The organism is Massilia oculi (assembly GCF_017582745.1).
Lineage (GTDB): Bacteria > Pseudomonadota > Gammaproteobacteria > Burkholderiales > Burkholderiaceae_D > Telluria > Telluria oculi_A.
In genome coordinates this window covers 1-57671 of record NZ_JAFVIM010000024.1, presented here as the reverse complement: position 1 = coordinate 57671, position 57671 = coordinate 1, and the positions used below count along the sequence as shown (strand labels likewise).

Genomic DNA, 57671 nt, shown 5'->3' with positions numbered 1-57671 from the left:
TTGCGCAGGTACAGGAAGCACAGCCCGAAGCCCCAGTTGCGCTGGTTGTTCGTCAGCCGCACCAGCCAGTCGGCGATGACGTTGTTCTCTTCGTCCAGCTTCGCCTTGTAGCGGTAGCAGGTCTGGCTGATGCCAAACGCTCGGCAAGCCAGGTTAATCGTGGCTGACCGCTGTGCCACGGCCCACTGCGCCATCTCTCGCCGCTGAGATGGCGCTACCACTTTTTTGTCAGCGCCTCGGCCACAATCTCGGCCTTCAGACGTTCCTCGGCATACATCTTCTTCAAGCGCCGATTCTCGTCTTCGAGCTCCTTCATGCGTGCCATCAGCGACGCATCCATGCCGCCGTACTTGGCGCGCCATTTGTAGAACGTGGCGTTGCTGATGCCGTGCTCGCGGCACAGTTCCGGGACAGGGCTGCCGGCTTCGGCTTGCTTGAGGATGGCGATGATCTGGCTGTCGGTAAAGCGGGACGTCTTCATGTAGAGCTTTCTGTTAAGTAGAAAATTCTACTTCTAAACACGCTCTTTTTGCGGGGGGATTACCATAGCCGCGAAAGATGCTGGCCGTCTGGTCGTACAGGCTCGCGTTGTGGAACAGCAGGCAGTTGCGGCGCAGGGCCAGATACTTGAGCCAGGGGCCGAGCCGGGCTTCGTAGAAGGCGACGCCGCCATCGGTGCGCAGCAGGCGGAAGCTGAAGACGTAGCCGCTGAAGTAGCGCAGCGTGCCGTCCTGGCGCACCAGTTCCACCGTCAGCAGCTTGCCCTGGAGCGTTTTCAGGTCGAGCGCGGCGTCATCGGAGAGCAGCTCGACGGTATAGGCGAAATCGCGCGACAGCGCTTCGTAGGCGTCCAGCTTGTTGACCAGCAGCGTGGAAGCCGGGCCGTCGTCGTGCGGAAACGCCAGCCGCAGGATGCGGGCGTGCTGGCGGTCGCGCAGCAGTTCTTGCAGATGCAGGAGAAGCGTGCCCATGCGGATTCCTTGTACGCACCATGACATGTTTGCAATGCAATCATGTCATGTGCGCACAAGCCGTTGCTGAGCCAGCCGGGACGGATCCCTCTCCCTTGTGCAGGGTCAATGCTGTGAAGCTTAGCCGGCCTTGAACGGGCCGGCTGGCAGGCGCCCCTTAGAAGCCGTACTGCACGCCGACCGATACGACGTCGGCCTTGGCGCCGTTATCCTTCTGCTTGCCGTAACGCTCGTATTCGCCGACCAGCGACACGTTCTGGGTCAGGGCGTACTGCACGCCGATTGCGCCATACAGGCCAGTGTCGCGTTCGGTCCAGTTGGCGTTCATCAAGCCGCCCTTGCGCTCGTTATACGAGGCGCCCAGCTTGCCGTAGGCCGACAGCGCCCCGTTCACCGGCACGGTGTACTTGGCCGCCAGATAGGTGCTGTTGCTCTTGACGAAAGCTTCGGGAGCGCCCGGCAACGAGGTGACGCGATAGTCTTCGCTGCCGAAGCGGGTATGGCCGGCCTCGACCGCCCAGTTCTGGTCGATGTTATAGCCGCCGAAGATCTTGCCGCCGGCCTTCCAGTCGTCGATCGTCTGGTTCTTGGCGCCGGAGACGCTGGCGCCGACGTAGGCGCGCGACGTCGAACCGTCGACCGAAAGGCTCTGGGCTTGTGCGGAACCGATGGCGACCAGGCTGGCCGCGAGAGTGATGAGCAGTTTGTTCATGATGTCCTCTGTTTTTCGTCTGGTTCGCAATTCCTCATTGAATTGCGTAATGGAAAGGTACACCCATGCGTATTTGTAATGAACAGCCCATGCGTAAGCGGTTGTAACGAAACTCGACACAGCCGGCGGACTAACCGTCGGCTACCGGGACTTGTCAGTACGATGCGCGCCATTCACTGCACGATCCGGGCTGATCGGGCATATGCATTTGGTTACCTCTGGATACAAATGTCTGGTGCAGTGATGGTCAATGCCCCTGCTGGCCACCCGCCACCGCCGGCACGACGAACTCTACCGTCTTGCTCGTGATGACCATATGCGTGGGATCGGCCAGTTCGACCAGCACCTCGTGCGGGCCGGGCGGCAGGCCGACCAGGATGATCGGCTCGTTGCTGGCGTCGGCCCAATGCCATGGCGCGCCGTCCACCGTCACGTGCAGGTGGCCGATGCGCGGCGATACGTCGAGGGCGCCCTTGTTATATACCGGCACGATGCGGATGTTCTCGGTGCGGTAGCCGATGAAGACCTGGCCTTTCGCCAGCGGTCCTGGCAGCGGCTGGTCGACGATCAATTTGGGCGCCGCCTCGTTCTCGATCGCCACCACGGCGATCGGGCGGGCGCCGCCGACATCCTTCTCGGCGAAGACCGGCAGGGACAGGGTGGCCGCGAGGCCGAGGATCAGGGTAGAAAGCAGTCGCATGATGTTCTCTCTCAGGCGAGGTTGATCTGGACGTCGATATTGCCGCGCGTCGCCTTCGAATACGGGCAGGTCTGGTGCGCGCTATCGACCAGCGCGCGCGCCGTGTCCTGGTCCACGCCGGGCAGGTGCACGTTCAGGCGCGCCTGCAGGAAGTAGGCGCCGTCGGCATTGCACAGGTCCACTTCGGCGTCGACCGCCAGCCCGGCCGGCAGCTTCACGTCCCGCTTGCCCGCCGCGAGTTTGATCGCGCCGATGAAGCAGGCCGACCAGCCGGCCGCGAACAGCTGCTCGGGATTGGTGCCCGCACCTGTCGAGCCGGGCGAGGACAGCTGTATGTCCAGGCGGCCATCGGCGCTGCGGGCCGCGCCATCGCGCCCACCCGAGGTGGTGTGGGTCTTGCCGGTGTAAAGCACGTTTGCATTGGTGTTCATGGTCGATCTCCTCAAATCCATTTGGCGACATCGAGGATGGCCTGGGCGAAGTCCCGGGGCGCTTCCTGCGGCAGGTTGTGGCCGACACCCTTGGCGAGGTGGCGGTGTTCGTACTTCTTCAAGAACTTTTTGGCGTAGTTCTTCGGGTCCGGATGCGGCGCCCCGTTGGCCTCGCCCTCCATCGTGATGGTCGGCACGGCGACGTCGGGGAATGCCGCCAGGCGCCGCTCGATGTCTTCGTATTGCGGCTCGCTCGGCGCCAGGCCCAGGCGCCAGCGGTAGTTGCTGATCGAGATGGCGACGTGGTCCGGGTTGTCCAGCGACTTGGCGGAGCGGGCGAAGGTCGCGTCGTCGAACTTCCACTCGGGCGACGCCAGCTCCCAGATCAGGCGCGCGAAGGCGTGCGTGTTTTCGCGATAACCGCGTTCGCCGCGCGCCGTAGCGAAGTAATACTGGTACCACCATTGCAGCTCGGCCTTTGGCGCCAGCGGCTGGATATTGCCTTCCTGGCTGCCGATCAGGTAACCGCTGACCGAGACCAGCGCGTTGAAACGCTGCGGCCACAGTGCGGCCAGGGTAGTCGCGATGCGGGCGCCCCAGTCGAAACCGGCGACGATGGCCTGCTCGATCTTCAGTGCGTCGAGGAAGGCCACGGCGTCGGCCGTGAAACTGGCCTGCTGGCCGTTACGCAGCAGGTCGGGCGACAGGAAGCGCGTGCTGCCGTAGCCGCGCAGGTGCGGCACGATCACGCGGTAGCCGGCCGCGACCAGGATCGGCACCACGTCGATGAAGGCGTGGATGTCGTAGGGCCAGCCGTGGAACAGCACGATCGGCTTGCCGGTGCGCGGCCCGACATCGACATACCCGACGTCGAGCACGCCGGCGCGGATCTGACGGATGTCGGTGAAGGTGTTGCTGGCGGGGGAAATCCCGCTGCCGGCGCCTGGACTGGCGCCGGCAGGCGCCGCCTGCGCGGCGCCCATCAGGCTGGCTTGAAAGGCGGCGATGCCCAGCGCCGCCGTGCCCAGGAAACCCCTGCGTTTCAGGTTGGTGGTGTCGTTCATGGCGTTCTCCCCGGATTACAGCGACATGCCGCCGTCGATGGTCAGGCTGGCGCCCGTCATATAGCCCGAGTCCGGGCCGGTCAGGTAGGCCACCAGTCCGCCGATCTCGACCGGCTGGCCGACGCGCTTCACCGGGATCAGGGGCGTGATCATCTCGAGCATGTCGGCCGTCATGTCGGTCGCGATCGGGCCGGGCTGGATGTTGTTGATGGTGATGCCGCGCGGCGCCAGGTCGACCGCCAGGCCCTTGACCATCACCGCCACCGCGCCCTTGGTCATCGAGTACACGCTGGAACCCGGGTGGCTGGTGCGCTCGGCGGCGTTGCTGCCGATGGTGACGATGCGGCCGCCCTCTCCCATATGCGGCAGCGCCGACTTGATCGCCAGGTAGACGCCGCGCACGTTCACGTCGAGCATGCGGTCGAGGTTGTCGATGCTGAATTCGGCCACGTCGGCGATGTGCAGGATGCCGGCGGCGACGACGACGATGTCGATGCGGCCGAAGCGCGCCACGGCCTGGCGCACGGCCGACTGCAGGTCGGCGGCATTGCCGCTGTCGGCCTGGATCGCCAGGGCTGCGCGGCCCTTCTGTTCAATGGCGGCGACCACCTCGTTGGCCTTGGCCGCGGCCGCGGCATAGGTCAGGGCGACGTCGGCGCCCTCTTGCGCCAGGCGCAGGGCGATGCCTGCGCCGATGCCGCGCGAGCCGCCGAAGACGAGTGCGATTTTTGGTTGTGCGGTGATGCTGTTCATGGTGGTTCTCCTTCGTGGGTTGAAAAATGATGGCTTACGCCGCTTCGGCCAGCAGGGCCTGGATCCTGGCTTCGGTCTCCTGGTAGGCGCCTTCGCCGAAGTGCGTGTAGGCGATGCGTCCACGCTTGTCGATCAGGTAGACGGCCGGCCAATACCGGTTCGAATACGCTTCCCAGGTGGCGTAGCGGTTGTCCTGGGCCACCGCATACGGGATGCCGAAGCGCTTGATCGCGGACTGCACGTTCGAGGTCGAGCGTTCGAACGGGTACTCGGGGGTATGCACGCCGACCACGACCAGGCCCTGGTCCTTGTACTTCTCGTGCCAGCGCTTCACATGCGGCAGCGTGCGGATGCAGTTGATGCAGGTGTAGGTCCAGAAGTCGACCAGCACGACCTTGCCGCGCAGGCCCTGCATGGTGAGGGGCTGCGAACCCAGCCACTTGTCGATGCCCGTGAATTCGGGGGCGGTCTGGACCTTGGCGATCGGCGCGCCGTGGGACGAGGCGGCATTGAAGAAAGTGGCGCCGGCCAGCAGCAGGGTGAACAGGCGTTTCATGATGGTTCCTTTCAAAACGAGATGAAGTTGGCGAGGTGGGCGTACAGCAGGACGTCGTACTGGAAATGGATGGCGGCGGCGGTGGCCAGGATCAGCGCGCCGAACAGTTGCTGCAGGCGGTCGGCGTGGCGCGCCACGGCGCGGATCCGGGTGCGGACGAACTGGCCGCCATAGGCGATGACGAGCATCGGGATGCCGGCGCCGATGGCGTACAGCAGCAGCAGACCGACCGAGCGGCCGAGATCCTGGGCCTGGGCCACCAGCACCAGGATCGAGGCCAGCACCGGGCCGGCGCAGGGCGTCCAGACGGCGCCCAGCGACATCCCCAGCAGCAGTCCTCCGAGGTTGCCGGCGCGCTCGGCGCCGCCGGCGGGCATGGCGCGGCTCACCAGGGCGCTCAGGTGGTTCATCAACCACGCATACGGCGCCTTCCACAGCATCGCCACGCCCAGCACGGCCAGGATGGCCAGGCCCGCGTAGCGCAGCGTTTCATGGGCCAGCACGACGTGCTGCGAGGCGCTGGCCAGCAGCATGCCGAGCGCGGCGAAGGAGATGACGAAGCCGGCCACGATGAACAGCGGGCGCGTGTTGCGCTGTCCCTCGGTCCGGTCTTGCAGGGTGCCGCCCAGGACGATGGGCAGGATGGGGAGCACGCAGGGCGAGGCGATGGTCAGCACGCCGCCGAGCAGGGCAAGTGGTGCGTCGATGAGAGTTGGCATGGTACGGTCCTCCTGTTGGGATGACCGTATTGGACCGCCGTGGCGTATCCCGGATGTGTCGGGAATGGGCGTTCTTGCAATGTACTGTACCCGACCCGGGCCCAGATACATTGGCATACAAAAGCAGGCGGCAGTTGAGATATAAAGACGGCACTGCTACTCTTGAACCGACTCCCTGCCAGGTGCCGACCATGGAACATACCGACCATATACTGATCGTCGACGACGACCTCGAGATCCGCGAACTGCTCGCCAGCTACCTGGAAAAACAGGGCATGCGCGCTTCCACCGCCGCCAATGGCCGCCAGATGCGCGCGCTGATGGAACAGCACCAGTTCGACCTGGTGATCCTCGACCTGATGCTGCCGGGCGAGGACGGCCTGACGCTATGCCGCGACCTGCGCGCCGGCAAATGGCGCGCCTTGCCGATCCTGATGCTGACTGCGCGCGACGAAGAGACCGACCGCGTGGTGGGCCTCGAGATGGGCGCCGACGACTACCTGACCAAGCCGTTCGCCGTGCGCGAGCTGTTCGCCCGCATCCGCTCGGTCCTGCGCCGCGCGCGCATGCTGCCGCCGAACTTCGAGGTCAAGGAACCGGGCCGGTTCCTGCTGTTCGGCGACTGGCGGCTTGATACCGTCGGCCGCCACCTGCTCGATTCCGAAGGCACGATGGTGGCCCTGAGCGGCGCCGAATACCGCCTGCTGCGGGTGTTCCTCGAGCACCCGCAGCGTGTGCTGTCGCGCGACCAGTTGCTGAACCTGACCCAGGGCCGCGACGCCGACCTGTTCGACCGCTCGATCGACCTGCTGGTGAGCCGCCTGCGCCAGCGCCTGCAGGACGATGCGCGCGAGCCGCGCTACCTCAAGACCTTGCGCAGCGAAGGCTATGTGTTCTCGTGCGCGGTCGAGGTGGCGGACGGTCAGCCATGAGCTCCCGTTTCCTGCGCTGGCCGCGCACCCTGTTCGTGCGCCTGGTGCTGATCCTGTCGCTCGGCCTGGCGCTGGCGCATGCGCTGTCCTATGTGCTGATCATGAGCGAGCGGCGCGAAGCCACGGTGGGGCTGATGCTCGGCTACCTGGAGCAGGACGTCGCCAGCTCGGTGGCCCTGCTCGACCGCCTGCCAAGCGCCGAGCGCGCCGCCTGGCTGCCGCGCCTGGAGCGCCGCACCTACAGCTTCTCGCTTGGCCCCGGCGACCTGGGCCATCTGCCCGACACCGCGCATGCGCGCCGCATCGCCGCGGCCTTCATGGATGCCATCGGCAAGCAGTACCGGGTCACCGCGCGGGCCGTGCCGGGCCATCCTGACCGGGTGCAGGCGACCGTCATCCTGGGCGACGGCACGCCGCTGACGATCGACATGCGGCCCGCCGGCTTGCCGGTGTCGAACTGGCTGCCCGCCGTGCTGCTCGGCCAGCTGGCCCTGCTGGCGGCCTTCACCTGGGCCGGCGTGCGGCTGGCGACCCGTCCCCTGGCCCGGCTGGCCGACGCCGCCGACAGTCTCGGGCCCGATCTGAAGTCCGAGCCGTTGCCCGAGTCCGGTCCCCAGGAGGTCACGCGCGCGGCGCGCGCCTTCAATGCGATGCAGGCGCGCATCGCCGGCTACATGAGCGAGCGCACCCAGATCCTGGCCGCGATCTCGCACGACTTGCAGACGCCGATCACCCGCATGCGCATGCGCGCCGACATGCTGGACGACGCGGTCCAGCGCGACAAGATGAACCGCGACCTTCATGAAATGGAAGCGCTGGTCAGGGATGGCGTGGCCTATGCGCGCACCCTGCACGGCACCCTGGAAGCGCCGTGCCGCATCGATGCCGACGCCATGCTGTGCAGCCTGGTCGGCGACTACCAGGACGCGGGGCGCGCCGTGAACCTGCGCGGCAAGGCCGGCACTTCCATGGCGACCCGTCCCCACGCGCTCAAGCGCATCCTCGGCAACCTGGTCGACAATGGCCTCAAGTATGCGGGCGCGGTCGAAGTCAGTGTCGGGCAGGCCGAGGCCGGCGAGCTCGCGATCCTGGTGCGCGATTTCGGTCCCGGCATTCCCGAGGAAGAGCTGGAGAAGGTGTTCGAACCGTTCTATCGCCTGGAAGCCTCGCGCAATCGCGATACCGGCGGCACCGGGCTGGGCCTGGCGATCGCGCGCCAACTGGCGGCCACGCTGGACGGCACGCTGGCACTGGCGAATCACCCCGACGGCGGGCTGGAAGCCAGGCTGGTGATCCGCGACCTGGCCTAGGCCTGACCGGCGGCGAGCGGCACGGTCAGGCGCACCGTCGTGCCGCGTCCGGCTCTGCTATCCACGGTGAGCTGCCCGCCGATCTGGGCCGCCCGCTCGCGCATCCCGACCAGGCCCCAGTGCCCGTCGCGCCTGCCGGCCTGCAGCACCGCCTCCGCAATGCCGCCGCCGTCGTCGGCCACCTCCAGCGCCAGCCGGCGCCGGCCATACGTCAAGCGCACGTCGATGCGCGCGGCGCCTGCGTGGCGGAAGGCATTGCGCATCGCCTCGCGCGCGATCTCGGCGACTTCCTCGGCCAGCGCCGGCGCCAGCCGCACGGCGCTGCCGTCGACCTCGAAGCCGGCCGCCACCCCGGGATGGTCGTCCTGCAGCCTGCGCAGCGCATCGTCGATCACGCAGTCCAGAGTGACGTTGTCGCTCATGCGCAGTTCCTGCAAGCGGTCGCGACCCTCGGCGATGGCCTGGTCGGCTTCGTCCAGCACCTGTTCCAGGCGAGTGCGCGCCCGGTCTCCATTCGGCATGGCGCGCACCACGGTATCCAGGCGCAGGGCCAGCGCCTCGACCGTCTGCAGGAAGGAATCGTGCAGGGTACGCGCGATGCGTTCGCGCTCGGCGGTGCGCATCCGCAGGCGCTCGGCCACGCGCCGCGTCAGGTGGCGCACCCGATAGCGGTACAGAGAATAGCCCAGCGCCAGCGCCGCCAGCGCGCACGCGAGCTGGAATGGACGGCTTTCGAACAGGGTCGGCGCGATCTCCAGGTCGAGGGACGCGGTATTGGCGCTGGCCACGCCGTCCTCGTTGCGCGCCCGTACCTGGAAGCGGTAGGCGCCCGGCGCCACGTTCGTGTACCAGGCGGCGCGCCGGTTGCCGGCGTCCTGCCAGTCGCGGTCGACGCCATCCAGGCGGTACTCGAAGCGCAGGCCGTGTGGACGGCGCAGGCCGAGGGCGGTGAACGCGATGCCGAAGTCGTTCGATCCCGCCGGCAAGGACAGCGCTCCGGCAGCGGCAACGGCCACGCCGCCGGCCTCGGCGCCGAGGATCGCAACCTGCGGCGCGTGTCCGTTGCGCGACGAAGGCGTGTTGTCGATACTGACCACGCCGCCCGATGTCACGAGCCAGATCCGCCCTCCACCATCGGACATCGCGGTGGGCATGCGGATCTCGGTCATCGCCTTGCCGGTGTAGCCGTCCTGCACGCCGTACTGCCGGTAGCGCAGCGGCAGGCCGGGGTCGACCATGCTGCGCCGCCAATCCTGGGCGCGCACGTGCACCGCGCCACCCGCGCCATTGAGCCAGCGGTCGCCCTCGGGCGTGACGTGCATGCCGGTGACGTTGCGCAGCACGTCCGGATCCTGGGCGCGCAAGAGCTGCACCCGGCCGTCCTTGAGCACGCCCATGCCGCGCGCGCCGCTGATCGTGACGTCGCCTTCGGCGAAGATGCGCGATGCCATGCCCACCGCGGACGCATCGTAGGCCTGCCTGACGCCATTGTCGTAGAAGACCAGTTGACCGTCGGTCAGGCCCAGCCACTGCTGGCCCGGCCTGGCGCCGGCCGACGACACGTTGATATTAGGCGGCAGCGGAAAGGCGCTGCGCGGCAGCCACTTGCCATCGACCAGACCCATCAGGCCGGTTGGAGAGGAATACATCCATAACACCTTGCCGTCGTGCCCCATGCCGCCAAGACGCAAGGCGGCCGGCTTGCCATCCGGTCCCTGCGGGAACGGTATCCGTTCGACCGTGCCGCGATAGCGCACCTCGATGCCATGCGTACCGGCCAGCATCAGCGCGCCCCGGTGGTCGTTGGCGACCATCGTCGCATGCTGTCCGCGCTCGACCTGCGGCGCGCGGCCGGGCGCGATGCGCCACAAGGCGCCATTGGTGCGGTCGGCGGCCCAGACCACGCCATCGGTATCGCGCGCCAGGGTGAAGTAGTAGCCAGCCCCCGACAGGGGCGAGCGATGTACCCGCTGCTCGCGGAAGCGGTCCAGGCCATGCTGGGTCGCGACCCAGACATTGCCTTCAACGTCTTCGAGGATGTGCCCAGGATCGTCGCCCGACAAAGGCGGAGAAGCGACGACTTCGGCCTCGCCCCGTGCGGCGTCGAAGGCGGTATCCGGCAACGTGCCGGCGCCATAGCGCAGGCGCAGTCCACGGTCGGCGCCGAGCGACCACAGCGTGCCGTCCCGGTCGAACAGTCCCCCGGGGCGTGTTTCGGTGCGATTGAACCCTTCCGGTGGCGGCAACACGCGGCCATCCGGTGCTCCTGGCAGCAGCGCCATCCTGCCCCCGTCCGCCAGCCACAGGCGGCCATCGGGCGACATCGCGAAGAACCCGCCATGCTTGGCGACGCGCACGAAGCGGCCACGCTGGCGGTCCAGGCGCCAGGCGCCCTAACGATCCGACGCCCACATCTGCCCATACTGGTCGACCAGCATATTGTGCATTCCCCCCGCCTCCGGCACGCCGTCGAACGGAACCGGCACCCAGCGCTTGCCGTCGAAGCGGTGCACGCCGCTGTACGCGCCGATCCAGATGCTGCCATCGACGTCGATGGCCGTGGACAGGATCGGGCCGAGCGACGGCCCGGTGTCGGGCAGCTCTTCCAGGCGGCCGTCCGGATGCAGCATCGACATGCCGAAGCCGGCATAGGTGATCGTCAACCTGCCGTCGCGCTCCGCGCCCAGCGCGGCGATGCGGTCGTGGGCCAGCATGCCGCGCCGCGGAAGCTCCACGCGCGTAAAACGCAAGCCGTCGAAGCGGTACAAGCCATCGTAGGCGCCGAGCCATAACCAGCCGTCGGGCGTCTGCGCCATCGCCGTGATCCGTGACGGCGCGCCATCCAGCACGGTCCAGCTGGTGTGATGGGTATTGGCCAGGCCGACCTCACGGTCCAGCGCCCATGCCGGCAGGCCGGATGACAACAGGCACAGGGTCCAGAAGCTGTTCAACAGGAGTGACGGCAGGGATAGGCGGGGCATGGCTTTCAGGTAATTCCTACTTGTGGTAGCAGAATTTAATACCGGAAATATACCTCATGCGTGGATATGCATGGCAAGTAATGCACGACAACCTGGCGACATCGCCTCGCTACGATGCCGGCTCGTTCACCATCTGGAGTCCACCATGTTCCGCCTTCGTACCCTTCTTTCCTGCGTCAGCCTGGCCCTCACCGCGGCCAGCGCCTCGGCAGCGCCGCCAGCCGACGCCGGCCCTGCACTGGCGCCCCTCGCGCAGGCCCATACCTTCGCCCAGGTGCGCCAGGGGGAGCGGGTCCACACCCTGCTGGCATTGACGCTGGGCGCCGGCAAGCTCACGGCGATCGACCTGAGCGCGGCCAGCGGCCTGTATAGCCCGGATGCCTTCGACGTCATCAAACGATTCGATGCCGCCGCCCTCGATGGCCTGGCGCAGCAGGCGCAAGGAACCGTCAGCCATCCGCTCGAGCGCCTGCTCGGCGTGGGGCCGCGCGGCCTGGCCCACATCGCCGCCGGCACCAACTACCCGGCGCACGGCGAAGAGGTCGGCATGCACGAGGCCTTCCTGTTCCCCAAGCTGTCCTCGGCCGGCGGTCCCCGCTCCACGGTCGCCGCCGCCCCCGGCGCCCTGCTGGACTACGAGGTGGAAGTCTGTGCGCGCTTCGACCGCGAACTGCGCTCGGGCGCCGATTTCGACGCCGCCCGCAAGGGTTTCTTCCTGTGCGGGGATTTCTCGGACCGCGCCACGCTGGTGCGCAATATCGATCTGCGCAATCCAGCCTCCGGCGACGGCTTCGCCGACGCCAAGAGCGGGCCGGACCGCTTCCCCGCCGGCGCCCTGCTGGTGGTGCCGCGCGACTGGAAGGCCTTCCTGCAGGGCGTCACCATCGCGACCCACGTCGACGGCCGGCAGCGCCAGCAAGCGAATGCCGGCGACATGATCAAGGACCTGCGCGCGATCGTGACCGAGACGCTGGACGAGGCGTCAAGCCGCACCTGGTCGTATGCGGGCGGCCGCATCCCGATGGTCGCACGAAAGGCGATCGGCACCGAGAGCGCGGTGCTGACCGGCACCGGCGACGGCGTGGTGTTCCAGGAGCCCGAGCCGGACGTGATCAAGGCGGTGATGGGCGCAAAGGACCGCGCCGCGCAACTGGCGCAGATCGAGCGCTACCTGGCCGGCGAGGCTGCCAAACGCATCTATCTGCAGCCCGGCAACCGGGTGCGCCATTCGAGCAACTACCTCGGCTGGATCGACGCCACCGTCATCGCGGCCGGCGCGCCTTCAAAGTAAGCCACCGCGCCAACGACATTTCATCGACACGCCTGCCGCATAGTGCAGGCATGCATTCACGACCATCGACAGGACCATTCATGAAGCCTCTCTTCCTCTTCGCTACCCTTCTTGCCGCCTCCAGCCTCGCCAGCGCCCAGCAACCGTCCCGCTGGGGCCTGGGCGTCGGCGCCGCCGTCTCGGACTCGGTGTACGCCGGCGAAGGCACGCGCATCACGCCCTTCCCGCTCGTGACCTACCAAGGCGAGCACTTTTACTGGCGCGGCATCGGTGGCGGCGCCCATCTCGTCAAGCGCGGCGGCTTCGCGCTCGACGCCACCTTGTCGGCCCGCTTCGACGGCATCGACCGGGACGATTTCGGCGTGACTGAATTGGCCGAGCGCGGCATCGACCGCAATCTGCTGGAAGACCGCGACGATGCCTTCGACCTGGGCCTCGCCGCCAGCTGGCGCGGCGCCATGGGCCAGCTCGACCTGGGCGTCAAGGGCGATGTCACCAGCACCAGCAAGGGTTACGAAGCCAGCCTGACCTATGGCTATCCGGTCCAGTGGGGCGCCACGCGGATCACGCCGAACGTCGGCGTCTCGCACCTGTCGAAAAAGCTGGCCAATTATTACTACGGCACGCTGCCCGAGGAAGTCGCGCGCGGCGTGGCGGATTACCGGCCTGGCAGCGCGGCGGTGGCCCGTATCGGCGTCGACGTGGTGCGCCCGTTCGCCGGCAACTGGGTCTTCATCGGCAACGTCGGCTACCGCAAGCTGCCGACGAAGCTGTCGGACAGTCCGCTGGTGGAGAAGGACAAGGACGGCTCGGTGTCGGCCTTCATCGGCTTCAGCCGCGGCTTCTAGGGTTTTGGTGCGATACTGCTCCGGCCCTTTCAACCGACCTCGTTGCGCCCCATGATCAAGCAGCCCCTGAGCATACTCATCATCGAAGACAACGCCGGCCTGGCGGCGAACATCTACGACTACCTGGAAGCCTGCGGGCACCATCCCGACGCGGCGCCGGATGGCGAATCCGGCCTGGGGCTCTTGGGCATCAACCGCTACGACGCCATCGTCCTCGACTGGATGATGCCGCGCATGGACGGCATGACCATGCTGGGGCGGCTGCGCCAGGAGATGAAGTCGCGGATACCGGTGATCGTTCTCACCGCGAAGGACCAGCTCGAACACAAGCTGCACGGCTTCCTGACCGGGGCCGACGACTACGTGGTCAAGCCGGTGGCGCTGGCGGAGCTGGAAATCCGCCTGCGCGTGCTGGTGCAGCGCACTCGCGGCGCCGTGGACGAATCGCAGGTGCTGGAGGTGGCCGACCTGCGCTTCGACCTCGGCACGCTCGAAGTGAGCCGCGCCGGCAAGGTGCTGGCGATGACGCCGGTGCGGCGCCAGCTGCTCGAACTGCTGATGCGCCGCTCGCCCGCGCTGGTGCGGCGCGAAGAGCTCGAAACCCTGATCTGGAAGGACGACGTGCCCGACAACGATGTCCTGCGCTCGCACATGCACATGCTGCGCAAGGCGGTCGACGGCGAGTCGCCGCGCAAGCTGCTCAAGACGATCGCGGGCAGCGGCTATCGGCTGGGGCTGTCGGATGAATAAGCGCAACCGCGGCATGTCCAGCCTGCAGCGCAAGATCAGCGCGGTGTTCGTCCTGTTCTTCCTGGTGATGGCGCTGGGCCTGACCGTCCAGGGCAACCTGAGCCAGCACCTGATCGTGCATCCCCTGTGGGAGGAACTGCTGGAATCGAGCACCGCCCAGATGCTCGCGGACGGCAGGCCGGCGCCCGCCGGAAAGCCGCCGCCGACGGGCCTGATCCGCGGCTGGCGCCTGGGCGCGGGGCCGATTCCGGCCGACATGCCGCCCTATTTCGCCAAGCTGCAGCCCGGCTACTACGACGAGGAGCGGATGGACAGCTACGAGTCGGATCTCAGCCATGCGGTGCTGGTGACGCCGGTGGGCGACGGTGAACGCATCGTGATGGCGGTCGACATCACCGACCTGGAAAACTACCAGAACAATATGGCCCTGGTCAGCGTGCTGATCGCGGTGCTGAGCGGCGCGATGATCGCCGGTTCGATCGCCTGGGTCTATCGCAGCCTGCGGCGGCCGATGGGCGTGCTGGCAGAGCGGATGGAGGAACTCGATCCCGAGCAGCCATCGCAGCGCCTGGCGACCGACTTCGCCCTGAGCGAACTGCACGACATCGCCGTCATCGTGAACGGCCACCTGGAACGGGTCGAGCGCTTCATCGAGCGCGAACGCAGCCTGCTCGACCAGGCCAGCCATGAATTCCGCACGCCGATCGCCGTCATCGCCGGCGCCGTCGACGTGCTCAAGCTGCACGACCTGCCGCCGGCCGCCGAGGCCCCGCTGGCGCGCATCGAATCGACCGCCGAGAACCTCACCGAGATCATGGCGGCGCTGCTGTTCCTGTCGCGCGAGGACGGCAAGGCGCCGCTGGAGACCACGCGGCTCGATGCGCTGGTGCTGACGCTGATCGACGACCACCGGCATCTACTCGATGGCAAGGACGCGCACTTCGTCGTCGAAGCTTTGGCCCCCCTGACGGTGAACAGCCCGGAAGCGATCGTGCGCATCGTGGTGGGCAATCTGCTGCGTAACGCGGCAGAGAACAGCTACCAGGGCGCCATCCGCGTCAAGCTGAGCGGGGGGCGCCTGAGCATCCAGGACAGTGGCGCAGGCTTCGACACGGTGGCCGCGGCGCGGCACTATACGCAGGCGCTGCGCAAGTCGGCCAAGCAGGGAGGCGGCCAGGGTCTGCGATTGTTCCTGACGCGCCGGGTGTGCGAGCGCTTCGGCTGGACGTTGACGATCTCGTCCAACCCCGCGCACGGCACGCTCGCGGAAATGAAGTTTATTTAGTCGTCTTCCTTCATCTCGTCCGCTTTCTCCTGGATCTTCTCGCCGGCGCGTTCCACCGACTTGCCGACTTCCTCGGTCGCGCGATCCAGGCCGCGGCTGGCTTCCTCGGTCGCGTCCCTGACCTTGTCGCGCGCCTCGTCGACCGCGTCATCGACCCTGGCCAGTTCATCCTTCACCGAATCGGTCACCTTGGCGCTGGCCTCGTCCATCGCCTTGCCGATGCGTTCCGCCGGGCCGGCGCCGTCCTCGTCGCGGCTGCAGCCGGCCAGCGCCATGAGCATCACCGGCACCAGCAGCGCCCCGGTCATGGTTGCCTTCATTCCCTACTCCTTGCGGTTTTCTCAACGCTTTGCATGATACACGGCGTCACCGGGCGTGGATGTCCTTACAGGATTCAGCCGCCGCGCTTCGGATCGGCCAGCGGATGGCTGCGCCGGCGCCGTTCCTCGCGAGTGCAGGCTGCGGCTGCGGCATTGAGCGCATCCTGCACCTTGCGCAGCTGCTCTTCGCTGGCGCGCGTCTTGCGCAGCGCGGTCAACTCGTCCTGCGCCTGTTTCGGCTTGCATTCCTTCGCCAGGGCGATCGCCGCGCTCATACGCCGTTCGATGCGCGCCTGGGTCGGCTTGGTCAGCATCCAGGCCAGCCACAGGATACCGAGCGCGATCAGCCACCAGCGCAGGCGGATCGGCTTGCGCGCCGGCGCGGCCGGCCGGGGCGCAGCGTTGGGGCGAATCGGTGGCGGCACTGGCGGCACCGACGGCCTGGGCGGTGGTGGCGGTGGCGGAATTGGCGCCGCAGGCGCCGGAACAGGCGCCGGCGGCGGGACGAAGACCGGCTCCGGCCGTTTCGCCAACTCTGGCGCGGGGGGTGCGATCGGCGCGGCGACGGGCCGCTGCGCCGTGCCGCACCACGGACAGAAATCGACCCGGCGCGGAAAGGCGCGTCCGCAGCCGACGTTCACGCAGCGGTGCAGGGACTGTGCTTGCTCCATGCCTGTTCCTAATCCGGATCCGGCACGCCGTCGTCGGGATCGGGTATCCCATCATCCCGTGTCCGGCCAAGCGCAGCCGCTAGTTCCGGCAGCTCGCCCACCGTGCTCCACTTGCCGATCTTCGGATGCCAGCGCATGTCCCAGGCGCGGGTGGCGTGATCGATCTCGCCGCGCGCGGCCTGCTCCGCGATCTCGTCGACCGTGAACGGCCCGCGCTGGGCGCCGCCGACGAACAGCTTGAAGCGTGGCGTGGTGGTCGGCAGCGGCGTCGGCGCGACGGGACGCTGTGCCAGCGCCTGCGCCGCCGCTTCCTCGTCCGCCAGCAGCGCCGGCAGGATCACGCGCTTGTCGAGTGTGCGCTCGACTTCCCAGCTATAGGCATCCTGGCTCGATCCGGGAACGACCTCGGTCCAGCGCTCGACATGGCCCAGCAGGGCGTCGATGCGCGCCGGCCCCAGGGCCGGGTCCAGCGCCTGCGCGCGCCGGAACCAGCTGTCGTACAGTCGGCGCGCGGTGATATTCGGCAGCGAAGGCGATGGCAACTGGGCGCCCGTCTCGTCGACTTCCAGGCGCGGTTCGTACACGCGCAGCTGGTAGTAACGCATCAGGGCCGCCAGCAGCATCAGCCGCTGCGGGCCGAGATGCGCCAGGCGCGCCTGGACGGCCGCGACGATCCCCTCGCGATAATAGGGCGGCAGGCCGTTGGAGCGGATCGCGAACTCGTTGCCGACCTGGAGCCATTCGCCGGAACCGGCTTCGACCTCGAACAGGTACTGGCCGCGCGGCTGGAAAGCCGCCTCGCGGTCGCCCAGCTCTGGTTTACGCCGGATGACGCCCAGCGCGATCGCCTGCAAATACCACTCGTAATCGTCGGCCAGACGTCCCAGCTCGTCCATCGACGGCGAGATCGGATGGCGAAAACGCGTGGCGTCGAAGTGCAGGTGGGTCGGGATCTTCGGGTTCTCGATCTGGTACGAGGCGCGCCAGGTCGGCAGGCCGCGCAGCACCGTCATCGGATAGCCGGACAGCTCGATATAGCACACCGCCCTGCCGCTCACTCCGGTGTTGACGATCGAGACCAGCTCGCCATGGAAGTAACCGGTCGGCACCGCGGCGCGGATCTCGGCCTCCATGCGCCGCCACGCGATCGGGTCACCCACGCCGATGAAGCACTTGAACTGGTCGGCGTTCGGCGTAAACTCGGCCGAAAAGCGCGCATTCACCCACGGCATCGCGCTGCGGATCCACTCGGCGAAAATGCGCTGGCGCGCCTGCGGCGACAGGCTGGATAAACGTTCGAGCAGCGGATCGGCGCTCTCCTGCTGCTCCAGATCCTGGCTGGACAGCTGCAACTGCGCGCGGCGGAACAGCTTGAGCAGCAGCTCGGCGCGCAGGCGTTCGTCGCCCAGCTGCGGAAACAGGCGCGCCGAACCGCCGAATTCGAGCAGCACTTCCTCGCTCCAGATGCTGGTGTCGCCAGTGAGCGCTACCTTCGCCGGCGTCGTATCAACGCCGAGCTTGATCGTGGTCGCATGCTCCTGCCGCGCGTCGGCGCGCAGCTGCATGATGCGCTGGTCGACTGCCCCGAGCATCGCCTGCACGGCGCGCCGGCCCTCCTGGAACTCGCCGGCGATGCCGCTCCACTGCGCGTGGCCCTGTTCGTCGGTCGATTGCGGATCGCCCAGCCAGCCGGATAGGGAACGCATCACCTCGATCGACTGGCCGGCCGCCACCGCGAGCAGGTGGAAGCGCAGGTAGTCGGCCAGGTCGCGCTTGAGGTGGCCCATCACTTCGCGCGCCTGCGGTTCCTTGCCGAACAGGCGGCCGGCGGCCTGGCCCAGGTTGTTCAGCGATTCCTCGACCTGGCGCGTGCGCAGCGCGTCGCGGATGTCGCGGTAGCGACGTCCATTGCGTTCGGCATGGGCCAGGTCGCGCTGCGCCAGGCGCGCCTTGACCTGCTCCAGCAGCGACAGCACGAATTCCAGTCCGCCCTGGCGGCGGTCGTCGAGCAGGGCGTACAGGCGCTCGCGCACCCTTCCCTTCAGGCGGCTGGTCAGTTCGCCGGTATGGCGCTTGATGCGGTCCTCGCTGGTCTCGGCGGTGGCGCCGGCCTCCCGGATCGCGTCGCGCTCGAGCTGCGGCAGCAGTTCGGACACTTTTTCGCGCCACAGCTTGATGTCGTAGGACGCCATGATGCGGTCCATCTCGAGCTGGACACGGCTTTCCACGCGCTCGAGCAGCGAGCGGCCGTCGCGGTCCTGCAGCAGCGCGGTCGTCAACGCATACTCGGTGAATGGCGTGACGTCCACCGACCCCTTGCGCAGGTCGGGGAACTCGTCGAATGGCCGCTCGGCCATCTCCATCTGCTCGCGCATGAAGGCGTCGCGTTCGGCGTCGCCGGCGCGCCGCGCCGCATTGTTCCCACTTACGCCATCGGTGCCGGCCAGGCCGAAGAACGCCTTCACCATCAGCGCCGCCAGCTCATAGGCGCGGATGTCCTCATGCAGGCTTTGCTGGGTGTCGAGCACCGACTGGCCGAAGCTCGAATACACCTTCGAGTACGACAGCCGCATGTCGCCGAAGCGCGCCTCGGGCACGCGCGGGTTGTACGGTCCCAGCTTGTGCTGCTGCTGGTTGACCGCCACCGAGCGCTTGCGGTTGGCGAAGTCGGCCGAGGCGAAGTCTTCGAACAGCGTGTCGGCCACCATCTGGTAGACGTCCTTGACGTCGAGCGTGGCCTTGTTGGCCAGGTTGGCGGTGTCGACGAAATACACGTCGTCGTAGGGAGCACCGCGGCCCGCGATGCTGTCCGGGTCGAGCCACGTGATATTGGCGTTCATGTCGCGCATCGCCGTCTCGAGTTCCATCAGCGTGGCGTAGGCATTGGCCTCGGTGCGCTCCTTGTTGGCCTTGGCGAAACCGGAAGGCATCAACAGCACCAGGTCGACCTGGCTGTCGGACACTTCCTGGCGCGCGATCGCCTTCGACAGCCAGCCCAGGTCGAGCACGCTGCCGGCGCCGGTGCCGCCGGCGGCGGAGGCGATGACCACGATGCGGAACTTCGAGGTATCGACCTGCAGCCCGAGACGCTGGTAGTTTTCCTTGCGCTCGATGCCGGCATTGCTGCTCAGGTAATTCAGCGCGCCCTTGATGCGGCCGCGCAGCTTCGGGTATTTGTCGAACAGGTAGAGCCGCGCCAGCGCGCGGATCTGACCCGCGCCTTTCGACGGATCGATGCCGAGCGAGCGCAGCTTCTTGGGCCGCAGCGGCATCCAGCTCTCGATCAGCGGAAAGCGCGCCAGGCTGTCATCGGACTCGTGGTATTGCGGCAGGTCGAGCGCTTCGACCAGGCGTTCCTCGTCGCTCAGGCGCACCAGCTCGTACCAGGGATCGGTGCGCTGCGATTTTCCTTCGTCGATGACGGCATTGTTATCGAGGTCGAAGTGCAGGAAGCGCGCCACCGGGAAGTCGGCGATCGATTCGACCCGGGTCGGATGGCGCCGGTTCCAGACCGCCGACAGGATGCGGCGTCGGATGCGCATCATGACTTCCATGCCGGTGCCGCCAGCGCCGATGAACAGGGTCGGCCGCAGGTCGACCTTCAGTTCGGCCGGGCGGGCGTTGACGCTCGATGGGTTCGGGAATTCTGCCATGGTGTAAGAACTCCCCTTATTAACGACGACCGATGAACAGCGAGGCGACCAGCGCCACCAGGCCCACCGCCACCAGCGGGCCGGTGACGGCGAAGGTCAGGAAACGGCTGGCATTGATGATGGCCAGCACCGCCGCCGCCGACAGGAAGCCGAGGCCGACGAACAGCAACCAGCCCGCATTGCCGGCCGAGGAAGGCGCCACGCGCTTCTTCACCAGGTGGTGCACATAGGCGCCGCGCACGAAGAAGTAGACGCTGATCAGGATCAGGAACACGATGCCGCCGATCGCCAGGTCGCGGTCCGAGGTGTCGGCGACCGGCAAGGTGTGAGGATCGACCGGCATCACCTCGACCGGGCGGCTGGCGGTATCGGGTAAAGTCTGCGGCAACGAGTCCTGCGGCGAGGCCGCTTCTTCCGGCAGCTTGAAGCCGGGATCGGCGGGCGATGGAGCATCTGTCGGTGGCTGGGTTGCCTGCATGGCGATTTCCTTTCTTGTATTCAGCGGCCGAGCCGCACCTGCGCGCCTTCGCGCACATCGAGCAGCCGATGGCCGAACAGCGTTGTCTTCAGTTGCGCGACCTGCTCGCCATGGCGGTCATGGATCGCCTGGGTGGTGCCGGCGCGGCCGCGCATCGTGCGTATCTCCTCGTCCACCGTCACTTGCACCTTGCGCGGCCGCGCCCAGGCCCAGGCGGCAGCCGCGAGCAGCGCCAGGAGCGCGAGCAAGGCGCCGACCAGCGCCAGCAGCGGCCCCATGCCGTAATGGACGCGCACCTCCAGCGGCAGCACCGCCGTCGACGCCTGCACCCGCGCCGGCGGAATGAAGATGTCCGGCAGCGGATCGCCCGGGAACAGCGCCGCCATGCGCTGGCGGAAGGCCTGCGACAGCGCCAGCTGCTGGTCGGCCAGGTGCAGCTCGATCCTGCCCGGCAGCACGTAGGCGGAGCCGGCGGACTTGAGCGCGGCCAGCGACCATTTATCCGGAATCTGCGCCACCGGCAGCGCCATGCTGGAACCCAGCGGCGCCGGCTGACCGGGCGCCAGCGCGCGCACGCGCCGGGTATCGAGCGCGATCGGATGGCTCTCGCCGGCAAGCAGCGAGCGCGCGCTCAGGGTGGCGGAGCCGATCGTGTACGGATACATCGTGTTTTCCAGGTTCCATTCGATGCGCGCCTGCGGCGTGCGCGCATCGGGCGCGACGTCTGCGCGCAGCACGCCGCGCGCGTCCGAGGCGAACGACACGCCGGGCGCATTGACGACGCGGCGCGGCGCCAGCCGCACCGTGTCGCGGTCGAGCGGCTTGAGGCGCGCCGGCGGCTCGGTGATCACTTGCGCGATGCGTCCGGAGGCCAGCAACGCATCGAGCGCCGCCGCGCCTTGCGGTCCGACGGCGAAGGCATACACCATCAGGCCGTTCGCGCTGTAATGCTTGCCCGCTACCTGCATGCGCAGCGGGAAAGCCAGCGCCTTCGTGATCGCGTCGCCGCCGTGGATCAGCGCATAGAATTCGCGGTTGCGGGTGGCCGTGGCCTGGTCGTTGTCGGGGCTGTTGCGGTTGTTCGTCACCAGCCAGACGATGCCTGGCTGACCCTTGAGCACCTGCCCCGTGGCGGCGCGCACCGCTTCGCCCAGGTCGGTGTCGGCCAGCGCGGCGCCTCCCGGCTTGCGCGCCGTGTCCAGGCTGGCGATGGCCTGCGCCACGCGCGCGCGGACCGGTTCCTCGCCCGCCTTGAACGACAGCAGCGCGCGCGGCGACGGCGCGCCCTCCCGGGCCTGATTGAAGCTCGCCAGCACCAGCGCGTCTCCCGGCTGGACCACGCTGCCCGCCAGCGCCGCCACCAGCGGCTTGAAGGGCGACTTGGGATCGCTGTAGAACGGCTCCATCCAGCCCGAGTTCTGCACCAGGAAGACGTGCGGGATGGGCTGTGAAGCGGCCTGCGCGCACAGAGACACGCCGGCCAGCAGGGCCGCCGCCAGTGGACGTGCGATCGTCTTCATCATCGTCGTGATCACAACGGCTCGTCCAGGCGCCAGCCGCGCATCTGGTTCCAGTCCGGATGGTGCAGCCACAGGCAGCCGCCCGCCACCACCGGCACGCATTCGAGCGGACGGGAAAGGCGCGCGATCTCGTCCAGGATCACGTTGCGGCGCCCGATCCATTCGACGGTGGTGCGCGGAATGACGCGCGCATCCTCTCCGATCCCCAGGGCTTCTTCGGCGCGGAAGTTCGCCTTGTGGAAGCGCAGCACCAGGCCGCTCGGCTGGCTGCGGTTATTGTTAAAGCTGCGCAGCAGCGGCAGCACCAGCGTGTCGTCGTGGTGCGGGTCTTCGACGTGTTCGTTCGACCACGGCTCGTCCAGCACCGGATGCCCGCGCCGGAACAGGAAGTTGGCGAAGCCCAGGCGCGCGCCGTCGATCGCCATGCGCGCCGGCAGGCGGTCAGTGCCGGCGCCGAGTTCGAGGTAGGAATAACCCTGGCCATCGTGCCCGATCTGCCACAGGCGGCCGTCGCGGCTCTGGGTCGGCCCGCCGAAGTCCAGGCGTGGTTGCCAGTGCAGCGGCCATGGCGAAAATTGCGGCGCCTCGCCCGGGCGCCAGGTGAGCTGGCCCTGGGCGTGCAGCCAGAACAGGCGGCCGTCGTAGCCGAGCGGACGGCTCCAGCCGGCGGCCGGCGCATCGGGGCAGGCATATTCCTGCACTTCATCGAGGTCGAGGCGCATGCTCCACAAGCGCACGGCATCGACGCCGCCCGCGAGGCAGGCCAGGTGGCGCCGCATGAGGCCGGGCGCCGCCACGATGGGCGCGACCAGCACGCTCTCGGTGCGGTAGGTTTCGCTGACCGGATCGATCCAGAGGCGCTGCAGGCCGTCCAGGCCGGGGACCACGCCGGCCTCGCCGCGGCGCGCATCCAGCGCCGGGATCCAGGCATGGCTGGATGAGGTAAACACCAGGCTGGCGGCGCCCGCTTCGGGCGTGAGCACATGCCAGCTGCCGCCCAGCGGATCCCAATACTGCAGCACGCCGCGGGTGTGGGCCAGCGCCAGCAGGCGTTCGCCGGGAAAGCCGAAGCCGGCGGCGGCGAACACCGAACAGGCATTCGGCGGCGCCGGCATGGTCAGGTCGCAGCGGCCCGGTGTCGGTGCGGCCGGGCGTTCTTCGAGGCTGTCGCCGAGCGGCGTCGAGGTGACCGGCAAGCCGTGGGGCACGTGGCGCGGAAGCAGGTCGTCGCCGCCCGGCCCCCACCATCCGCGCGCTCGCGCCGGCGCGCCGCCGAGGCGCAACAGCGGGCGCCCGCAGCGCGGGCAATAGGCGAATCCTTCCGGATAAATTGGCGAACAGCGGCAATCGAGGGGCAGCGAGGCGCCGAGCACGTGGGCGACATCGGGCAGGCGCTGGCGCGCACGGCCCTGCCAGTCGACCGGCCCCAGGCCCTCGCTGGCGAGCAGGGCGAATTCGCCGCTTGCCTCGTCTTCCTGCCAGATGCTGGCAGGCGTTTCCCATCTGTACGCCATTGCTGCCTTTCGCTCTGCCAAATAATTTGTCGAAACACGACCCGCGGGCCGCGTCATTGCTATTGCTCAAATGATAGCTCCGTGAACTGCCGCGCGGCGCGCCGTTCACGAGGTAGCGTCGCGCGATCCCGGACGCATCAATAATCGAACTCATCGCCTGCCCTGGCGGGAACTTTCGGCCGACATACGTATAATGACCGCCTGCCTTTCCACCCTCTATTGCGCTTTCCGATTCCGCCATGACCGCTGCCGATCCCCACGCCGACCTCCCTTCGCACGCCGTCGATGCCGCCGCAAGGCATCTAGCCGACGTGCTGACGATCGCGCTCGAACACGGTCCGGGGGAGCGCGCGCTGGTGGTGTACGACACCCGCACCGGACTTTCCCGCGCGCTGCTCGAGGGCTACCGGCGCAACCTGCCGGATGCGACTTTCATCGACTTCGACGCCGTGACGCCGGAAGCGGTGCTGGCGGCCTTCGGCACGATGACGGCGGGCGACCTTGTCGTGCTGCTGCAATCGTCGAACTTCCGCCTCGACGGCTTTCGCATGCGGGTCGAGCTGTTCAAGCTCGACCTGAAAGTGATCGAGCACGTGCACCTGTCGCGCATGCCGGGCATCCAGGGCGAGCACTACATCGACGCCCTGGCCTACGACCCCGCCTATTTCCGCGGCACCGGCCGCGCGCTCAAGGAACGCATCGACCGCGCGCCGCACGGCCGCGTGGTCGGCGGCGGCGAGACGCTCACCTTCGCCTCGCCGTTCGAGCCGGCCAAACTGAACATCGGCGACTACAGCGACATGAAGAACGTCGGCGGCCAGTTCCCGATCGGCGAAGTGTTCACCGAAGCGCTCCACCTCGAAGCCGTGCACGGCCGGGTGCAGATCCACGTGTTCGGCGACACCAGCTACCGCTCGAACCGCCCGGACGTGCCGGTGACCCTGGTGATCGAGGCCGGCCGCGTGGTCGCCACCGAGAACGCGACGCCGGCCTTCCAGCAGGTGCTGGACAATATCCGCGCCGACGAGGGTGAAGTCTGGGTGCGCGAGCTGGGCTTCGGCCTGAACCGCGCCTTCACGCGCGAGCTGCGGGTGGACGACATCGGCACCTACGAGCGCATGTGCGGCATCCACCTGTCGCTCGGGGCCAAGCATGGCGTGTACCCGAAACCCGGCTTCAAGCGCAAGGATGCGCGCTACCACATCGACGTGTTCGCGGTGACCGACGCGGTCTGGCTGGGCGATGAAAGGGTGTACCAGGACGGGCGCTGGCTGGCCTGATACGCGCACCTGTCAATACGGTGTTGCAAAAGCCGGCCTTCGGCGCGGCTGTCACACCGAATATTTCAGGATTTTTACAAATCCCCTGAGCAGTTGATTAATATCAGGATTAGAATTCTTTTCTTATATCAACTACAAATCCAGGGGAATCATGTTCCGTTTGCCTATCGGCGTGGCAGTGCTATGCCTTGCCACGTCAGCGTTCGCGGCCGCGCCCTTCGACGACAAGTTCCGCCAGCTCGACGAGCTGCTGCCTACGCCGGGCGCGATCCGTACCGCGTCCGGCGCGCCGGGCCACGCCTACTGGCAGCAGCGCGCCGACTACACGATCCGCGCCACGCTCGACGAGAACAAGCGCGCGCTCTCCGGCGCCGGCACGGTAACCTACCATAACAATTCCCCGGATACCCTGAAGTACCTGTGGCTGCAGCTGGACCAGAATATCTACAAGCCGGGTTCGGACGCGCGCCAGAGCGCCACCCTCCCCTCGCGCAATGCCTGGACCGGCGCCACGCCGCAGACCGGCCTGAAGTTCGACGGCCTGCGCTCGCTGCTCGAGCAGCGCACTTTCCCCGGCGGCTTCGACATCCTGGCGGTGAAGGACGCGAACGGCCGCGCGCTGCCGCACACCATCAACAAGACCATGATGCGGATCGACCTGCCGCAGCCGCTCAAGCCGGGCGCGCGCGTGACGTTCAGCATCGACTGGCGCTACAACATCAACGAGCAGAAGGTGCTGGGCGGCCGCGCCGGCTACGAGAAGTTCGACGACAATAACGACCTGTTCGAGATCGCCCAGTGGTTCCCGCGCATGGCCGCCTATTACGACGTCTATGGCTGGCAGCACAAGCAGTTCCTGGGTTCGGGCGAGTTCACGCTCGAATTCGGCGACTACGACGTGCGCATTACCGTGCCGGCGGACCACGTGGTCGCGTCGACCGGCGAACTGCAGAACCCGGGCGACGTGCTCACCGCCGCCCAGCGCGAGCGCCTCAAGCAGGCGCGCACGGCGAAGAAGCCGGTGATCATCGTGACCCAGGCGGAAGCCGAGGCGGCCGAGAAGGCGCGCAGCACGGCAACCAAGACCTGGCATTTCAAGGCCAAGAACGTGCGCGATTTCGCCTTCGCATCGAGCCGCAAGTTCATCTGGGACGCCCAGGGCGTCAAGAGCGGCGACGTCGACGTGCTGGCGATGTCCTACTACCCGAAAGAGGGTAATCCGCTGTGGGAGAAATACTCGACCCAGGCGATCATCCACACCATCGAGCAGTACAACAAGTACTCCTTCGACTACCCGTACCCGACCGCGATCTCGGTCAACGGCCCGGTGGGTGGCATGGAGTACCCGATGATCTCGTTCAACGGCCCGCGTCCAAGCAAGGACAAGAAGACCGGCGAGATCACCTATTCGCAGCGCACCAAGTATGGCCTGATCGGCGTGATCATCCACGAGGTGGGCCACAACTACTTCCCGATGATCGTCAACTCTGACGAACGCCAGTGGACCTGGATGGACGAAGGCCTGAACACCTTCGTGCAATACCTGGCGCAGCAGGCCTGGGAAGAGAACTGGCCGGACAGCCGCGGCGAGCCGCGCCGCATCACCGACTACATGAAGAGCCGCAACCAGGTGTCGATCATGACCAACTCGGAATCGCTGCTGCAGTTCGGGAACAACGCCTACGCCAAGCCGGCCGCCGCGCTGAACGTGCTGCGCGAGACGGTGCTGGGCCGCGAACTGTTCGACTTCGCCTTCAAGGAATACGCCCAGCGCTGGAAATTCAAGCGCCCCACCCCCGCCGACTTCTTCCGCACCATGGAAGACGCGTCCGGCACGGACCTCGACTGGTTCTGGCGCGGCTGGTTCTACACCACCGATGCGGTCGACGTGAGCGTGGACGGCATCACCGAATACACGGTCTCGAGCCAGGATCCGGAAGTCGAGAAGGCATTGCTGCGCGCGCGCCGCGCGGAGGAACCGGTGTCGGTCACCAGGCAGCGCAACGAGGGGATGGCGCGCCGAGTCGATGCGCATCCCGAGCTGAAGGACTTCTACAACGAGAACGACGACTTCACCGTCACCAACAAGGACCGCAACCGCTACCAGGAAAAGATGGCCGGCCTGGAGGACTGGGAAAAGGCGCTGCTCAAGGAGGGCAAGCACCTGTACCTGGTGGACTTCACGAACGTGGGCGGGCTGGTGACGCCGCTGGTGGTCGAGATCGAACTCAAGAGCGGCAAGAAATATATCGAGCGGATTCCGGCCGAGGTGTGGCGTTACTCGCCGGCGAAGATCACCAAGCTGTTCGTCACCGACGAGCCGATGGTGGGGCTGACCCAGGACCCGTACTGGGAGACGGCCGACGTCGACGTCAGCAACAACAGCTGGCCGAGGAAGGCGACGCCGTCGCGGCTGGAGTTGTTCAAGACCGAGCGCGATCCGAACAATCTGATGCGCGACTTTAATACCAAGCTGAAGGCCGGCGAGAGCAGCAGCACGCCTCCGGCTGAATGATCGGCTGCCTGTCTTTTCGTTGAACGCGTAGAGTAATTCGGTCCAGTGGACCGAATTACGAGCCGTCCACCCTACCGCTGTTACCCACATGAATCTCAAGCACCTGCAGGCGACCATCGCCGCCCTCGTTCTTTCCGCCTCCGCCAGCGCCGCCGGCCCCGTCTTCGACGACAAGTTCCGCCAGCTGGAGGAACTGCTGCCGACGCCGGGCGAGACCCGCAACGCGGCCGGCGCGCCCGGCCACAAGTACTGGCAGCAGCGCGCCGACTACCGGCTGCGCGTGACGCTCGACGAGAACAAGCGCTCGCTGTCGGGCTCCGGCACCGTGACTTACCATAACAATTCGCCGGATACCCTGTCCTACCTGTGGGTGCAGCTGGACCAGAACATGTTCCGCAACGATTCGGACAACCGCAATATTTCCACCCTGCCGTCGCGCGACGCCTGGCAGCCGCGCGGGAACGATGGCGTCAAGTTCGACACGCTGCGCTTCACGCTCGAGGCGCGCAAGTTCGACGGCGGCATCCACATCGCCAGCGTCACCGGCAGCGACGGCAAGCCCCTGCGCCACACGATCAACAAGACGATGATGCGGATCGACCTGCCGCAGCCGCTCAAGCCGGGTGCGCGCACCTCGTTCAACGTGGCCTGGAGCTTCAACATCCCCGAGATGAACGTGCTGGGCCGCCGCATGGGCTTCGAGCGCTTCGACGACGGCAACGACATCTTTGAAATCGCCCAGTGGTTCCCGCGCATGGCGGCCTACTACGACGCGGCCGGCTGGCAGAACGCGCAATACCTGGGCGACGGCGAATTCACCCTCGAATTCGGCGACTACGACGTCCAGATCACGGCTCCCGCCGACCACGTGGTGGCCTCCACCGGCGAACTGCAGAATCCGGGCGACGTGCTCACCGCGGTCCAGCGCGAGCGCCTGAAGCAGGCGCGCACGGCGAACAAGCCGGTCATGATCATCACCCAGCTTGAAGCCCAGGCGAATGAAAAAGGCCGCGCCACCGGCACCAGGACCTGGCGCTTCAAGGCGCAGAACGTGCGCGACTTCGCCTTCGCCACCAGCCGCAAATTCATCTGGGATGCACAGGGCATCAAGAGCGGCAAGCAGGACGTGATGGCGATGTCCTACTACCCGGCCGAGGCCAATCCGCTGTGGGAAAAGTACTCGACCCCGGCCGTGATCCATACCATCGAGCAGTACAACAAGTATTCGTTCGACTACCCGTATCCGGTCGCGATCTCGGTCAACGGCCCGGTGGGCGGCATGGAATACCCGATGCTGTCGTTTAACGGGCGCCGTCCGGTGAAGGATGCGAAGACCGGCGAGATGACGTATTCGAAGGCCGCCAAGTATGGCCTGATCAGCGTGATCATCCACGAGGTGGGCCACAATTACTTCCCGATGATCGTCAATTCGGACGAGCGCCAGTGGACCTGGATGGACGAGGGCATGAACAGCTTCCTGCAGTTCCTGGCCGAGCAGGCCTGGGAAGAAAACTACCCATCGCGCCGCGGCGAGGCGCGCGACATCGTCTCCTACATGCGCAGCACCAACCAGGCGCCGATCATGACGAATGCCGAATCGACGCTCCAGCGCGGCAACAACGCCTATGCCAAGCCGGCCACCGCCTTCAACATCCTGCGCGAGACCATCCTCGGCCGCGAGCTGTTCGACTTCGCCTTCAAGGAATACGCCGAACGCTGGAAGTTCAAGCGCCCCACCCCGGCCGACTTCTTCCGCACCATGGAAGACGCGTCCGGCACGGACCTCGACTGGTTCTGGCGCGGCTGGTTCTACACGACCGACGCGGTCGACATCAGCGTCGAGGGCATCACCGAGTACACCGTCAGCAGCCAGGACCCGGAGGTCGAGAAGGCGCTTCGCCGCGAACGCGCCAACGGCGAACCGGTGTCGGTCATGGACCAGCGCAACAAGGGGATGGCGCGCCGCATCGACGCCCATCCCGAGCTGAAGGACTTCTACAACGAACACGACGAGTTCACGGTCACCAACAAGGACCGCAACAAGTACCAGGAAACCATGGCCGGCCTGGAGGATTGGGAAAAGGCCCTGCTCAAGGAAGGCAAGCACCTGTATCTGGTCGACTTCGCCAACAAGGGCGGGCTGGTGATGCCGCTGATCGTCGAGATCGAACTCAAGAGCGGCAAGAAGATCGTCGAGCGCATTCCGGCCGAGGTGTGGCGCTATTCGCCGACTAGAATCACCAAGCTGTTCGTCACCGACGAACCCATCGTGGGCCTGACCCAGGATCCGTTCTGGGAAACCGCCGACATCGACACCAGCAACAACAGCTGGCCGCGCAAGACCGCGCCGTCGCGCCTGGAGCTGTTCAAGACCGAGCGTGACCCGAACAACCTCATGCGCGACATGCAGACGCCGCTGAAGGGCGCCGCGGCGCCAAAGGCCGCGCAATGACACTGCGCGGTTTCAAGACGCTGTGCATCGCCCTGCTGCTGTGCGTGAGCACAGCAGCGAGCGCGCACCGCTTCCACTTCGGCATGACCGACATCTCGTACAACGAGCGCACCAAGAGCACCGAGATCGTCCACACCTACACGGCGCACGACATCGACGCCCTGCTGCTGAACCTCTACCAGCGCCAGTTCGACCTCTCCGACCCGGAAGACCAGGACGTGCTGCGCCAGTACGTCGAGCGCCAGTTCTGGCTCTCCGGCCCGGACGGCAAGCGCCTGCCGTCCAGATGGATCGGCATGACGGTCGACGCCAACAGCGTCGTCGTCTACCAGGAAATCGAGAACACGCCGCTCACCCGCGCGGCCACGATCCGCCAGGGCGTGCTGATCGACTTCCTGCCCGAGCAGGTCAACACCGTCAACCTGGGCGCGGGCGGCGAAGTACGTTCCCTCACCTTCACCCGCCAGGCGCTCGAGCAGCCGGCGCAGTAACACATACCTTTTCCAAGAGTTCCATGCTTCTCCGTCCTATCGCCTGCGCGCTGGCCGCGCTGGCCGCGCTGTCCGCCACGTCCGCCGTCCACGCCGACGACTTCCAGCTCCAGCGCGTGCTGGTCGAAGGCGCCCGCGCCTCCCAGCTCGGCATCGCCGATTCGGCCGGCGCCGGCAGCGCGGGCGCGAAAGACCTGGCGGGCCGCATCGCCTACCGCCCGGGCGAACTGCTCGAAGTCACGCCCGGCCTGATCGCCAGCCAGCACAGCGGCGAAGGCAAGGCCAACCAGTTCTACCTGCGCGGCTTCAATCTCGACCACGGCACCGATCTCGCCACCTGGGTCGACGGCATGCCGGTCAACCAGCGCAGCCATGCCCACGGCCAGGGCTGGACCGACCTGAACTTCCTGATCCCGGAGCTGGTCGGCCGCCTCGACTACCGCAAGGGGCCGTATTCGGCGCGCGAAGGCGACTTCTCGTCGGCCGGCGTGGCCTCGCTCACCTATGCCAACCGGCTGGTGAAAGACCTCGCCTCGGCCACCGTCGGCCAGGACGGCTACCGGCGCGCCATGATCGCCGGCTCGCCCGAGGTGGCGGGCGGCAGCCTGCTGTACGCGCTGGAGGCGATGCACAACGATGGTCCGTGGGCACGGCCGGACGACTACCGCAAGCTCAATGCCGTGCTGCGGTTCAGCCAGGGCTACGCCAACAACGGCTGGAGCGTCACCGCCATGGGCTATCGCGGCGACTGGGATTCCACCGACCAGATCCCGCTGCGCGCGGTGCGGGATGGCCGCATCGGGCGCTACGACCTGGTCGACGACAGCGATGGCGGCGAGGCGCGGCGCTTCAGCCTGTCGGGCATCTGGCGCCGGACCGATGCCGACTCGGCCAGCAAGGTGAGCGCCTACGTGATCCGCAACCAGCTCGCGCTGTTCTCGAACTTCACCTATTTTCTGAACGATCCGGTGAATGGCGACCAGTTCGCCCAGCCCGACCGCCGCGTCACCACCGGCGTCGATGCCACCCACACCTGGCATATGCACCGCACCGAGGAGTTGTCGTCCGACCTGACGGTGGGCGCCCAACTCCAGAACGACAATATCTTCAACCGCCTGTACGACACGCGCCGGCGCCAGCGCATCGCAACCACGCGCGAAGACCATATCGTCGAGACCCACGGCGCCGTCTTCATCGAAAGCGCGACCCGCTGGAGCGATGCGCTGCGCACGGTAGCGGGTGTCCGGGCCAGCAACTACCGCTTCCGCGTGGACGGCGACCGGCCGGAGAATGCCGGCAAGGCGCACGACACGTTGGTCACGCCGACGCTGAACATCGTCTATGGCCCGTGGGCGGAGACCGAGCTGTATGTCAACTACGGCCACGGCTTCCACAGCAACGACGCGCGCGGCACGGTGGCGACCGTCGATCCGAAGACCCTCGAAGCGGTCGATCCGACGCCCGGCCTGGTGCGTTCGCGCGGTGTCGAATTCGGCGTGCGCACCGAGGCGATTCCGAAGATGCAGACGTCGCTGGCCGTGTACCGCCTCGACTTCGATTCCGAACTGACCTATATCGGCGACGCCGGCAATACCGAGGCGGGCGACCCGAGCCGCCGTTATGGCGTCGAGTTCTCGAACTACTACCGCCCGCTCAAGTGGCTCTCGATCGACCTCGACGCGGCCTGGGCGCGCGCCCGCTCGCGTGGCGGCAATCCGGACGGCGACCGGGACTCCGGCCGCCGGATACCCGGCGCCATCGAAGGCGTCGCCCAGCTGGGCGTGACCGTCGACCCGAGCGGCCCGTGGTCGGGTTCCCTGCGCCTGCGCTGGTTCGGCCCGCGTCCGCTGATCGAGGACGACAGCGTGCGCTCGAGTTCGAGCCTGACGCTCAATGGCCGCATCGGCTACCGGCTGGCGAGCGACCTGCGCGTGGAGCTGGAAGGCTTCAATCTTACCAACCGGCGCGCCTCGGCCATCGACTACTTCTACGAGTCGCAGTTGCAAGGCGAAGCCGCGCCGGTGGCCGACGTGCACTTCCATCCGATCGAGCCACGCTCGCTGCGCCTGACCCTGGTCAAACAGTGGTGACGACGGCTGCCGGCTGCCTGATCCAGCGTATCGATCGTTCGGCGGGGGCGGTCACCCGTAAAGACGAAAAGTGCTACGCTAGCGGGATGACTACATTGCAAACGCAACTCCCCTATCTCGCGCCGTCACAGCTGACGGAAGCCCTGCGCAGCACCGGCTATGCCGTCCTGCGTCCCCAGGATGTCGCCCAACTGGCCGGCTGCGGCATCGACGAGCTGGACTCGCTCGTGCCGAGCTGGGACCGGCTCGAGCTGGACGAATACCTGAAGGACGGCGGCCGCTACCGCCGCCGCCGCCATTCCTGCTTCATCGACGACGCCGGCCAGCTCGAGCAGACGCCGCACCGCGCGCACTGGCAGCCGGTCGAGTACAACGCGCTGCACGGCGGCATGCACCGACTGTTCGCGCCGATGGAAGCGGCCACCGTCGCCAATCCGGCCTGGGACCGGCTGCTGCGCGCGCTGGGCGGGGTCTGTTCAAAGGTCGCGGGCCAGCAGCGCTGGTTCGTCGAAGCGCACCAGTTCCGCATCGACACCGCCGACGGCATCGGCCGCCCGACGCCCGAAGGCGCGCACCGCGACGGCGTCAACTTCGTGGCCGTGATCCTGATCAATCGCAAGGACATCAAGGGCGGCGAGACGCGCGTGTTCGACGCCGACGGCCCGGCCGGCCAGCGCTTCACGATGCTCGAGCCATGGACCCTGCTGCTGCTGGACGATGCCGCCGTGATCCACGAATCGACGCCGATCCAGCCGCTGGGCGAACACGGCTACCGCGACACGCTGGTGCTGACCTGGCGCGCCAATGCCTTCCAGGGCGAAGACGCCTGAATTTCTTTTACAAGCAAAAAAAACGCCCGCGAACCTGATGGTTGGCGGGCGGGAATCCAATTTTCGGAGAAAACTGGAGGAGACGGTTCCAATATAGTCTTTTTTATTGTGCAGTGCAATACGGTAGAAGTACTGTAGTTGTTTCAATAGAGGAAGCCCTCTAAATCAGGCTGCCGGCCTGGGCGTTTGCGGCAGTGCGCCAAATCTGTTTCTCCCATATTCCCTCTGTTTCGGCCATCTTTTAGGCCGATAAACCGCTCTATTTAGCCGGCCATGCCGGACTGCGTGCGGCGCGTGCGCACCTGTCTGCCGTATCGCTTTTGCTACACTTCTTTGCTATAGCCAAAAGACATAGAGACCATGATAAACATTCGCGCTCCGCGCACGCTCGTCATTGCCCTGGGCGCCGCCGCCCTGTGCGCCACCGTCGCACTGGCCACCGCCAACCGCGCCACCGCGAAGGATGAAAAAGCGCCGCCGCGTCCCGCCCTGAGCGTCACCACCGCCCGCCCTGCCACCACCAGCCTGCCGATCAACCTCACCGCCAACGGCAGCATCGCCGCCTGGCAGGAAGCGGTGATCGGCAGCGAATCGAACGGCCTGCGGCTGGCCGAGGTGCGGGTGAATGTCGGCGACGTGGTCAAGAAGGGGCAGGTGCTGGCGGTCTTCGCCGACGAGACGGTGCGCGCCGAGATCGAAGGCGCGCGCGCCGCGCTGCTCGAAGCCCAGGCCAACCAGCAGGAAGCGAAGTCCAACGCCGACCGCGCCCGCGCGCTGGAAAGCTCGGGCGCGCTGAGCGCACAGCAGGTCACCCAGTACGTCACCGGCGAAATGACCGCCGCGGCGCGCGTGAAATCGGCCCAGGCCACCCTCACCCAGCAGCAGCTGCGCCTGAAGTACACGCAGGTGGTCGCGCCCGACAGCGGCGTGATCTCGGCGCGCAGCGCCACCGTCGGCGCCGTGGTCGGCGTCGGCACCGAACTGTTCCGCATGATCCGCCAGGGCCGCCTCGAATGGCGCGCCGAAGTCGTGGCGCAAGACCTGGGCCGCATCAAGCCCGGCGCCAGGGCGGTCGTGCGCGCCGCCAGCGGTGCGGAGATCGCCGGCAAGGTGCGCACCGTGGCGCCGTCGGTCGATCCGCAGACCCGTATCGCCCTGGTCTACGTCGACCTGCCGCCGTCCCTGTCCAGCGACATGCCGCTCAAGGCCGGCATGTTCGCCAGCGGCCGCTTCGAGCTGGGCGCGTCGAACGCGCTGACCGTGCCGCAGCAGGCGGTCGCCGTACGCGACGGCTTCAGCTATGTGTTCCGATTGAATGCCGACAGCCGCGTGAGCCAGGTGAAGGTCAACCTCGGACGCCGCCTGGGCGAACGGGTGGAGGTGGTGAGCGGCCTGAATGCCGACATGGCGATCGTGGTCCAGGGCGCCGGCTTCCTCAATGACGGCGACCTGGTGCGCAATATTGCCGCTACGCCGGCGCCGGCCGCCGCACGCACGAGCGCGGCGCGCTGAGGAAGGCAACATGAATTTCTCCGCCCTCTCGATCCGCAACCCGATCCCGGCGATCATGCTGTTCGCCCTGCTCACCGTGGCGGGGCTGCTGGCCTTCAACGCCAGCAAGGTGCAGGACTTCCCGGACATCGAGCTGCCGATCGTGACCGTCACCGCGACCCTCGACGGCGCCGCCCCGGCCCAGCTCGAGACCGAGGTCGCGCGCAAGATGGAAGACTCGATCGCCACCCTGCAAGGCATCAAGAACATCTATACCCGCGTGCTGGACGGCGTGGCCACCATCACGGTCGAGTTCATCCTCGAGCGCGATCCGGCCGATGCCGTCAACGACGTGCGCGACGCGGTCTCGCGCGTGCGCGCCGACATGCCGGCCGAGATGCGCGACCCGACGGTGACCAAGACCGCCACCGCCGGCCGTGTGGTCTCGACCTTCACCGTGGAGGCGGCAAAGGGCTCGGGCCTGGACGACCAGGACCTGAGCTGGTTCGTCGACAACGACGTCTCCAAGCGCCTGCTGAGCGTGCCCGGCCTGGGCGCGGTCAAGCGCGTGGGCGGCGTCACGCGCGAAGTGCGGGTCGAGCTGGACGACCAGCGCATGGCCGCGCTGCGCGTCTCGGCGCTGGACGTCTCGCGCCAGCTGCGCAATGTGCAGCGCGAAGCGCCGGGCGGACGCGGCGACGTGGCCGGCGTCGAGCAATCGGTGCGCACCCTGGCCACCGTGCAGACCGCGCAGCAGCTGGCGGCGATGGACATCCCGCTGCCGGACGGCCGCCACGTGCGCCTCGACCAGGTGGCCAACGTGATCGACACGGTCGAGGAGCAGCGTGCGCTGGCCGAACAGGATGGCCGCAAGGTGGTCGCCTTCGAGGTGTTCCGCACCCGCGGCGCCGGCGAGATCGACGTCGCCACCGGGGCGCGCGCAGCAATGGAACAGCTGGGCAAGGAAAATCCCAGGCTCGTGATCAGGGAAGTGATCGACAACTCCTACTCGGTCGAAGAGAACTTCGACGCCTCGATGCACATGCTGTACGAAGGCGCGCTGCTGGCGGTGCTGGTGGTGTGGTGGTTCCTGCGCGACTGGCGCGCGACCCTGATCGCCGCTGCCGCCCTGCCGCTGTCGGTGATCCCGGCCTTCCTGGGCCAATACCTGTTCGGCTACACGCTGAACATGGTCACCTTGCTGTCGCTGGCCCTGGTGGTTGGCGTGCTGGTCGACGATGCGATCGTCGAGATCGAGAACATCTCGCGCCACCTCCACATGGGCAAGACGCCGATGCAGGCCGCGCTGGAAGCGGCCGACGAGATCGGGATGGCGGTGATCGCCACCACCTTCGCCCTGGTCGCCGTGTTCCTGCCGACCGCCTTCATGGGCGGCATCCCCGGCAAATTCTTCAAGCAGTTCGGCTGGACCGCGGTGCTGGCCATCCTGGCCTCGCTGCTGGTGGCGCGGCTGCTCACGCCGATGATGTGCGCCTACCTGATGAAGGCGCCGAAGAATGCCGGCAAAGAAGGGCATGCGCCGCAGGACGGCCCGCTGATGCGCCGCTATCTGGCCGTCATGCAGTGGTGCCTGCGCCGGCGCGGCCTGACCATGCTCGGCGCGGCCCTGTTCTTCGTCGGTTCGCTGGCCCTGGTGCCGCTGCTGCCGACCGGCTTCATGCCGCCGGCCGACCGCTCGCAGAGCCAGGTCAACGTCGAGCTGCCGCCGGGCGCCACCCTGGCCCAGACCCATGCGGTGGCCGAGCAGGTGCGCCAGAAGGTGATGGGGGTGGCCGGCGTGAAGAGCGTGTTCAGCTCGATCGGCGGCGGCTCCAGCGGCGACGCCTTCTCGCCTGGCGCGGCGGCCGAGGCGCGCCGCGCTGTCCTGACCATCACCACCGTCCACCGCAGCGATCGCGACGTGAAGCTCGGCGTGATCGAGAACCACATCCGGCAGGCGCTGGTGGACATCCCCGGCGCCCGCTTCACGGTCGGCATACCGGACGCCGGCACCAAGATGCAGTTGGTGCTGCGCAGCGACGACGCGCAAGCCCTCACCGCCGCCGCACGCCAGGCCGAGCGCGAGCTGCGCACCTTGCGCGGCATCGGCAACGTCAGTTCCAGCGCCTCGCTGGTACGTCCCGAGATCATCGTGCGGCCCGACTTCGCGCGCGCGGCCGACCTGGGCGTGACGGCGGCCTCGATCGGCGAGACGGTACGCGTGGCCACCGCCGGCGACTACGAGCAATCGCTGGCCAAGATGAACCTGGACGAGCGCCAGGTGCCGATCCGGGTCAAGCTGCCGGATGCGGTGCGCGCCGACCTGGACGCCATCGGGCGCCTGACGGTGCCGGGCGCGAACGGCCCGGTGCTGCTGTCCACCGTCGCCGACATCACGATGGAAAGCGGTCCGGCCCAGATCGACCGCCTGAACCGCAGCCGCAACGTGACGCTCGACGTCGAGCTGTCCGGCCGCGCGCTGGGCGAGGTCAATGCCGAGGCGCGCGCGCTGCCGGTATTCCAGTCGCTGCCGTCGTCGGTGACGATCGCCGAACTGGGCGACGCGCAAGAGATGCAGGCGCTGTTCAACAGCTTCGGCGTCGCGATGCTGATCGGCGTGCTGTGCATCTATGGCGTGCTGGTGCTGCTGTTCTCGGACTTCATGCAGCCGGTGACGATCCTGGCGGCGCTGCCGCTGTCGATCGGCGGCGCGTTCGTCGCCCTTCTGATCACCAGCAATGCGCTGTCGATGCCGACCATGATCGGCCTGATCATGCTGATGGGGATCGTGACCAAGAACTCGATCCTGCTGGTCGACTACGCGATCCTGGCGCGCGAAGCCGGCATGGAGCGCTTCGACGCCCTGGTCGACGCCTGCCACAAGCGCAGCCGCCCGATCGTGATGACCACCATCGCCATGGGCGCCGGCATGCTGCCCCTGGCCCTGGGCTTCTCGGGCGACCCGAGCTTCCGCTCGCCGATGGCGGTGGCGGTGATCGGCGGCCTGATCACCTCGACCTTATTGAGCCTGCTGGTGGTGCCGGCCGTCTACACCTATATCGACGACCTGGAGCACTGGTTCAAGCGCCACGCGCGCAGGCTGCGGCGCCAGCCGGCGCCGGCGCCGACGAAGGCCGAGGAGCACAGTCCGGCTAAGTAAACAACAGGGGCAGGACGAGCACACCCCAGGTCAGGGCAGCGAGCATGACGGCCAGCGCGACGGCCGCGCTGCCCAGGTCCTTGGCGCTCTTGGACAAGGGGTGGCGCTCGAGCGAGATGCGGTCGACCACCGCTTCGATGGCGGAATTGAGCAGCTCGACGACCAGCACCGCCACCAGCACCGCGACCAGGGCCAGCCGCTCGAGGGCCGGCAGCGGCAGCAGCGCCGCCGCCAGCATGGCCGGCACGGCCACCAGCAGCTCCTGGCGGAAGGCGTGTTCCGATTGCCAGGCGAACTTCAGGCCTTCGGCCGAATAGCGGGATGCGGACAGGATCCGTCCCAGGCCTTGCTTGCTCTTGAATTCACTGATCTGTGGTTGCGACATGGATGGGTTCCGATAAGGGGTTGGAGGGCGCCTTGCGGCGGGATGGCCGCGCCCGCAGGACGGCGGCCAGGAACAGGACGATGGCGCAGGCGATCCAGATCGACCACAGGGTGTGGGTCATGAAATGGGCGCCGCGCAGCTGCTGCAGGTAGCCGACCGCCGCACCGAACGCGAGCGCGAGGGCGGCCACCGCGCCCGCCGTCCGTGGCCGCGCCGGCAGCCAGTACACCGCCAGCGACAGCAGCCACAAGGCGCTCGACGCATGCCCGGCCGGCAGGCACTGTCCGGCGACGGCGCCGGCCGGCAAGGCCTCGAACAGGCGCACATAGGGTTGATCTCCGCCATAGCGCAGCAAGTCCCACGGACAATGCGAGGTGCTGAAGTGCTTGAGCACGCTGACCGCCAGCGGCACCAGCACTGCCGACAGCGCGACGATGCGCAGCCGCAGGCGCGCGTGACCGCCCATGCGGGCGCGCGGCCAGGCCAGGTCGGCCAGGGCGCGGCCGATGAAGCCCAGCGCGAGCAGCATCAGCAGCCATTTGAGGATCATATGGCTGAAGGTCTCGGCCAGCCAGGCATGGCGCCAGGGGAAGACGCCGCTGGCGGCATCGAACACCGCATCGGCCAGCGCCAGGTCGACGTCGGTGCCGCGGCCGATCCAGAAGATCACCAGCGCCGCGGCGGCCAGCGCCGCAGCCATGCGCCGGACCACCCGCGCCGGCAGCAGCGCAGTGGAAGTGGCGGCGCCCATCTCACGCGCCCCGCACGCAGGCATGGAAGATGTCGAGTCGCGGATTGAGCACCGCCGTGTTCACGTCGAGCATGCCGAGCACCGAGTGGAACATGTTGTCGTGCGACAGCGGCTCGTTGCGGCGCTGGCCCAGGCAGCGGCGGTCGATGCGGAAGCGCTCGCTGAAGCCGTCCGACATCCACAGCATCATCGGCACCTCGGTCTGCTCGCGCGGCGCGAACATATAGGGCGTGCCGTGCAGGTAGACGTTGTTCTCGCCCAGCGATTCGCCGTGATCCGAGAAGTACAGCATCGCGGTATCGACGTCCTCGCCCTGGGCCAGCGCGCGCAGGCGGTCGATGGTCGCGCTCAGGAAGTAGTCGGTGTATAGGATGGTGTTGTCGTAGGCGGCGCGGATCGACTCGCGGGAGCAGGTCTCGAACTGGTTGCTGGTGCATACCGGGCCGAAGCGGCCGAAGGCGCGCGGATAGCGGCTGGCATAGGCGGGACCATGACTGCCCTTCTGGTGCAGCACCACCACCATGTCCTTGCCGCCGCGGCGCAGCAGTTCCGGCAGGCCGTCGAGCAGGACTTCGTCGTAGCATTCGTCACCCTCACAAGGACGGCCCGGCTTCGTCCGCGACAGGTCCTCGTAGTGCACGCGGTCGCACACGCCCTTGCAGCCCGAATTATTGTCGCGCCAGACGACGTCGAAGCCGGCATGCGCGAGCACGTCGAGCAAGCCTTCCTGGCGCTCGGCCTTCGACTGGCTGTAGTCCTCGCGGCCGAAGGCCGAGAACACGCAGGGCACCGACACCGCGGTCGCGGTGCCGCAGGAACGCACGCGCGAAAAGTTGATCAAGCCGCGTTGCCGCGCCAGCAGCGGATTGGTGTCGCGGGGGTAACCGTTGAGCGAGAAATTCGCCGCGCGCGCCGTTTCGCCGACCACGATCACGGTCAGCGTGCGGCGCTGCGCACCCTTCCACGCGGCGCCCTTGACGGCGTCGCGTCCGAGCGGCGCGACCACGATGGGCGCGGCCCAGCGCGCGCGCAGGTAGCCGTGCGTCGCCTGGATGAAGTTGGTCGGCGTGAGCAGGAAGCGCAGCTCGCGATGCTCGTGCAGCGCCGGCGCCAGGCTCTTGTACAGCAATACCAGCAGCAGGAGCGCCAGCAGCAGCGAGCCGCCAGCGATGCCCGCGCGTTCGAGCAGCCCGCGCGCGCCGCGCGGGAAGGCGATCCGGGCGCGCCAGATCGCCCACGAAGGCAGCACGCCCAAGAGGCCGATCCTGGCCGCCATCTGCCAGCTGATCAGCTCCGTGGCTTCGCGCGTGTCGGTCTCGAACACGTTCTGGATCATGGCCTTGTCGATGACGATGCCATAGGTCGCGATGAAATAGCCGGCGGCCGACGCGGCCAGCACCAGCGCGATCAGCACCGGCTTGGCGACCAGCCGAAAGCTGGCCAGCGTCAGGCAGGCGTTGAAGAACAAGACCACGATCAGGAACGAGCCCGCCAGCAGCGGCAGGCTGGCCAGCGAGACGCCGCCCGCGGCGCTGCTCAGGACCGACCAGAACTTGATGTTACCCACGCTGGCCAGCAACAATGCCACGACCAGCACCAGCACCGGCGCCTGGATGCGCCTGACGAACAATCTCTCCACGCTCTTCCCTCAAGCAGCGCGGTCCGACACGGACCGCAGTACTTGAAGAGTAAGGAGGGGCGCTTCAGGCCGGCGTCAAGCCGGCGTCAGGATTGCGTGAACTCGCCCGGAAACACGATCGTGAAGCGGCTGCCGCCGCCCGCGCGCTGTTCGTAGACCAGCCTGGCGCCCAGGTATTCGCAGATGCGCTTCACCAGCGACAGGCCCAGGCCGGTCCCGGCCGAGCCGCTCGATGGAATCGCGGCCGCGTCCCGGCCCAGCGTCTGGCGCACCGCGTCCGGCAAGCCCGGGCCGGTGTCTTCCACGCTGACGCGGCCGGGTTCGAGCACCACCGTCACCTGCCCCTGCTCGGTGTACTGACAGGCGTTGCGAATCAGGTTGGCGACCGCCGACACGCACAGCTCGGCCGGCGCGCGCACGTTGATCACAGCCGAGCCGGTGCAGCGCAGGACCACCGGCTTGTCGGCCACCATGTGCTGGTAGCGCTCGGTCTCGACGCGCGCGATGTCGCCCACCGAGACCGGCGGGAACAGGCCGAGTTCGGGCGTGCGCGCCAGCAGCAGCAACACAGTGACGCACTCGGTCGCTTCCTGCGCGGCGCGGTAGATGCGCCGCGCAGGCGCGCTCACCGCGGGGTTGTCCGTGTTCTCGACCAGGATCTCGGCCGCGCCCATGATGACCGTCAGCGGCGTGCGCAGTTCGTGGCTGACGTCGCCCGTGAAGAAGCGTTCGCGGTCGAGGAAGGCGCGCAGCTCGCTGGTATGCGCGTCCAGGGCGCGCGCCAGGATGCCCAGCTCGTCCTCGCGCGCCGTGTGCGGCAAGGCCACCTCGCCCTGGCCGACCGCGTCCGCCAGTTCGCGGATCGGCGTGACGATCCGCATGCCGACGAAGCGGCCCAGGAACAGCGCCAGGATGACGAAGCCGGCGAAGAAGGCGGCGAACATCGAATACACCAGCAGCTCGATCTGCTCGTAGTCGCTTTCGTGGTCGACCACGACGTAGGGGCCCGCCTCGTCGCTGCCCGCCAGCACGTGCAGGCCGATGCCGTCGATCTCGGCCTCGGACACGCCGGCCGGCAAACCGCGCAGCGACAGTGGAATGTCCTCGCCGCGGTGGAAGCGCAGGCCGGCCGGCAGGTCGGCGGGCAGCCCGGCGGCGGCGCGCGGGCGCGCCCACTTCTCGACTTCGGCCAGGCGTTCGTCGACCAGGTGCACCTCGATGCCCTCGACCACCAGCGCCGCCAGCACCGCGAAGAACAGCGACAGCACGACGCCGAACAGGATGAAGGCCCTGGTGATCGGCCGGCTCAGCGAACTAGCCGCGCGCATCTGGCAAGGCGAGCTTGTAACCGACGCCGGCGATGGTGTGGACCAGGGGGAAGGCGAACGGCTTGTCGATCGCCTGGCGCAGCGCATGGATATGCGTGCGCAAGGCATCGCTTTCGGGACGGTCGTCGCCCCACACGGCCTGCTCGAGCGCTTCGCGCGGTACGATGCGCGGGGCCGCCGCCATCAGGCAGCGCAACAGCACGTAGCCGGTCTTGGTCAGGGCGACCTTGACGCCGTCGCGCGCGGCCTCCTGCTGGTCGGGATCGAACACCAGCGGGCCGAAGCGCAGTTCGCGGCTGATCGCGTGCTGGCCGCCGGCGCGGCGCGCCAGGGCCTTCAGGCGCACGTCGAGTTCGACCAGCGAGAACGGCTTGACCAGGTAGTCGTCGGCGCCGCTGTCGAAGCCGGCCACCTTGTCGTGCAGGGCGTCGCGCGCGGTCAGCATCAGCACCGGCGTGGTGGACAGCAGCTCGGAACGCAGCTTCTGGCACAGCTCCAGGCCGTTCAGGCCGGGCAGCATGACGTCGAGGATGATGACGTCATAGGTGTTCTCGGAGGCCAGCGCCAGGCCCCCATAGCCGTTGCGGGCCGAGTCGAGCGTGTAGCCCTTCGGTTCCAGGAAGCCGTAGAGGTTGGCGAGGATGTCGGGATTGTCTTCGACGATGAGGATGCGCATGCGCGTATTGTAAGACGGCGTCAGCGCGGCCGGTAGCGTTGTTCGCGATACAGCAGCGACGGCAGGATCGCGTGCGCCATCGCCTGGTCCGCCCTGGCCCGGGTCGGCGCGCCCTCCCCCGGATCGAATTGTCCGCTGGCCGCGTCATAGCGCGCCGCCAGCGGCGCCTGGCCGGGACGCAGCACGGTCGCGTCGGCGCCTTCCAGGTAGGCGAAATAATCGTTGAACTGGATCAGGGCGCGGCCGGGCGTCGTGGCGTCCCTGGCGAAGTCGCGCCCGATCATCGGGTGGTTGCTGGACACGCCCAGCAGCGACAGCAAGGTCGGAGCCAGGTCGACCTGGCTGGCGATCGTGGCGATGCGTTTCGGTTCGACGTCGGCGCCCAGGATCAGGCCGGGAATATGGAATTTCTTGATCGGCACCAGTGCATCGCCGTAGACGCGGTTGTCATGGTCGGCCACGATCAGGAACACGGTGTCCTTCCAGTAGGCTTGCCGCTTCGCCTCGCGGATGAATTTTCCAAGGGCGTAGTCGGCGTACTTGACCGCGTTGTTCACGGTCTGCTTGTCCGGGTCGTGCAGGTCGATCTTCCCATCCGGGAATTCGAACGGCTCGTGGTTCGACGAGGTGAAGATCAGGCTGAAGAAGGGTTTATCGCCCTCGTGCAATTTTTTCAGGCGTTCGAGCGACTTGTCGAACAGGTCTTCGTCCGAAGCGCCCCAGCTGCCGACGAATTGCGGCTTCATGTCGCCGATGTCGACGATATTCTGGAAGCCATTGCCGGTAAAGAAACTGCGCATATTGTCGAAGTGGGCCTCGCCGCCATACACGAACTCGGTGTGATAGCCCTGGCGCCCCAGCCCGTCGGCCAGCGTGTAGAAATTATTCTGCGACAGAGACAGTTTCACCGTGCTGCGCGCCGGCGTCGGCGCATAACCGGCCACCACCGCCTCGATGCCGCGCACCGAGCGGGTGCCGGTGGCGTACAGCTGCTCGAACCACCAGCCCTCGTCCTTGAGCTTTTCCAGCTCCGGCGTCACCGGCAGGCCGCCCAGCGACTTGACGAAGGTGGCGCCCAGGCTCTCCTGCAGCACGATCACGAGATTGAGCGGTTTGCTGCGCGCGATCGCCGCCTGCTGGTAGTGCATGGTCGGTAGTTCCGGGTTCGGGAAGCGGTAGTCGCGCAGCCACGGCGCCGCCTTCACCTCGGCGAGCACCTGCTCGCGCGGCATGTCGCCATAGATCTCGGACGACTTCGCCTCGTTGCCCATCGAGCGCACCGCATCCAGCACCGACCAGGCCGAATTGATGACGAGGGAATTGACCATTGCATCGCCGCTCAGGGCGAACATGGCCGGATTGGCCGGGCGATGGCCCGTGGTCGAACGGATCTGCATGAACACCAGCAGGCACAGGACCGGCCAGACGAGCAGCAGCTTGCGGCTCGGCCACATCGTCATGCCGGCCGCGGTAGACCTCAGCAGGCGCACCAGCGCCAGCCCCAGGATGAAGGTCAATGCGCAGCCCAGCAGCAATGCGGTGCGAAAACCATGCCACAGGGTCGCGAACACTTCTTGCGGATAGTTCAGGTATTCGATGAACAGGCGATTCGGCCGCACATCGTATTGCATGATGAATTGCGGCGAGGCTACTTCCATGAAGAGGATGAAGACCAGCGCCGCGGCCGTCCAGCCCACGCTGGCGATGCGCCACAGGCGCGCGCTGCGGGCATGCGCCAGCAGCGGCGCCAGCAACAAGGGAACGGCGATGAAGTAGCCCAGCAGGATCAGGTCGGCGCGCACACCCTGGAGCAGGATCTCGGGCACGATGCCGCTCGCGGCCACGCGCGGCCATTGCCAGGCAATCAGGGCGATCCGGAACGTGGACAGGAGCAGTAGTCCGATGCACAGCATCTGAACCAGCGGCGCGAAGGGACCGGCCCACCCCGTGATGCGCGCCAGTCCGGCTGCGGGAGACTGGGTGGATGCCTCTGGATTGCTTGCCTGGGGGAGATGAAGTTTCTCGATGTTCATGATCAGCATGCTGAGCTGCATGCTGTCATCGAGACGTTAATGAAGCGTTAAGGAAGCGTTAAATTTGCCGGAACGAAAAAAATCCCGGCCGGCGGATGCCGGGCCGGGACCTCGTGGAGCGCGCCTTACGGCGCGCTGCCATCAATCGCGGTAGTTGCGATATTCGTGACGGTCGCTCGAACCACCCAGCAGCTTGGCCAGGATGAAGCCCACGCCCACCGCGGCCAGCAGTGCGCTGCCCGGGTTGTTCTTGACGTATTCCTTGCCCTGGGCCGACAGGTCCGAGCACTTTTCGCTCAGCTGGGCCGAACCGCCACCCAGTTTTTCTTGAGCCGAGCTCAGCAGACCGGAGACCTTGTCGACGCCGGCGTGGGCGCGCGAAGCCAGGTTGTCGACGACAGGCTGGGCGGCTTGCGCTGCCTTGTCGATGCCTGCGTGCACTTTCTCTGGCGAGATCGACGAGATTGCTGCCTTGATGCCGCCGACCGTCGATTGATCGCCGTTGGACGAGTCCGACGACGAAGCCGACGATGGGGTCGACGATGCCGACTGGCTCGACGACGAGGCGCCCAGGCCGTTGTTGCCCAGCGAGCCGCTGCTGCCTGCGGCCGAGCTCAGGTTCGACGACGAGGACGACTGCGAACCGATCGACGAGCCCGACGACGAGCCAGTGCTGCCCATATTGCCGCTCGACGAAGCGCTTTGCAGGCTCGACGACGATGGCGACGAGCTGGTGCTGCTCAGGTTCGACGACGCGCTTTGCTGGCTGCCCGACGAAGCGTTGGTGCCCTTGTTCAGGCTGGAATCCTGGCTTTTGCCAATGCTCGAACCGGCCTTGTTGGCGTCGATGCCTTTACCCTCGGTAGACTTTTGATTATCCATGATGTATCCCTCATAAAATGTGTGACCAACGCGGAGTAGACCGATATTCGACTATCACCACATTCTTCCTTGAATCAGTCCGATACAAAACGCGGGAACGAAAGCTGCCTGCGGTACATCAATGGCAGCTTTGGCTCATGCACGAGATCAGTTTCTTGTCTCACTGACCTCGAACCAGCACAAAGGTTCCATCGATCTCCCAGGCTGCTCGTCCCTATCTCGGGCCGACGCCCTTCCAGGGCTTCGTCACGAGCGCAGTATCGAACCAACTGCGTCGCGATACCAAAAATACAATGGACCGGCATTAAGAGACCGTGCGCTGACTAACAGAGCCGTTCCATCCGCGGTAAACCCTGCTTTTTATCAATTGGCGGCGGGATGAAAGGCGTGTTGCGAGTACCATACGTGGTTTCGTCCGACTTGGGCGTCCAGTACGACATCAGATGGCAGTAGAAAAAGTTACAGGCAAGCGCCTGCCGCCGCGCCAGGCCTTGCCGGCGGCGAACGAGGCAGCGGCAAAAAAACAGGCCGACGCCGACAAGGCAGCGCAGATACGCGGCGTGGCCTCGATCGCCGCCATGCGCGACGCCATCCGCCAGGCCGCGCGCCAGCTTCCCCCGTTCACCGCCGTGCCGCGCCTGGCCCGGCTGGGTGCGGCAGGCTTTCGTGCGCGGGCGGCGGCCGGCATGCCCTTCCTGGTCAGCGGGGTCGTCAAGCGCTGGCCGCTGGCCAGCCTCACTCCTCAGGACTTGCGCGCGCAATTCGGCCATCTGCCGGTGCGCGCGCGCATCGGCGACTACGTCAATACGGCCTTCGCACCGGATCGCGCGATGCAGGACATGCTGCTGCGCGACTACCTCGACCTGACGCCTCCCGACGCCGCATCCGATCTGCCGCCCTATGTGGGCAACCTGTCGCTGCGCGAACTGAACCGGCTATGCCACTGGCCGACCTGGTTCGAGAAAATGGGCCCGCCCCGCTTCTGGATCGGCCCGGCGCGCACGGTGACTCCGCTGCACTGCGACTACGACGACAATATCTTCGCCCAGCTGTGGGGGACCAAACGGATATTCCTGGCGCCGCCGCACCATGACGCCTTCCTGTATACGCGCGAGGCCAATCCGCTGCTGTTCGGCTCCCCGTTCGACCCGGAAGCGCCCGACTTCGAGGCCTTCCCGCTGGCGCGCCAGGCGGCGCTGGTCGAGATCGTCGTGGAGCCCGGCGACATGCTGTACGTGCCGGCCGGCTGGTATCACCAGGTGCGGGCCCTGAGCTTTTCGCTGTCGTCGAACCGCTGGGCGCGCGGCCAGCCGCTGGCACTCTTGAAGGACTAAGCGGCGCGGCCTACGCGGCCCGATGCGATTCCTCGGCCGCCGGCGTGGCTGCTTCGGCGTCGTCCGGCACCAGGAACTCGGTCGACGGCCGGCCATCGGCGTTGTGCTGCACGATGCGGATCGGGCGGCCGTGGGCGTCGAGCCATACCTGGCCGATGCCGGCGCCGTTCCACAGGCGCTCGCCGCTCGTGCGCTGGTCGGGCAGGCGCGGGCTGAGGGCCAGGTCGCGCCGCTTGGTGAACCAGTTCAGCGGCGAGCGCGGCGAATACAGCCAGCGGTTCAGGCGGTCGAGCCAGTCGAGCAGCCGGCGCGGGAATTCGTTCTTGATGCCGCTGCTGGTGATCTGCCACACATGCTGCGGGCGATCCGATTCGCGCACCTCGACGTCGTAGACGAAGGAATAGTGAACATCGCCCGACAGGATCACGTAATTGCCCGGGGTGCGCGAATGGCGGAAGATATTCAGCATGCTGCTGGCCGCGCCGCGGTGCGCCATCCAGTTCTCGGCGTCGACCGTGAGGGCCAGACCGGCGAAGGTGGCGACCCGCTGCACCACCTCGATCAGCTTGACGCCGAACATCGGGGCCGCCGAAACGATCACGGCCGCCGTCTCGTCGAGCAGTTCGTGCTGCAGCTCGGTCAGCGATTCCCAGTCCATCAGGCCCGAGGGATGGCCAGGCGTGCGCCGGTTGCGCCAGCGGCGCGTGCGCGTATCGAGGACGATGATGGCGGGCTGGGTGTGCAGCATATAGTCCCACTGGCGAAACGCCAGCAGCCGCTGGATCAGCGCGTCCTGCGCGCCTGGCTCCAGCCGTCCTATGGCATCCGGCGTGGCGCTCAAGTCCACCATCGCGTCGAGCGCCTCCGTGAACACGTCGGGCCGGTTGCCCCAGCCCTGACACAGCATATAGGCCACCAGCGCATTGCCGATGATGCGGCGCGAGAACGGGTGCTCGTAGGCGGTGGTCTCCCACTTCGCCGAGAGGTTCCAGTCGTCGGTGATGTCGTGGTCGTCGAAGATCATCAGGGTCTGCACGTGCGCCAGCAGGCGCGCGGCTTGCGGCAGGTCGGCGCAGAACCCCTGCAGCGCCGCGCCTTCGCGCCGCCAGCGTTCGACATGCTTGGGCGTCAAGGGCGGCATCGCAGGTATGCCCACGATACGCCACGGCGCCGGCGAACACACCAATAAATACATCGCCATCACCTCGGCCAGCGTCACCAGATGGTTGTGGGCGTTGGCGGTGGTGAAGATCGGCTTTTCCGAGCCGCCGAAGAAGCGGTCGCGCAAGTCATCGTTCGACTTGAACGCGGGCAGCAGGTCTTCGCGCCGGTAATAGCCGGCCGGGTGGGCATACAGCGCCTCGCTGTCTTCCACCACGGCGCCTTCCAGGCATTCGCCGTACAGGCCCAGGCGCTCGATGAGCGCGTGAATGGCCGCCAGCATCGGGCCAGCCACGTCGTCGGCATATACCTGGTCGCCGCACAGCATGAGCATGGCGGGCCGCGCGCCGGCCTCCTCGATGCGATCGGCCAACAGCGCGTCGGCGCGGGCCAGGCCGTCGCGCGAGCGATGGTGCGGCTTGCGGCAGGATCCGTAGAGGATGTCGTCCATACGGCTGCGCAGCACGAAGCTGGGCCGGCTCGCGCCTGCGTGCAGCAGGTGCGGCGCCCAGTGCGCGATGCCTTCGCCGCCGTCCAGCAGCAGGTCGTACTCGACCAGCACGTCCTGCGCCAGCGGCTCATCCAGCACGACGTCGATCAGGTGCACGTATGCATGGCGGCCGACGCGGATGGCGCGGCAGGCCGCGCCGTCGAGCCGCAGGCGGCGTGCCGGGCCGCCCTGCGGCGCCAGCTCCAGCGTCAGGTCGAGCGCGTCGCTGCCGACGAGCCACAGCAGCAGTCGGCCCGGTTCGATGCGGCGCAGGATGGGGCCGGCCAGCACGGGCGGGAGGTCGGCGGAAGGAACGGTCTGGATCAACGCGGCGCGGTCTTCAAGGGAAACGATCGGCCGAGTGTAGCAGAAGGCCTCCGCTCATCCGCGCGCGATCACGAGCAGGCCGACGACGATCAGCCCGCAGCCGGCCAGCTTGGCCGGGGTGAGCGCCTCTTGCAGGAACAGCCAGCCCAGCAGCACCGCGATCACCACGCTGCCCTTGTCGATCAGGGCGACGGTGGACACGTGCCCTTCCTTGATGGCCTTGTAATAGAAGATCCACGACAGCGCGGTGGCCACCGCCGATCCGGCCAGCCAGGCGATATTGGCCGGGGTGAGCGCCTGCAGCTCGCGCGCCGGCACCACGGCCGCCGCGAACAGCAGCACCAATACGAACACGAAGCAGGTGCGCACCGCCATTCCGAGGTCGCCCGAGATGCCGGTGAGGCCCGGCTTGGCGATGACGGCCGTCACGCCGGCGAACAGCATCGACAGGAATGCGTAGACGACCCAGCGTTCCACTGCCGCTCCTCAGTAATAAACGCAGATGCGTTGGCCATCGACCTCGTGCACCCGGATGTCGAGCTGGTACAGGTCGCGCAGCACCTCGGGCTGGATCAGCTCGAGCGGCGTGCCGTGGTAGGCCACCTTCCCGCCGCGCATGGCGACGATGCGGTCGGCGTAGCAAGAGGCAAAATTGATGTCGTGCAGGACCAGGATCACGGTCTTGCCCAGTTCGCGCGAGGTGCGGCGCAGCAGTCCCATCATGTCGACCGCGTGGCGCATGTCGAGGTTGTTGAGCGGCTCGTCGAGCAGTACGTAGTCGGTGTCCTGGCACAGCACCATGGCCACGAAGGCGCGCTGGCGCTGGCCGCCCGAGAGCTGGTCGAGATAGCGGCCGGCCAGGGCCGAGAGGCCCAGATAGCCGAGCGCGCGTTCGACGTGGGCGGCATCGTCGATCGTCGGCCGGCCCTGCGTGTGCGGATAACGGCCGAAGGCGACCAGGTCGCGCACCGTCAGGCGCATCGGCAGGTGGTTGTCCTGGCGCAGGATGGCCAGGCGCCTGGCCAGTTCCTTGCTGTCGCCGTTGACGACGTCGATGCCGTCCACCAGCACCCGCCCTTCGCTCATCGGCAGCAGGCGGCTGATCATCGACAGCACGGTCGACTTGCCGGCACCGTTGGGGCCGATGATGGCGGTGACGCCGCCGGCCGGCAGGGTGAGCGTCACGTCATCGACGACCACGGTGTCGGCATAACGCTTGCTGATATGGGAAATCTCGATCATCTAGGACTTTCTACGGGTGATCAGGAACAGGAACAGCAGGCCACCGACGAACTCGATGACGACGCTGACGGTGGCGTTCAGTTCGAGCACGCGCTCGAGCAGCACCTGGCCGCCGACCAGGAACACCACGCCCCACAGCACGGCCATCGGCAGCAGGTAACGGTGCTTGCCGGAGCCGGCCGTCACATAGGCCAGGTTGCTCACCAACAGGCCGAAGAAGGTGACCGGGCCGACCAGGGCGGTCGACACCGACACCATCACTGCGATCAGGGCCAGGGTGAACATCACCGTGCGCCGGTAATCGATGCCAAGGTTGACCGCAATCTCGCGGCCCAGCGTCAAGACGTCATACCGGTGGCGCAGGCGCCAGGCCGCCAGCGAGGCCAGGCCGATGGCCAGCGCCGCCACCCACAGCAAGCCGGTCTGGATCGCATTGAAGGATGCGAACATGCGGTCTTGCAGCACCATGAACTCGTTGGGATCGATCAGACGCATCACGAAGCTCGACAGACTGCGGAACAGGAGTCCGAACACGATGCCGGCCAGCAGCATCAGGTGCAGGCTGTGCGCCGCGCCGTTGAACAGCGCCCGGAACAGCAGGCAGGCGAAGCCCGTCATCAAGACCACCTCGACCGCGAAGCGCAGGTTCGGATTGCCCGTCTCGGTAAGCGGATCGATGCCGAGGCTGAACACGATCACGGCCTGGATCAGCAAATACAGGGCGTCGAAGCCCATGATCGACGGCGTCAGGATGCGGTTGTGGGTAATCGTCTGGAACAGCACGGACGATACCGCGATCGCATACGCCACCAGCAGCATCGCCGCCAGCTTGGCGCCGCGGAACGGCAGCACGAAGTCCCAGTTGCCGTTCGCGCCGATCAGCATGAAGGCGGCGACGACGGACAGGGCCAGCGTTGCGAGCAGGGCCAGGCGCGCTTTGGGGGATATCTCAAGCGTCACGTGAACGACCTCGCAGCAACAGGTACAGGAACAGCGCGCCGCCGATTGAACCGACCACGGTGCCGATCGGGATCTCGTAGGGATACACGACCAGGCGGCCGATGATGTCGCAGGCCAGCACGAACAGGCCGCCGAGCAGCGCGACCCAGGGCACCGAGCGGCGCATATTGTCGCCGAACAGGATGCTGACCACGTTCGGCACGATCAGGCCCAGGAACGGAATGCTGCCGGCCGTGACCACCACCACCGCCGAAATCGCCGACACGATCAGGAGGCCATAGAAGGTCAGGCGCTTGTAGTTCAGCCCCAGGTTGGTGGTGAACTGCTGGCCCATGCCGGCCACGGTGAAGCGGTCGGCCGCGACCCAGGCGGCGAAGGCCAGCGCTGCGCCGAGCCACAGCAGCTCGTAGCGGCCGCGCAGCACGCCGGAGAAGTCGCCGACGGTCCAGGCGTGCAGGGTCTGCAGCATGTCGTGGCGAAAGGCGAAGAAGGTCGTCACCGCCTGGATCACACCGCCCAGGATCAGGCCCACCAGCGGCACCAGGTAGGGTGAGCGCAAGGGGATGCGGCGCAACAGGCCGAGGAACAGGAAGGTGCCGGCCATCGCGAAGGCGGCCGCCACCAGCATCTTGCCGAACACCGGGGTATCGGGCGCCAGCAGCGCCAGCGCCAGGACGCCGAGCGTGGCCGCCTCGATGGTGCCGGCGGTGGACGGTTCGACGAATCGGTTACGCACCAGCATCTGCATGATGAGGCCCGCCACGGCGAGGGACATCCCGGCCAGCAGCAGGGCCAGGGTACGCGGCAGGCGGCTGACGACCAGCAGTTGCCAGTCGGTCGACTGCGTGCCCGCCAGCAGGCCGGCGAAGCTGAAGTCGCCGGCGCCGATGGCGACGCTCAACGCGACCAGCGCCGCCGTTAATAGTAACGGCAGCGCCAGCCAGGCGTGCGAGATGGTACGAGGGGCGCGCCCGTCTACTGCCATCGGGTTCAGCGTCCCGCGGTGTTCAGCGCGCGCGACAGCTGGTCGACGTTCTCCTGCAGCGCGGTGATGCCGGCGCCGCCCAGGGTGTACCAGTTCAGGCCATCGAGGTAGACCACGCGCTTGTTCTTCCAGGCGTTCGACTGGCGCACCAGTTCATTGTCCAGGAACTTGGCGGCGGCGGTGCCTTCGCGGCCGATGGCGGCGTCGCGGTCGATCACGAACAGCCAGTCGGGATTGGTCTTCTGGATGAATTCGAAGGAGATCGCCTGGCCGTGGTTCGAGGTGTCGAGCCTGGCCACCGCTGGCTTGATGCCGAAGGTGTCGTGCAGGACGCCGAAGCGCGAACCCGGACCGTAGGCGCTCATCTTGCCGCCGGTGGTCAGGACGATCAGGCCGGTGCCGGCCGTTTCGGCCTGCTTCTTCAGGGAGGCAATCGAGCTGTCCAGCTTGTCGGTCAGTTCCTTGGCGCGCGCCTGCTTGCCGAACAGGCCGGCCAGGGTCGTCACATTGTTCTTGGCGCTGGCGACCAGGTTGGTGCGGTCGACGGTCATGTCGATGGTCGGGGCGATCTTGGCCAGTTGCGCGTACTTGGCCTGCGAACGGCCGCCGACGATGATCAGGTCGGGCTTGGCGCCGTGGATCTTTTCATAGTCCGGCTCGAACAGGGTACCCATCTTGGGCGCGCTGTTGTAGCGCGCCAGGTGGCGCGGTAGCGGACGCGCGGTGGTGCTCATGGTCGGCACGCCGGCCACGTTCACGTCCAGCGCCGACAGGTTGTCGAGGGTGGTGGCGTCGAGCACGATGACCTTCTTCGGGCTGGCCGGGACCGCGGTGGTGCCGCTGGCGTGCTTGATCTGCACGGTGTTCTGGGCTTGCGCCGGGAGCGCGCCGAAGGCCAGGGCTGCGCCGACCGCCAGCACTGCGCGGCGGCCGTGGAAGATGTTCTTGATGGTCATGTAGGTATTCCTGTCTCGTTCAACAAAATGGTATTCAAAAGCGGGTGGTAACCCCGAGCCACAGGCGGCGGCCGTCGCCGACCGTGTTGTAGGTCAGCTCGTCGAGGCGCTTGTCGCTGACGTTGAACAGCGCGGCCTTGATGGCGACGCTGCGGCTCCAGTCGTAGGTCATGCCGATGTCGCCGATCGTGTAATCGCCGTATTCCTTGGCGCCGTTCGGCAGGGTCACGCCATTGCTGCCCGAGCGCGCGGCGGCATTGATTTCCTTGCCGTTGTAGGTGACCGAGGCCCACAGGTCGAGCGCGTCGGTGACGTTCCAGTCGGCGCGCAGCGTGCCGCGGTGCTTGGGCGTGCGGGTCAGCGCATAGCCTTCGTAGGCGCCGCCCTTCTGCTCGGAGTCGGTATAGGTGTAGTTCGACTTGAACGACAGCGTGCGCACCGGCTGCCAGGTCAGGCCCAGTTCCAGGCCCTGGATCGTGGCGTCGTCGATGTTGTAGCTGTACCAGAGGCGGTAGTTCGGGTCTTCCGACCAGCGCGCGATCGAGCCGTCGTCGTTGTAGATCAGCGCGTTCGCCACCTTGTCCTTGAAGTCGGTGTAGAACAGCGTCGCATTCGCCTGGATGCCGGCCTTGTTGTTGTAATGGGCGGAGAGCTCGTAGCTGGTGCTGGTCTCGGCCTTCAGATCCGGGTCGCCGATGATGACGCCGCAGGTGCCGTTCGGGCCATAGGTGCAGCCGCCGCCGCCGGTGGTGTAGGCATAGCCCGGCGCGATGTTGCGGATCTCCGGCGCACGGAAGCCGCGCGAGACGCCGCCCTTGATCGTGACCGCGTCGCTCGTATGCCAGACGGCGTACAGGCGCGGCGACCAGTGCTTGCCGTAGATTTCGTGGTCGTCGGCGCGCAGGCCGGCGGTCAGGGCCAGGGTGTCGGTCAGGCTCCATTCGTCTTCGACGAACAGCGCCTTCTGGATGATGCTGAAGTGCTCGTCCACACCCGTGCGACGGCCGGGATTCTGGTCCAGGAGTTCTCCGCGGTTGTACTGGCCGCCGATCACCAGGAAGTGGTCGCCCAGGCGGGTGTTGAGCTTTGCGTCCAGCACCGTGTTCTTGATTTCCGGCGCGCGTTCGTTGCGGATGTAGTTCCCATTTCCGTCTTGCGTATGGGTCTCGCGCTGGCCTTTTTCCTGGGTCAGCGCGACCTGCGAGGTGGCCCAGCCCCAGCGGCCGTTGTGCGACAGCGACCAGTGGTCGCGGCTGTGCTCCTGGCGCGTATTGGCGGCGCCCGGCGCCAGCACGCCGCCGGCCGAGCTGTGCCGCTTGAGCTCACTCTTGCCGGCTTCGAGCAGCACGTCGTGGGCGGCGTTCGGGGTCCAGGCCAGGCGCGCGGTCAGGTCGCGGTCCTTGGCGCCGTTGAAGCCGTTCAGGATCTCGTCCTCGGTGCGCTTGTTCTGCTTGCCCCACAGTTGCAGGCCGAGGACGTTGCTGGCGATCGGACCGTTCAGGAAGAACTGGCCCTGGGTCGAGTTGCCCGAGTCGCTGTGTTCCTGCAGGGTGCCGTCGACGCCGAGCGAGCCGCTCCAGGCCTTGGCGACCTTGCGCGTGATGATGTTGATCACGCCGCCCATGGCGTCGGAGCCGTACAGCGAGGACATTGGGCCGCGCACGACTTCGATGCGCTCGATCGCCTCGAGCGGCGGGATGAAGCTCTGCTCGTAGCCGGCGTTGCCGTTGGTGCGCGCGTCGCGCGTCGACTGGCGCTTGCCGTCCACCAGAATCAGCGTGTATTGACCAGGCAGGCCGCGAATCAGGATATCCTGCTCATTGGCGACGCCGGTCACGGTCACGCCCTGCACGTCGCGCAGCGCGTCGGTCAGGTCGCGAAACGGACGCTTTTCCAGGTCTTCGCGGGTGATCACGGTGATGCTGGCGGGAGCGTCGGTGGCCGACTGCTCGAAGCCGGCGGCGGTCACGACGACGGTGGGCACGGTGCCGGACGCGCCGGCGGCTTGCGGGTTGAAGTCCGGCGCCTCGGCTGCGGCATGGGCGCTCATGGCCAGGGCGCCATGGAGTGCGGCCGCGATGATCGTCCGCTTGAACCATGCCGTAGTCGTGTGCTGCATACGCTTCGTTCTCTCTCTGTCGTTCAAAATTCTTTTATGCGGCGAACACCTATTGCCAGGCCCGTTCGCAGTGAATGATAATGATTATCATATGCAATTAACTGCCAGAAAGTTTGTCAAGTTGTGACAAGCCTCGATATCCCAGCAATGAATCCTGTCTCCACTTCATCCCGCATCCTCGTGGTCGACGACCACGCCGACATCCGCGACCCGCTCGCCGCCTTCCTGCGCCGCCACGACCTGGAGGTGCTGACCGCCGCCGACGCCGCAGCCGCGCGCACGCTGCTGCGCCAGCATCCGATCGACCTGGTGGTGCTCGACGTCATGCTGCCGGGCGAGGACGGCCTGTCGCTGTGCCGCCACCTGGCCGAGACCAGCAGCACGCCGGTGATCCTGCTCACCGCGATGGCGAGCCAGGACGACCGCGTGGCCGGGCTCGAGATCGGCGCCGACGATTACGTCACCAAGCCCTTCGATCCGCGCGAACTGGTGGCCCGCATCAAGGGCATGCTGCGGCGCCTGGGCCGCGCCGCGACCGGCTGGCACGGCCGCCGCTACGCCTTCGGCGACTGGACCCTGGACATGGCCAGGCGCGAGCTGGTTGACGCCGGCGGCGAGCCGGTGGCATTGAGCACCTCCGAATTTCGGCTGCTGGGCGTGCTGGTCGAGCGCGCCGGCAAGGTGCTGAGCCGCGACGAGCTGCTCGACCTGACGCGCGACGGCGAGGTGCAGAACTTCGACCGCAGCATCGACAGCCAGGTGAGCCGGCTGCGCAAGAAACTGGAAAGCGATCCGCGCCGGCCACGCCTGCTCAAGACCTCGTGGGGCGACGGCTATGTATTCACGGCCGACGTCAATGCACTGCCGGCGGCCGGCTGATGCGCCTGATCCCGAAGACCATGGGCGGCCAGCTGGTCGCCACGCTGCTGGTGGCCGTGCTGCTGGCGCACGCCGCCGCCATCGTCGCGCGCCAGCTGGCGCCGGACGCCATGCATCCGCTGGCCGCACGCTATATGCTCGACCGCATGGCCGGCATCTACCAGTCGCTGCGCCTGTCGCCCGACAAAGGCGAAGAGATGCTGGCCGCGATCGGCTCGCCGACCGCGCGCTTCTGGCTGGCCACCGGCGCCAGCGCCGGCAGCCCGGCGATGAACGAGGCCGAACGCAGGCAGGCGCAGGCCCTGGCCGAGCGCCTGCCACGTACGCCGGCGCCGCGCAGCTGGGTGCAGCTGACCGACCATGCGCCGGGCAACGATGGCGTCAAGCAGGCCGGCATGCTGGCGTCGGTCGAGCTGCCGGACGGACGCTGGCTGGTAGGCTACCAGCAGTCGCCCGGCGGCAGTCCCTGGTGGCGGCCGCTGCACTTCTCGATCCCGGTGAGCACCCTGCCGGTGCTGCTGGTGGCCTTGCCCTTCATCGGCCGCATCCTGCGCCCGATCCGTGCGCTGGAGCGCGCGGCCGAGCGCTTCAGCCGCGGCGAGCATGACGGCCCGCTGCCGGTGACCGGTCCGCGCGAGGCGCGAGAGCTGACCGCCGCCTTCAACACGATGGCCGAGCGCCAGCGGCGCTTCGTCGAGGACCGCACGCGCATGCTGGCCGCGATCAGCCACGACCTGCGCACGCCGATCACTTCCTTGAGGGTGCGTGTAGAACTGATCGACGACCCCGAACTGCGCGCGGCGATGATCCGCACGCTCGAGACGATGGGCCTGATGGTCGAGCAGACCTTGCGCTTCGCGGCCGAGGACTGCGTCGGCGAACCGTCGCAGGACGTCGACCTGGCGGCGCTGATGCGCGAGCTGGCGGCGGAGCTGGCGCGCCCCGGAAAGCGCATCCGCTACGCCGGCCCGGACCGCCTGCCCTACCGCTGCCGCCCGCTCGCCCTGCGCCGCGCCGTGGGCAACCTCGCTGAAAACGCGCTCCGCCATGGCACCGAGGTCACCCTGTGCGCCAGTGCGCCAGGAGAAGACAGCGACGTGATCCTGGCCGTGATCGACAACGGCCCCGGCATCCCGGCCAGTGAACTGGAGCGAGTCTTCGAACCCTTCGCCCGCCTCGACAGCGCCCGCTGCCGCGACACCACCGGCGACAACGGCCACGGCAGCGCCGGCGGCAGCGGCGTCGGCCTCGGCCTCTCCATCGCCCGCTCCTGCGTCGAAGCCCACGGCGGCACCCTCACCCTCACCAACAATACTCCCGGCCTCACCGCCACCATCGCCCTCCCCACCTGACCCTCCCCAATTAGGGTCAGAGTAGAATTATTGAACAATTTCTCCGCAATTCAGATAATGAGGGTCAGAGTAGAATTAATTACCAAGAACTCGCGATCAACTATTATTCAGGCTATTTTCACTGAGCCAGTCTTAAAAGAAATTGCAAAATAATTCTACTCTGACCCTAATTGTTTTGGCTGTCGGATCGCCGCCTCCGGTACATTGATCTCTCATAGAGGAAATCATTCCTCGAACTGCAATATCCTTTTCTCAATTTAATATTCCAGCGCAATTCATGAGGTAATCCCCCCATTTTTAGAGCACGCTAAAAGTAGAGGTTAAGCGGCGAGCGCCAATTTCTGTTTTGGCGTAATACCGCCGAGCGCCATGTTAGGCCGGTCGTGATTGTAGGTCCACAACCA

At 67.1% G+C, this 57671-nt stretch carries 47 protein-coding genes and 1 pseudogene (1 of these 48 running past the window's edge); 17 read left to right on the top strand and 31 right to left on the bottom strand.

Annotated features, from left to right (window positions below; genetic code table 11):
* The 9 genes and pseudogenes from J3U95_RS28890 to J3U95_RS22785 all read right to left on the bottom strand — a co-directional run.
* A pseudogene (locus J3U95_RS28890) lies at nt 1–481 on the bottom strand (IS3 family transposase) (it extends 606 nt beyond the left edge of the window).
* A gap of 13 nt (nt 482–494) precedes the next feature.
* Nucleotides 495–971 (bottom strand): contractile injection system protein, VgrG/Pvc8 family, encoded by a 477-nt coding sequence (locus J3U95_RS22820; protein WP_208280929.1) that lies wholly within the window; start codon nt 969–971, stop codon nt 495–497.
* Between the two features lie 157 nt (nt 972–1128).
* Entirely contained in the window at nt 1129–1683 is a 555-nt protein-coding gene (locus J3U95_RS22815; protein WP_208280928.1) for a porin family protein, read from the bottom strand.
* A 247-nt stretch (nt 1684–1930) separates the two neighbouring features.
* Nucleotides 1931–2383, bottom strand: a complete 453-nt coding sequence (locus J3U95_RS22810) for a DUF6130 family protein (protein ID WP_208280926.1) — start codon at nt 2381–2383, stop codon at nt 1931–1933.
* Between the two features lie 11 nt (nt 2384–2394).
* Nucleotides 2395–2814 (bottom strand): organic hydroperoxide resistance protein, encoded by a 420-nt coding sequence (locus J3U95_RS22805; protein WP_208280925.1) that lies wholly within the window; start codon nt 2812–2814, stop codon nt 2395–2397.
* Nucleotides 2815–2825: 11 nt separating this feature from the next.
* Nucleotides 2826–3878, bottom strand: coding sequence for an alpha/beta fold hydrolase (locus tag J3U95_RS22800; RefSeq protein ID WP_208280924.1), 1053 nt, complete (start codon nt 3876–3878; stop codon nt 2826–2828).
* Between the two features lie 15 nt (nt 3879–3893).
* Nucleotides 3894–4631 (bottom strand): SDR family oxidoreductase, encoded by a 738-nt coding sequence (locus J3U95_RS22795; protein WP_208280923.1) that lies wholly within the window; start codon nt 4629–4631, stop codon nt 3894–3896.
* 34 nt (nt 4632–4665) lie between these two features.
* The gene (locus tag J3U95_RS22790) at nt 4666–5187 is read right to left on the bottom strand and encodes a thioredoxin family protein (RefSeq protein ID WP_208280922.1); all 522 of its coding nucleotides are present in this window, start codon (nt 5185–5187) and stop codon (nt 4666–4668) included.
* Between the two features lie 11 nt (nt 5188–5198).
* The gene (locus J3U95_RS22785) at nt 5199–5906 is read right to left on the bottom strand and encodes a cytochrome c biogenesis CcdA family protein (protein WP_208280921.1); all 708 of its coding nucleotides are present in this window, start codon (nt 5904–5906) and stop codon (nt 5199–5201) included.
* Nucleotides 5907–6097: 191 nt separating this feature from the next.
* Here J3U95_RS22785 and J3U95_RS22780 point away from each other — a divergent pair, with 191 nt between their 5' ends.
* Nucleotides 6098–6838 carry a response regulator gene (locus J3U95_RS22780; RefSeq protein WP_208280919.1) on the top strand — a complete coding sequence of 247 codons (741 nt, stop codon included), beginning with the start codon at nt 6098–6100 and terminating at the stop codon, nt 6836–6838.
* Nucleotides 6835–8148: an ATP-binding protein gene (locus tag J3U95_RS22775; protein ID WP_208280918.1), complete on the top strand. Its 1314-nt coding sequence runs from the start codon at nt 6835–6837 to the stop codon at nt 8146–8148. The genes J3U95_RS22780 and J3U95_RS22775 overlap by 4 nt, the downstream gene beginning before the upstream one ends.
* Here J3U95_RS22775 and J3U95_RS28785 read toward each other — a convergent pair.
* Nucleotides 8145–10505, bottom strand: a complete 2361-nt coding sequence (locus tag J3U95_RS28785) for an ATP-binding protein (protein ID WP_208280917.1) — start codon at nt 10503–10505, stop codon at nt 8145–8147. The two genes, J3U95_RS22775 and J3U95_RS28785, sit on opposite strands and share 4 nt — an antisense overlap.
* 36 nt (nt 10506–10541) lie before the next feature.
* Nucleotides 10542–11129, bottom strand: a complete 588-nt coding sequence (locus tag J3U95_RS22765) for a ligand-binding sensor domain-containing protein (protein ID WP_208280916.1) — start codon at nt 11127–11129, stop codon at nt 10542–10544.
* Nucleotides 11130–11274: 145 nt separating this feature from the next.
* Between J3U95_RS22765 and J3U95_RS22760 the strand changes: the two genes are divergently transcribed.
* The 4 genes from J3U95_RS22760 (at nt 11275) to J3U95_RS22745 (ending at nt 15303) form a co-directional block, all read left to right on the top strand.
* Complete coding sequence (locus J3U95_RS22760; protein WP_208280915.1) at nt 11275–12420, top strand: fumarylacetoacetate hydrolase family protein; 1146 nt, start codon at nt 11275–11277, stop codon at nt 12418–12420.
* Nucleotides 12421–12500: 80 nt separating this feature from the next.
* A complete protein-coding gene (locus tag J3U95_RS22755; protein ID WP_208280914.1) occupies nt 12501–13268 on the top strand; it encodes a MipA/OmpV family protein in 768 nt (255 codons plus the stop codon).
* A gap of 51 nt (nt 13269–13319) precedes the next feature.
* Nucleotides 13320–14018, top strand: a complete 699-nt coding sequence (locus tag J3U95_RS22750) for a response regulator transcription factor (protein ID WP_208280913.1) — start codon at nt 13320–13322, stop codon at nt 14016–14018.
* On the top strand, nt 14011–15303 hold the full coding sequence (locus J3U95_RS22745) for a sensor histidine kinase (RefSeq protein ID WP_208280912.1): 1293 nt from the start codon (nt 14011–14013) through the stop codon (nt 15301–15303). The genes J3U95_RS22750 and J3U95_RS22745 overlap by 8 nt, the downstream gene beginning before the upstream one ends.
* On the opposite strand, the gene J3U95_RS22740 is transcribed toward J3U95_RS22745, so the two are convergent.
* From J3U95_RS22740 to J3U95_RS22715, 6 genes are all read right to left on the bottom strand, one after another.
* Nucleotides 15300–15623: a hypothetical protein gene (locus J3U95_RS22740; RefSeq protein WP_208280911.1), complete on the bottom strand. Its 324-nt coding sequence runs from the start codon at nt 15621–15623 to the stop codon at nt 15300–15302. The genes J3U95_RS22745 and J3U95_RS22740 overlap by 4 nt on opposite strands.
* Before the next feature lie 74 nt (nt 15624–15697).
* Nucleotides 15698–16294: a hypothetical protein gene (locus J3U95_RS22735; protein WP_208280910.1), complete on the bottom strand. Its 597-nt coding sequence runs from the start codon at nt 16292–16294 to the stop codon at nt 15698–15700.
* A gap of 8 nt (nt 16295–16302) precedes the next feature.
* Nucleotides 16303–19947 (bottom strand): tubulin-like doman-containing protein, encoded by a 3645-nt coding sequence (locus J3U95_RS22730; RefSeq protein ID WP_208280909.1) that lies wholly within the window; start codon nt 19945–19947, stop codon nt 16303–16305.
* Nucleotides 19948–19966: 19 nt separating this feature from the next.
* On the bottom strand, nt 19967–20425 hold the full coding sequence (locus J3U95_RS22725; protein ID WP_208280907.1) for a hypothetical protein: 459 nt from the start codon (nt 20423–20425) through the stop codon (nt 19967–19969).
* A gap of 20 nt (nt 20426–20445) precedes the next feature.
* Nucleotides 20446–21960, bottom strand: coding sequence for a hypothetical protein (locus J3U95_RS22720; protein WP_370662104.1), 1515 nt, complete (start codon nt 21958–21960; stop codon nt 20446–20448).
* Entirely contained in the window at nt 21957–23459 is a 1503-nt protein-coding gene (locus J3U95_RS22715) for a hypothetical protein (RefSeq protein ID WP_208280906.1), read from the bottom strand. Before J3U95_RS22715 ends, J3U95_RS22720 begins: the two co-directional genes overlap by 4 nt.
* A 239-nt stretch (nt 23460–23698) precedes the next feature.
* Between J3U95_RS22715 and J3U95_RS22710 the strand changes: the two genes are divergently transcribed.
* From J3U95_RS22710 to J3U95_RS22675, 8 genes are all read left to right on the top strand, one after another.
* Nucleotides 23699–24739, top strand: coding sequence for a M29 family metallopeptidase (locus tag J3U95_RS22710; protein ID WP_208280904.1), 1041 nt, complete (start codon nt 23699–23701; stop codon nt 24737–24739).
* A 151-nt stretch (nt 24740–24890) separates the two neighbouring features.
* On the top strand, nt 24891–27254 hold the full coding sequence (locus tag J3U95_RS22705) for a M1 family metallopeptidase (RefSeq protein ID WP_208280903.1): 2364 nt from the start codon (nt 24891–24893) through the stop codon (nt 27252–27254).
* Between the two features lie 88 nt (nt 27255–27342).
* Nucleotides 27343–29706, top strand: coding sequence for a M1 family metallopeptidase (locus tag J3U95_RS22700; protein WP_208280900.1), 2364 nt, complete (start codon nt 27343–27345; stop codon nt 29704–29706).
* A complete protein-coding gene (locus J3U95_RS22695) occupies nt 29703–30197 on the top strand; it encodes a DUF6702 family protein (RefSeq protein ID WP_208280899.1) in 495 nt (164 codons plus the stop codon). Before J3U95_RS22700 ends, J3U95_RS22695 begins: the two co-directional genes overlap by 4 nt.
* Nucleotides 30198–30220: 23 nt before the next feature.
* The gene (locus tag J3U95_RS22690) at nt 30221–32287 is read left to right on the top strand and encodes a TonB-dependent receptor (protein ID WP_208280897.1); all 2067 of its coding nucleotides are present in this window, start codon (nt 30221–30223) and stop codon (nt 32285–32287) included.
* An 86-nt stretch (nt 32288–32373) separates the two neighbouring features.
* Nucleotides 32374–33117 carry a 2OG-Fe dioxygenase family protein gene (locus tag J3U95_RS22685; RefSeq protein ID WP_208280896.1) on the top strand — a complete coding sequence of 248 codons (744 nt, stop codon included), beginning with the start codon at nt 32374–32376 and terminating at the stop codon, nt 33115–33117.
* 360 nt (nt 33118–33477) lie between these two features.
* Nucleotides 33478–34629 carry an efflux RND transporter periplasmic adaptor subunit gene (locus tag J3U95_RS22680; protein WP_208280895.1) on the top strand — a complete coding sequence of 384 codons (1152 nt, stop codon included), beginning with the start codon at nt 33478–33480 and terminating at the stop codon, nt 34627–34629.
* Between the two features lie 10 nt (nt 34630–34639).
* Nucleotides 34640–37768 (top strand): efflux RND transporter permease subunit, encoded by a 3129-nt coding sequence (locus J3U95_RS22675; RefSeq protein ID WP_208280894.1) that lies wholly within the window; start codon nt 34640–34642, stop codon nt 37766–37768.
* Here J3U95_RS22675 and J3U95_RS22670 read toward each other — a convergent pair.
* The 7 genes from J3U95_RS22670 to J3U95_RS22640 form a co-directional block, all read right to left on the bottom strand.
* Nucleotides 37761–38153 carry a diacylglycerol kinase gene (locus J3U95_RS22670; RefSeq protein ID WP_208280893.1) on the bottom strand — a complete coding sequence of 131 codons (393 nt, stop codon included), beginning with the start codon at nt 38151–38153 and terminating at the stop codon, nt 37761–37763. The genes J3U95_RS22675 and J3U95_RS22670 overlap by 8 nt on opposite strands.
* Entirely contained in the window at nt 38131–38904 is a 774-nt protein-coding gene (locus J3U95_RS22665; protein ID WP_208280892.1) for a phosphatase PAP2 family protein, read from the bottom strand. Before J3U95_RS22665 ends, J3U95_RS22670 begins: the two co-directional genes overlap by 23 nt.
* A 1-nt stretch (nt 38905) precedes the next feature.
* Nucleotides 38906–40543 (bottom strand): phosphoethanolamine transferase, encoded by a 1638-nt coding sequence (locus J3U95_RS22660; RefSeq protein WP_208280891.1) that lies wholly within the window; start codon nt 40541–40543, stop codon nt 38906–38908.
* Nucleotides 40544–40629: 86 nt separating this feature from the next.
* Nucleotides 40630–41871, bottom strand: coding sequence for a sensor histidine kinase (locus J3U95_RS22655; protein ID WP_208280890.1), 1242 nt, complete (start codon nt 41869–41871; stop codon nt 40630–40632).
* Entirely contained in the window at nt 41858–42547 is a 690-nt protein-coding gene (locus J3U95_RS22650) for a response regulator transcription factor (protein ID WP_208280889.1), read from the bottom strand. Before J3U95_RS22650 ends, J3U95_RS22655 begins: the two co-directional genes overlap by 14 nt.
* Before the next feature lie 20 nt (nt 42548–42567).
* Complete coding sequence (locus J3U95_RS22645; RefSeq protein ID WP_229520034.1) at nt 42568–44589, bottom strand: LTA synthase family protein; 2022 nt, start codon at nt 44587–44589, stop codon at nt 42568–42570.
* 132 nt (nt 44590–44721) lie between these two features.
* The gene (locus tag J3U95_RS22640) at nt 44722–45462 is read right to left on the bottom strand and encodes an ElaB/YgaM/YqjD family protein (RefSeq protein ID WP_208280888.1); all 741 of its coding nucleotides are present in this window, start codon (nt 45460–45462) and stop codon (nt 44722–44724) included.
* 443 nt (nt 45463–45905) lie between these two features.
* Here J3U95_RS22640 and J3U95_RS22635 point away from each other — a divergent pair, with 443 nt between their 5' ends.
* Complete coding sequence (locus tag J3U95_RS22635; protein WP_208280887.1) at nt 45906–46796, top strand: cupin-like domain-containing protein; 891 nt, start codon at nt 45906–45908, stop codon at nt 46794–46796.
* Between the two features lie 10 nt (nt 46797–46806).
* On the opposite strand, the gene J3U95_RS22630 is transcribed toward J3U95_RS22635, so the two are convergent.
* The 7 genes from J3U95_RS22630 to J3U95_RS22600 form a co-directional block, all read right to left on the bottom strand.
* A complete protein-coding gene (locus J3U95_RS22630) occupies nt 46807–48738 on the bottom strand; it encodes a metallophosphoesterase family protein (protein WP_208280953.1) in 1932 nt (643 codons plus the stop codon).
* 90 nt (nt 48739–48828) lie between these two features.
* Nucleotides 48829–49251 carry an EamA family transporter gene (locus J3U95_RS22625; RefSeq protein ID WP_208280886.1) on the bottom strand — a complete coding sequence of 141 codons (423 nt, stop codon included), beginning with the start codon at nt 49249–49251 and terminating at the stop codon, nt 48829–48831.
* A 9-nt stretch (nt 49252–49260) separates the two neighbouring features.
* Nucleotides 49261–50016, bottom strand: a complete 756-nt coding sequence (locus tag J3U95_RS22620) for an iron ABC transporter ATP-binding protein (protein ID WP_208280885.1) — start codon at nt 50014–50016, stop codon at nt 49261–49263.
* Complete coding sequence (locus tag J3U95_RS22615; protein WP_208280884.1) at nt 50017–50976, bottom strand: iron chelate uptake ABC transporter family permease subunit; 960 nt, start codon at nt 50974–50976, stop codon at nt 50017–50019.
* Complete coding sequence (locus tag J3U95_RS22610) at nt 50966–51961, bottom strand: ABC transporter permease (RefSeq protein WP_208280883.1); 996 nt, start codon at nt 51959–51961, stop codon at nt 50966–50968. Before J3U95_RS22610 ends, J3U95_RS22615 begins: the two co-directional genes overlap by 11 nt.
* Before the next feature lie 5 nt (nt 51962–51966).
* Nucleotides 51967–52917 (bottom strand): siderophore ABC transporter substrate-binding protein, encoded by a 951-nt coding sequence (locus tag J3U95_RS22605; protein WP_208280882.1) that lies wholly within the window; start codon nt 52915–52917, stop codon nt 51967–51969.
* Nucleotides 52918–52951: 34 nt separating this feature from the next.
* Nucleotides 52952–55036 (bottom strand): TonB-dependent receptor domain-containing protein, encoded by a 2085-nt coding sequence (locus tag J3U95_RS22600; RefSeq protein WP_208280881.1) that lies wholly within the window; start codon nt 55034–55036, stop codon nt 52952–52954.
* 147 nt (nt 55037–55183) lie between these two features.
* On the opposite strand from J3U95_RS22600, the gene J3U95_RS22595 reads away from it, so the two are divergent.
* Nucleotides 55184–55915, top strand: coding sequence for a response regulator (locus tag J3U95_RS22595; RefSeq protein WP_208280880.1), 732 nt, complete (start codon nt 55184–55186; stop codon nt 55913–55915).
* Nucleotides 55915–57267 carry an ATP-binding protein gene (locus J3U95_RS22590; RefSeq protein WP_208280879.1) on the top strand — a complete coding sequence of 451 codons (1353 nt, stop codon included), beginning with the start codon at nt 55915–55917 and terminating at the stop codon, nt 57265–57267. Before J3U95_RS22595 ends, J3U95_RS22590 begins: the two co-directional genes overlap by 1 nt.
* Nucleotides 57268–57671 lie beyond the last annotated feature (404 nt).

Coding starts and splice junctions, on each gene's coding strand:
- J3U95_RS22820 (WP_208280929.1), bottom strand. CDS start 971: ATGGGCACGCTTCTCCTGCATCTGCAAGAACTGCTGCGCGACCGCCAG.
- J3U95_RS22815 (WP_208280928.1), bottom strand. CDS start 1,683: ATGAACAAACTGCTCATCACTCTCGCGGCCAGCCTGGTCGCCATCGGT.
- J3U95_RS22810 (WP_208280926.1), bottom strand. CDS start 2,383: ATGCGACTGCTTTCTACCCTGATCCTCGGCCTCGCGGCCACCCTGTCC.
- J3U95_RS22805 (WP_208280925.1), bottom strand. CDS start 2,814: ATGAACACCAATGCAAACGTGCTTTACACCGGCAAGACCCACACCACC.
- J3U95_RS22800 (WP_208280924.1), bottom strand. CDS start 3,878: ATGAACGACACCACCAACCTGAAACGCAGGGGTTTCCTGGGCACGGCG.
- J3U95_RS22795 (WP_208280923.1), bottom strand. CDS start 4,631: ATGAACAGCATCACCGCACAACCAAAAATCGCACTCGTCTTCGGCGGC.
- J3U95_RS22790 (WP_208280922.1), bottom strand. CDS start 5,187: ATGAAACGCCTGTTCACCCTGCTGCTGGCCGGCGCCACTTTCTTCAAT.
- J3U95_RS22785 (WP_208280921.1), bottom strand. CDS start 5,906: ATGCCAACTCTCATCGACGCACCACTTGCCCTGCTCGGCGGCGTGCTG.
- J3U95_RS22780 (WP_208280919.1), top strand. CDS start 6,098: ATGGAACATACCGACCATATACTGATCGTCGACGACGACCTCGAGATC.
- J3U95_RS22775 (WP_208280918.1), top strand. CDS start 6,835: ATGAGCTCCCGTTTCCTGCGCTGGCCGCGCACCCTGTTCGTGCGCCTG.
- J3U95_RS22765 (WP_208280916.1), bottom strand. CDS start 11,129: ATGCCCCGCCTATCCCTGCCGTCACTCCTGTTGAACAGCTTCTGGACC.
- J3U95_RS22760 (WP_208280915.1), top strand. CDS start 11,275: ATGTTCCGCCTTCGTACCCTTCTTTCCTGCGTCAGCCTGGCCCTCACC.
- J3U95_RS22755 (WP_208280914.1), top strand. CDS start 12,501: ATGAAGCCTCTCTTCCTCTTCGCTACCCTTCTTGCCGCCTCCAGCCTC.
- J3U95_RS22750 (WP_208280913.1), top strand. CDS start 13,320: ATGATCAAGCAGCCCCTGAGCATACTCATCATCGAAGACAACGCCGGC.
- J3U95_RS22745 (WP_208280912.1), top strand. CDS start 14,011: ATGAATAAGCGCAACCGCGGCATGTCCAGCCTGCAGCGCAAGATCAGC.
- J3U95_RS22740 (WP_208280911.1), bottom strand. CDS start 15,623: ATGAAGGCAACCATGACCGGGGCGCTGCTGGTGCCGGTGATGCTCATG.
- J3U95_RS22735 (WP_208280910.1), bottom strand. CDS start 16,294: ATGGAGCAAGCACAGTCCCTGCACCGCTGCGTGAACGTCGGCTGCGGA.
- J3U95_RS22730 (WP_208280909.1), bottom strand. CDS start 19,947: ATGGCAGAATTCCCGAACCCATCGAGCGTCAACGCCCGCCCGGCCGAA.
- J3U95_RS22725 (WP_208280907.1), bottom strand. CDS start 20,425: ATGCAGGCAACCCAGCCACCGACAGATGCTCCATCGCCCGCCGATCCC.
- J3U95_RS22715 (WP_208280906.1), bottom strand. CDS start 23,459: ATGGCGTACAGATGGGAAACGCCTGCCAGCATCTGGCAGGAAGACGAG.
- J3U95_RS22710 (WP_208280904.1), top strand. CDS start 23,699: ATGACCGCTGCCGATCCCCACGCCGACCTCCCTTCGCACGCCGTCGAT.
- J3U95_RS22705 (WP_208280903.1), top strand. CDS start 24,891: ATGTTCCGTTTGCCTATCGGCGTGGCAGTGCTATGCCTTGCCACGTCA.
- J3U95_RS22700 (WP_208280900.1), top strand. CDS start 27,343: ATGAATCTCAAGCACCTGCAGGCGACCATCGCCGCCCTCGTTCTTTCC.
- J3U95_RS22695 (WP_208280899.1), top strand. CDS start 29,703: ATGACACTGCGCGGTTTCAAGACGCTGTGCATCGCCCTGCTGCTGTGC.
- J3U95_RS22690 (WP_208280897.1), top strand. CDS start 30,221: ATGCTTCTCCGTCCTATCGCCTGCGCGCTGGCCGCGCTGGCCGCGCTG.
- J3U95_RS22685 (WP_208280896.1), top strand. CDS start 32,374: ATGACTACATTGCAAACGCAACTCCCCTATCTCGCGCCGTCACAGCTG.
- J3U95_RS22680 (WP_208280895.1), top strand. CDS start 33,478: ATGATAAACATTCGCGCTCCGCGCACGCTCGTCATTGCCCTGGGCGCC.
- J3U95_RS22675 (WP_208280894.1), top strand. CDS start 34,640: ATGAATTTCTCCGCCCTCTCGATCCGCAACCCGATCCCGGCGATCATG.
- J3U95_RS22670 (WP_208280893.1), bottom strand. CDS start 38,153: ATGTCGCAACCACAGATCAGTGAATTCAAGAGCAAGCAAGGCCTGGGA.
- J3U95_RS22665 (WP_208280892.1), bottom strand. CDS start 38,904: ATGGGCGCCGCCACTTCCACTGCGCTGCTGCCGGCGCGGGTGGTCCGG.
- J3U95_RS22655 (WP_208280890.1), bottom strand. CDS start 41,871: ATGCGCGCGGCTAGTTCGCTGAGCCGGCCGATCACCAGGGCCTTCATC.
- J3U95_RS22650 (WP_208280889.1), bottom strand. CDS start 42,547: ATGCGCATCCTCATCGTCGAAGACAATCCCGACATCCTCGCCAACCTC.
- J3U95_RS22645 (WP_229520034.1), bottom strand. CDS start 44,589: ATGCTGATCATGAACATCGAGAAACTTCATCTCCCCCAGGCAAGCAAT.
- J3U95_RS22640 (WP_208280888.1), bottom strand. CDS start 45,462: ATGGATAATCAAAAGTCTACCGAGGGTAAAGGCATCGACGCCAACAAG.
- J3U95_RS22635 (WP_208280887.1), top strand. CDS start 45,906: ATGGCAGTAGAAAAAGTTACAGGCAAGCGCCTGCCGCCGCGCCAGGCC.
- J3U95_RS22620 (WP_208280885.1), bottom strand. CDS start 50,016: ATGATCGAGATTTCCCATATCAGCAAGCGTTATGCCGACACCGTGGTC.
- J3U95_RS22610 (WP_208280883.1), bottom strand. CDS start 51,961: ATGGCAGTAGACGGGCGCGCCCCTCGTACCATCTCGCACGCCTGGCTG.
- J3U95_RS22605 (WP_208280882.1), bottom strand. CDS start 52,917: ATGACCATCAAGAACATCTTCCACGGCCGCCGCGCAGTGCTGGCGGTC.
- J3U95_RS22600 (WP_208280881.1), bottom strand. CDS start 55,036: ATGCAGCACACGACTACGGCATGGTTCAAGCGGACGATCATCGCGGCC.
- J3U95_RS22595 (WP_208280880.1), top strand. CDS start 55,184: ATGAATCCTGTCTCCACTTCATCCCGCATCCTCGTGGTCGACGACCAC.
- J3U95_RS22590 (WP_208280879.1), top strand. CDS start 55,915: ATGCGCCTGATCCCGAAGACCATGGGCGGCCAGCTGGTCGCCACGCTG.